Genomic DNA, 57,179 nt, shown 5'->3' with positions numbered 1-57,179 from the left:
GGCGAATCTGCTGGAGATCCTGGCGGCCTGCACCGGTGAGGAGCCGGAGAAGCTGGCGGACGCGTACGACGGGAGCGGCGCGCTGAAGGCGGCGGTCGCGGAGGCGGTGGTGGAGCTGCTGCGGCCGCTGCGGGCCCGGCATGCGGAGCTCAGCGCGGATCCGGAGTACGTGGACGGGGTGCTGCGGGACGGCGCGGCCCGGGCCAGGACGCTCGCGCGGCCCCGGGTGGACGCGGCGTACGCGGCGATCGGGCTGCTGCCTGCCTGAAGGGGACGCACCGGAGGGTCCCGCCACGGGGGCGGGCCCCTCCGGCCGGCCGGGCCGTGGTGCGCTCGGCATCGCGGCATCACCCGAGGGGGAAACGGGCCCCGGGCGTCCTTCCGTACATCCGTCCGGGTGCTGTCTGCCGGTCCCCGGTTCCGCCTAGCTGCCGGAGGCCAGTTCGCGGCTGCGGTCGCGGGCCGCTTCGAGGGCGGCGAGGAGGGCGGCGCGTACGCCGTGGTTCTCCAGTTCGCGGATCGCGTTGATGGTGGTGCCGGCCGGGGAGGTGACGGCCTCGCGGAGCTTGACCGGGTGTTCGCCGCTGTCGCGGAGCATGACAGCCGCGCCGATCGCGGACTGCACGATGAGGTCGTGGGCCTGGGCGCGCGGGAGGCCGAGCAGGATGCCGGCGTCGGTCATCGCCTCGACCAGGTAGTAGAAGTACGCCGGTCCCGAGCCGGACAGGGCGGTGGCGGCGTCCTGGTGCTTCTCGGGGACGCGCAGGGTCTTGCCGACCGGCTGGAAGATGGCCTCGGTGCGGGCGAGGTGCGCTTCGGTGGCGTGCCGGCCCGCGGAGATCACGGACATGCCCTCGTCGACCAGCACCGGGGTGTTCGGCATGACGCGGACCACCGGGATGCCGTCGGCGAGGCGCTCTTCGAAGAAGCCGGTGGGGATGCCGGCGGCGGCGCTGATCACCAGGCGGTCGGCGGTGACGTGCGGGGCGAGTTCGTCCAGGAGGGCGCCCATGTCCTGCGGTTTGACGGCGAGGATGAGGGTGTCGGCGGCCTTGGCTGCCTCGGCGTTGTCGACCGGCTCGACGCCGTAGCGGTCGCGCAGTTCGGCGGCGCGTTCCGGGCGGCGGGCGGTGACCAGCAGGTCGGCGGGTGCCCAGCCGGCCCGGATCATGCCGGAGAGCAGCGCCTCGCCGATCTTGCCGGTGCCGAGGACGGCGACCTTCTGCTGGTGCGGCGGGGTCGCCGGGGTCGCGGGCCGGGTCGTCATGGGCGGCTCACCTCAAACGGGACTCAACGGGCATCGAACGGTACGGAGGGTCATCCTCGCAGGGCGGTGCGGGAGGGCGCGCCGGAGTCCGCCTGCCGGAATGCCCGCCGGCGGCCCGTCAATGCCGGTGCGGGCCACCGGGTGCCTCCGGCAGACTGCGCCGATGAGCGCTGATCCGTCCCGGCCCTCCCATGAACGGGCGCTGCGGCACGTCGAGGGTCTGTCGGCCGGGGGGCCGCTGGACACCCGGCTGCGGGTGACGCTCAATTTCCACCCGGACCGTACGGGCGTTCTCGCGGGACTGGCCGCGGCCGGCGTCTACCGTTCGCAGTTCGTCACCGGGACCAGCAACGGCGGCCTGACCGCGTACCCCGGCGGGGACCGGTGGCGCTGGGAGAGCCGGATGTTCGGCGGTGCGTACGACCGGGCGCCGCACACCGAGCGGCCGGTCTACGGTGCGCTGAACTTCCGGCGGAAGGCGGTGGGGGCTGCGCCGCGGTTCGGCTCCGCTCATTTCCGGCTGACGGCGGCGGCGCTGGCCCGTACCACCTTCTGCTATCCGGACAGCTTCGTCGCGTCCGTCACCTTCGGGGTGGCGTCCCGGATGGCGCTGATCGCACGGGCGCGGGACGACGGGAGGGACGCGCTGGACGACTACATAGAGGCTCAGGTGCACGGCCCGGTGCGGCTCGACCGTGACGTGGAGGCGCTGGTGCTCGACCCGAGCCACCGCGGCACCGCGGTGGAGGCCGCCGCCCGCGTGCTGCCGTGCCCGCTGGCCTGGCACGGTGGATTCCGGCTCACCGTCGCGGAGTTGCGCCGGCACCCGGACTTCCGCGGACCCCGTTACGTCGAGCTGGGCGCCGCCATCGCCCAGGACGGCCTGCTCGACCCGCGGATCGTCGGGGAGGCGGCGGCCACCGGGCGGTACGACCCGCAGGACCTCAAGAAGGTCTGGCACTGCGTGGCGCGTCACGGCTGGACCGAAGAGCGGGCGAGCCGCGGGTCAGGCGGTGCGGCGGCGGAGGGTGGCGGCGCCGAGGGCGAGGGCGAGCAGGGCGCAGCCGGCCACGACGGCGAGGTCGCGGACGAAGTGGCCGGTGACGCCGGCGTGCTGGACGACCTGCGTCATCGCGTCCGCGGCGTACGACATCGGGAGCACGTCGGAGAGGCCGGAGAGGACCGGTTGCATGGTGCCGCGCGGGACGAGCAGTCCGCAGAGCAGGATCTGCGGCAGCAGCACCGCGGGCATGAACTGCACGGCCTGGAACTCGCTGGACGCGAAGGCGCTGACGAACAGGCCGAGGGCGGTGCCGAGGAACGCGGAGGCGAGGGCGCCGAGGAGCAGCAGCCAGGGTGAGCCGGTGGTGTCGAGGCCGAGCGCGAGGACGGACAGTCCGGTGGCGATGGCGGCCTGGACGACGGCGACCGCACCGAAGGCGAGGGCGTAGCCGCCGAGCAGGTCGGCCTTGGCGAGCGGCATCGACAGCAGGCGTTCCAGGGTGCCGGAGGTGCGTTCACGCAAGGTGGCGATGGAGGTCACCAGGAACATCGTGATCAGCGGGAAGATGCCGAGGAGTGAGGCGCCGGCCGTGTCGTAGAGCCGCGGGTTGTCGTCGAAGACGTATTTGAGCAGGGTGAGCAGGACGCAGGGCACGACGAGCATCAGGGCGATGGTGCGAGGGTCGTGGGCTAGTTGGCGCAGGACGCGGCGGGCGGTGGCGAGGGTGCGGGCGGCGTTCATCGGGCGCTCGATCCGGTGGTGGGAGCGGTGGGTGCGGCGGTGGGGGCGGCGGTGGGGGCGGCGGTGGGGGCGGCGGCTTCGCGGTTCGCCGCGTCGACCAGGTGCAGGAACGCCTCTTCGACGGTGGCGGCGCCGGTACGGGTGCGCAGGGCGTCCGGGGTGTCCTGGGCGAGCAGCCGGCCGTCGCGGAGCAGCAGCAGGCCGTGGCAGCGTTCGGCCTCGTCCATGACGTGCGAGGAGACCAGCAAGGTGGCGCCGCGTTCGTCGCTGAGCCGGTGGAAGAGCGCCCACAGGTCGCGGCGGAGCACCGGGTCCAGGCCGACGGTCGGCTCGTCGAGCACCAGCAGTTCGGGTTCGCCGAGCAGGGCGGCGGCCAGCGAGACCCGGCCGCGCTGGCCGCCGGAGAGGTTCGCGACCAGGGCGTCGGCGTGCGAGGTGAGGTCGACGTCCCGCAGCACCCGTTCGACGTGTCCGGCGCGGTCGTGGCGGGCGATGCCGAGCACCGCGGCGAAGTAGCCGAGGTTCTGGCGGGCGGTCAGATCGGCGTAGACCGAGGGGGCCTGGGTGACGTAGCCGACGCGGGGCCGCAGGTCGCGGTGCCCGGCGGGCCTGCCGAGGACGGTGAGGGTCCCGGTGACGTGGGCCTGCGAGCCGACGACCGCGCGCATCAGGGTGGATTTGCCGCAGCCGCTGGGGCCGAGCAGGCCGGTGATCCGGCCGCGGGGTGCGGTGAAGGTGAGGTCGTCGAGGACGGTGCGGGCACCGCGTACGACGCTCAGTGCGGCTGCCTCGACGGCGGGGTCCCCGGCTTTATTCATCATGTGGTGAATACACACCCGGAGGGCGGTGCGCGTCAAGCCCGTTGGGGCGGGGGGTGGTGTTGGTGGGGTTCGCGGTGGTGGGGGTGTCCGCGGCGTCGGCGTCGGCGGCGGCGGTGTGTCCGGCGGCGGCGGTGTGTCCGGCGGCGGGTGAGGGGCGGGTCAGGGTTATCCCCTATGGCGTTTATAAGGCGACCGATGGACCGTTGGCGGTATGAGTCGTTCATCCCGTGGAATCGAAGTATCGGGCGCGGAGCAGCGGCACTTGGCCGTGGCGTCGGCGACCCTCGGACCCTGGCGGCCTGCGGCCGTCGTCGGCGCGCTCGGCGGTGGGGTGTCGCTCGCGCTGCACTTGGTGCACGGGCACTTCGGGCTCGGCATCCTGAGCGGGGCCATCTCGGTGGCCGCGCTGCTCTTCTTCTGCGTGGGCGGGGCCGGGGCGGTGCTCGGCTACTCGGCACGGGGCGCGGGCCGCGACCGCCGGATACGTCGCTGGGCGCGGTCCCACCCGTGGCGGGTGGCGGTGGTGCCGGCCGCCGCGATGTTCTTCAGCGACCTGGTGATCCGCCAACTCCTCACCAGCCAGGGCTTCTTCAGCACGATCTGGTCCGGCCTGTGGCACGGCGCCGTGGTGGCGGCGGTGGTGGGTGTCGCCGGCACCGTCTCGTCATCGCGCCGATAACGGCCCCCCGCGGGGTACGCCCTCCGGGCGGGAGCGGGGCAAGGTCTCGTCGCCGACGGACACGGCGGCTGCTTGCTACGGGTACGGGTACGGGTACAGGGTCGCGGCGGGGTGAAGGTCAACGGCCCGTCCGTCCCCCGGTCGGCGCCCGCGGCTGGGTCAGAGGGTTTTGGGGCGGGCGGTTGCCGGGTTGCCGGAGCGGGCGTCGCGGCGGCGGGTGTGGTCGGCGAGGGCGGCCTCGTACTCCGTACGGCGCAGTCGTTCGCCCGGGGCCTCGGTGAAGGAGCGGACGAGGTACGCCAGCAGGGAGCCGACGAAACCGACCCAGTAGAGGTTGCTCGTGGGCTCGGCCACCGGGCGGCGGTGGAGGTACCCGCTCCAGGTGCGCCGGAAGGCCAGCACGCTGCAGACCGCGACTCCCACCACGGCCAGGGTGGTGACGAAGACGCCCATCACCGCGTTGGCGAGGCCCTGGAACCCGTAGGCCAGGAAGAGCAGCCCGGCCCCCACCGAGAGCAGGGCGCCGAGGGTGACTCCCGCGCGGCGCAGGCCGTAGCCGCGGTCGTGCGCGACCCAGCTGGTGCCGAAGTAGCGGATCGGCTCCGGGCGGGGTTCGCCGCGGACGGGCGGCGCGGTGTCGGTCGTCGTCTCGGCTGCGTTGGTCACGAGCACGATTATGTACCGGATTGTGGTGTTTCCCGGGAGCGCCGGGGCGTGGCGCTCCGTGCCCGCCGGGTGGTGGCGGAGCGTAGCTGACGTTCGACGTTCGTGGAACATCGAAAACGTATGATGGTCCCCATGAGGCACGCCGACCCGCATCCCGAGACCGCCCGGCTGGAACTCACCGAGGTCATGGCGGCTCTCAGCGATCCCATCCGGCTCGGCCTGGTACGGCTGCTGGCGGACGGCGCCGAGCGGGGCTGGGGAGAACTGCGGGCGCCGGTGGCGAAGTCGACACTGAGCCACCATCTGAAGGTGCTGCGCGGGGCGGGCCTGACCCGCACCCGGGAGGAGGGCACCCGCTGCTACGTCCGGCTGCGGCGGGACGACGTGGCGGAGCGCTTTCCGGCGCTGCTCGACGCGGTGATCGCCGCGGCCGAACGTGACGAGGTGGGCGCGCACGTCCGGCTCGCTTCCGACGAGGGAAAGGTGGCGGCGAACCGGTGACCACCACGCCGCGGGACCTGCTGATCGTGACGATGGACATGCCGGCCGGCCGGCCCGTCGAGCGCGGGGATCTGTCGCTCGCGCTGGCGGGGGCCGAGCTGATCGATCTCCTGCGGGCGGGGGTGGTGACGATTCGGCGTGACCGGATCGTGGCGGGGGAACGGCCGGACATGGCGGAGCCGTCGTCTGCGGAGCCGGTTGCCGGGGAGCCTTCTTCCGACGAACCCGCCTCCGACACGCCGGTCTCCAGCGAACCCGCCTCCGGCGAAACGGCTGAGGATGCGCGGCCCGAGGCGGTGCCGGCCGCGTCCGGCGGGGCCCTCGACGACACCCTTCTGGCCGAAGCCGCCGCATCGGTTTCCTCGATCGGTCCCGACGAACCGGTCGGCGAGTGGCTCTGGCAGCACGGGCGCGGGCTGGCCGCCACGTATCTGGCCGCCTTCGAGGCGGAGGGGCAACTGGTCAGGGAAGGGCACCGGCGCTGGGGGCTGTTCCGGAGCAGCCAGATGGTGCTGGTCGATTCACCCGCCCGCCGGCGTGCCGCCAACCGCTGGGCCGCCGACGAACCGGTCCTCGCCGCCCTCGCCACCGCGATCGGCGTACGTGACAAGCGCACCCACGACTCACCCGAGGTGAACGACCCCGCCGCCGGCGCCGTACTCGCCGCGGTCACCGACGCGTTGGCCGAACTGGCCGACGAACGGCAGCGGCGCGCCCGGAAACTGGACGACGCGGCCGTGACGAATTACCGCCGGGGTTACTGAACCCGCGGTGCCCTTACGGGACCTGGCGCCAGGAGAAGCAGACCGCGCCGGCGCGGGGAGGACGCCGGGGAGGACGCCGGGGGCCGACGCCGGCTCTAGCTCTTGCGGTGCTCCATCAGGTTGTCCATGACGGCCTTGTGCGCCTCGGGGCACAGACCCTGGTCCGGCGTCGAGACGGAGGTGACCACGCCCATGGCGTCCCACTCGGTGAGCGCGTGCTCCTGCAGGCCGGCCACCACGGTGTCGTAGTCGTCGCCGCCGCGGAATCCGGTGCACGCCTCATCGCCCAGGGCGAGCAGGTCGGCGTCGGAGCGGTTCGCGATGCCGGGGTACAGGGCTCGCGTCATCTTCAGGTAGAGCTGCTGCGCCTGCCGGGACGGTTTGGTGGCGGCGCTCGTCGCCTTCGCGGCGGGGGACTTGTGGTCCGGGGAGCCGCATGCTGTCGCCAGCGTCCCGATCACCGCCGCGAGCAGAAGTACCCGCCCGATTCCGTGCCTGTTCATGTGCCCCCCCACCCGCGCGGCGCGCGCCGCGGCTCTCGACGTCCGCGGAGCGCTCCGCGGGCGTGCAGCATACGATCACGCCCCGCGTGGACGCACAGCGTTTTCACAGACAGCCCCCTCGGCACGGGTTCCGCCTTCCCCTGGCGCGAGCGGGCCGGGCCCTCGGCGGGCCGCGACGTGCGGGTCTTCGGGAAATCGGCGCTCAGGGTGGGCGTCCATGCGCCGTGCACGAGCGGGTGGGACCCTCGGCAGGGCCGCGACGTGCCGGACCTCGGGAAACGGCGCTCAGGGTGGGCGTCCATGCGCCGTGCACGAGCGGGTGGGGCCCACGGCCGGCCCCGACGTGCCCGGTCCTCGGGGAATCGGCGGGGCGCGGTGCCGTCCCGCCACTTCGTTCGGGTCGGACGACGCCTCGGCGTCCCGTGGAGCGCCGTGGGCCGCCGGGCACATCGCGTGGATCCACCGGCCGGCAGAGGTCCGGCCGGCGGGGGCCCGGCGGCGCGCGGATGGGTGCCGTGCGGGGCGGGTTCGCAGAAGAGGTCGGCCCGGTGGTCGCCGAGGCCCCGGCGCGACTTGCCCGCCCGTCCCGGCGCCGCGGGGTGGGAGGTGCGGGCGGGGGATCGCTGGGCAGCGGCGGTGGGAAACCCGGGGCGCCCCCGGGACAATGGGCCGATGGACATCAGAGCGGTCCGCGCCGGTGAACTCGCGCTTCTCCAGGAGATCGAGCGGGCCGCCGGCCAGTGGTTCCGCGGCATCGGGATGCCGGAGATCGCCGATGACGAGCCCTTTCCGCTGGAGGTCCTCGACCGCTACCGGCTGGCCGGGCGCGCGTGGGTCGCGGCCGACGCCGCCGACACGCCGGTGGCGTATCTGCTCGCCGATCCCATCGACGGCAATCTGCATGTCGAGCAGGTCTCCGTCCACCCGGACAGCGCCCGCCGCGGCATCGGACGCGGTCTCCTCGTCCACCTCGCGGATCGGGCGTCGGCCGCCGGGGTTCCCGCACTGACGCTCACCACCTTCGCCGAAGTGCCCTGGAACGCGCCCTACTACGCCCGGTGCGGTTTCCGTCCGCTCGACGTGCCCGGTCCTGGGCTCCGGGCGGTGTGCGCGCAGGAGGCGGCCCACGGGCTGGACCGCTGGCCCAGGATCTGCATGTGGCGAGGGGTCAGGTGCGTGGGGGGCGGAGGCCGGCGAGGAGGAGGTCGGTGAGGCGGTGGGCCAGGGGGCGCTGGGAGGGGGCGCCGGCGATGAGGGTAATGCCGGCGAGGGCCATCAGGACGTCGGAGGGGTCGGCGTCGGGGCGGATCTCGCCCGCTTCGATGCCCGCTGAGACGAGGCCGCGGCCGGCCTCGGTGAGCAGGTCGCGGGTCCGCATGCGCAGACCGTCCTCGGCGGCGAGGATCGCGGGCAGGGCGTCGGCCATGCCGTGCTTGGTGGCCATGTAGTCGATGAAGAGGTCCATCCAGGTGCGCAGTGCCCGGACCGGGGGCTCGGTGGCGAGGAGTTCGGGGGCAGCCGCGCAGAGGCGGGCCGTCTCGTTGCGGTAGGTGGCCTCGATCAGGCGCTCGCGGGTCGGGAAGCGGCGGTAGAGCGTGCCGATGCCGACGCCGGCCTCCTTGGCGATGGCCTTGAGGGAGGCGTCGGCGCCCTCGTCGGCGAAGGCCCGGGCCGCCGCTTCGAGCAGCCGGTCCTCGTTGAGCTGCGCGTCGGCGCGCAGCCGCCGCTCCTCCGCCTTCTCCACTGCCATGTGCCCTCCCCGGCGTGCCCAGGTTGCTAACCGGAGCCGAGTCCGCTTACGCTGGAAACCGGACCCGGCTCCGCTTACCAGTGTACGGGCCTTACCCGAGGAGGACGACATGACCGGACGACTGCAGGACACCGTGGCGCTGGTGACCGGCGCCAGCAGCGGCATCGGCGAGGCGACCGCCCGCGCCCTGGCCGCGGAAGGCGCGGCCGTCGCGCTGGTGGCGCGGCGCCGCGACCGGCTGGAGAAGCTGGCCGAGGCGCTGCGGGCCGACGGAGCCACCGCCCTGGTGGTCGAGGCGGACATCACCGACCAGCAGCAGGCGACCGACGCGGTGGACCGCGTGGTGACCGGGCTCGGCCGCCTCGACACAGTGGTCAACAACGCCGGGCTGATGCTCATCGGCCCGGTCGCGGACGCGCCGGCCGGCGAGTGGGAACGGATGCTCGACGTCAATGTGCAGGGGCTGCTGCACATCACCCGGGCCGCGCTGCCGCACCTGCGCGGCGCCGCACAGGACTCGCCCCGCCGGGTCGCGGACCTGGTCAACATCAGCTCCACCGCAGGCCGGGTGGCACGGCCCGGCACCGCCGTCTACAACCTGACGAAGTTCGGGGTGAACGCCTTCTCCGAGGCCCTGCGCCAGGAGCTGCTGCCCGACCGGGTACGGGTGAGCGTGGTCGAACCCGGCACGGTGGACACCGAGTTGGGCTCCCATGTACGCGACGGGCTGCGCGAGGCGATCCACCGGCAGACCGCGGAGATGGAGATGCTCCGGCCCGAGGACATCGCGGACGCGGTGGCGTACATCGTCACGAGGGAACGCCGGGTGGCGGTCAACGAGATGCTGGTCCGGGCCGGCGAGCAGACCTGGTGACGGCCGGCCGGAAAGGCCGAAGGAGCCGGGCAGACCAAGAACCGCACGGGCCAAGAACCGCACGAGCCGGCGGACGCGGGGGAGCCGAAGGACCCGAGCGACCCAAAGGACCCAAAGGCCGGAGAAGCACGCGTCCCCCGGCGCCCGCACGGATGCGGGCGCCGGGGGACGGTGCCGGCCGGAGCCGCCGGCCCTCCCACCGGAGGTGAACCGTCAGATCTCCAGCTTGCTGACATCGCGGACCGCGCCCTTGTCGGCGCTGGTGGCCATCGCGGCATAGGCCCGCAGCGCCGCGGAGACCTTGCGGGTGCGGGACCTGGGGGCGTAGACGCCGTTCAGCGCCTCCCGCCGGGCCGCCAACTCCTCCTCGGACACGAGGAGTTCCATCGTGCGGTTGGGGATGTCGATCCGGATCCGGTCGCCGTCCTCGACCAGGGCGATGGTGCCGCCCGAGGCCGCCTCGGGAGAGGCGTGGCCGATGGACAGGCCCGAGGTGCCGCCGGAGAAGCGCCCGTCGGTGACCAGCGCGCAGACCTTGCCCAGGCCCCGGCCCTTGAGGAAGGACGTCGGGTAGAGCATCTCCTGCATGCCGGGGCCGCCGCGCGGGCCCTCGTAGCGGATCACCACGACATCGCCGGGCGTGACCTGCTTGGCCAGGATCTTGTCCACGGCCTCTTCCTGCGACTCGCAGACGACGGCCGGGCCCTCGAAGGTCCAGATCGACTCGTCAACGCCCGCGGTCTTCACCACCGCGCCGTCCACCGCGAGGTTGCCGCGCAGCACGGCGAGGCCGCCGTCGGCGGAGTAGGCGTGGCCGACGTCACGGATGCAGCCGCCGGCCGCGTCGGTGTCCAGGGTGTCCCACCGCTCGGACTGCGAGAACGCCTCGGCGGAGCGGACGCAGCCGGGAGCGGCGTGCCACAGCTCCACGGCTTCCTCCGACGGCGAGCCGCCGCGCACGTCCCAGGTGTCGAGCCAGTCCTTGATGGAGGCGGAGTGCACGGTGTGCACGTCCTCGTTGAGCAGACCGCCGCGGTAGAGCTCGCCGAGGATGGCCGGGATGCCGCCGGCCCGGTGCACGTCCTCCATGTAGTACGTGCCGCCGGGAGCGACGTTCGGCGCGACCTTGGCGAGGCAGGGCACCCGGCGGGAGACCTCGTCCATCTCGGTGAGGCCGTACGCGACCTCGGCCTCCTGGGCGGCGGCCAGCAGGTGCAGGATCGTGTTGGTCGAGCCGCCCATCGAGATGTCCAGCGCCATCGCGTTCTCGAAGGCCGCGGGGGTGGCGATGTTGCGGGGCAGTACGGAGTCGTCGTCCTGCTCGTAGTACCGCTTGGCCAAGTCCACGACCGTGGCGCCTGCCCGCTGGTACAGCGCCTTGCGGGCGGTGTGGGTGGCGAGCACGGAGCCGTTGCCCGGCAGCGCCAGGCCGATCGCCTCGGTGAGGCAGTTCATCGAGTTGGCGGTGAACATGCCGGAACACGAGCCGCAGGTCGGGCAGGCGTTCTCCTCGATACGGAGGATGTCCTCGTCGGAGACGGACTCGTTGACCGCGTCGGAGATCGCGTTGATCAGGTCCAGCTTGCGGACGGTGCCGTCGACGAGGGTGGCCCGGCCGGCCTCCATCGGGCCGCCGGAGACGAAGACCGTCGGGATGTTGAGGCGCAGGGCGGCCATCAGCATGCCGGGGGTGATCTTGTCGCAGTTGGAGATGCAGATCAGGGCGTCGGCGCAGTGCGCCTCGACCATGTACTCGACCGAGTCGGCGATCAGGTCCCGGGAGGGGAGGGAGTAGAGCATGCCGGCGTGGCCCATGGCGATGCCGTCGTCCACCGCGATCGTGTTGAACTCCCGGGGCACCGCACCCGCCGCGAGGATCGCCTCGGAGACGATCCGGCCGACCGGCTGGAGGTGGGTGTGGCCGGGTACGAACTCGGTGAAGCTGTTGGCGACCGCGATGATCGGCTTGCCGATGTCGGCACTGGCGACGCCGGAGGCGCGCATCAGCGCGCGGGCGCCTGCCATGTTGCGGCCGTGGGTGACCGTACGTGACCTCAGCTCGGGCACGGTGTCCACTCCCTTGGGTTCACTCGCGTTCGGGGTACGAGCCGGCGTGCCGCCGCGGCTGGGCGGTTCGCCACCGGCTCGGCCGCGCGCGTGCTGACGTGCACGCGGTGACCTGCGCTCGCACGCACGCGTGCAAGCGTGCTGACGAGCGTACGCCCGTCGCCCAGGATTCGGACGCCTGGTCCGCACTGCGGGACGGACCGTCCCGCGGTACGTGCCGGGTCCCGGCCCGTACGACGCCCGGATGACGCCGGCACGACGCCCGTACGACACTGCCGCCACGGGCTACGGGCGGGGCGAGCCCGGCGTGACCGCGGGATCGGTGAGGTAGTGCTGGAGGGTCGGGGAGACGAGGTCGACGAGCTGGGCGGGGTCGGCGGAGGCGAGGGGTTCGACCTTGACCACGTACCGCAGGAGGGCGACGCCGACGAGGTGCGAGGCGGCCAGCTGGACCCGGAACTCGGGGTCGGGGGCGACCAGCCCGCCGGCCACCTTCGCCAGGACCGTCCGGCTGACCAGGCCGCGCAGCACCGACGCCGCGGTTTCGTTGGTGACCGCGGAGCGGACGACCGCCAGCAGCGGCTCCCGGGTCGCCGGGTTCTCCCAGATCCGCAGGAAGAAGGAGGCGACCCGCTCCCCCATGCCGTCCACCCCGCCGACGACCGCCTCCGGGATGTCGGCGGCCGGTGCGAAGGAGACCTCGATGGCCGCCGCGAAGACCTGCTCCTTGGTGCCGTAGTAGTGGTGGACCAGGGCCGGGTCCACCCCGGCCGCCCGGCCGATGGAGCGGATCGACGTCCGGTCGTAGCCGCGCGCGGAGAACTCCTCACGGGCGGCGGCGAGGATACGGTCCTTGGTCGCGCCGGTCGGCGTGCCGGACGGCCGTCCCCGGCGGCGCGGCGCGCCCGCGGAGGTGCCGGACCTCACCGGCGGACCCCGGCGGCGGCTGCCAGGTGCAGCCGGGAGAAGGCGAGCGCCTCCGCGAGGTCGGTCTCCCGTTCGGCCGCGGACATCGCCCGGCGGGTGTTGACCTCGACCACGATGTGGCCGTCGAAACCGGACCTCCCCAGCGACTCCAGCAGTTCGGCGCACGGCTGTGTGCCGCGCCCGGGGACCAGGTGCTCGTCCTTCGCGGACCCGGCGCCGTCGGCGAGGTGGACGTGGGCGAGCCGGTCGCCCATCCGCTCCACCATCGCCATCGCCCCGGCCCGCGAGGTCGCGGTGTGCGACAGGTCCACCGTGAAGTGCCGGTAGTCGTCCTGGCTGACGTCCCAGTCGGGGGCGTAGGCGAGCATCTCCCGGTCGCGGTAGCGCCACGGGTACATGTTCTCGACCGCGAAGCGCACATCGGTCTCGTCGGCCATCCGCCAGATCCCGCGCACGAAGTCCTTGGCGTAGCCGCGCTGCCAGCGGAACGGCGGATGGACCACGACGGTGGAGGCGCCGAGCCGGTCGGCGGCCTTCTTGGCGCGCTGGAGCTTGACCCAGGGGTCGGTGGACCACACCCGCTGGGTGATCAGCAGGCAGGGCGCGTGGACGGCGAGGATCGGGATGCCGTGGTAGTCCGACAGGCGCCGCAGGGCGTCCACGTCCTGGCTCACCGGGTCCGTCCAGACCATCACCTCGACGCCGTCGTAGCCGAGCCGGGCGGCGATCTCGAAGGCGGTGGCGGTGGACTCCGGGTAGACGGAGGCGGTCGACAGGGCGACCTTGGCGCGGGGCAGGCGGACCGGACGATTCGCGTCCGTTTCGCCGCAGCGCAAGGGGTCCCGTCGTTCAGCCACGGAAGACAGCGTACGGCGGCCGGCCGGTGACAGGTTCCGCCGAGCCGCGGGCACCGCTCCGATCAGGCCGGGTCACCCGGGCCTCACCTGTCCCGCAGCCACCGCCGCAGCGGTCCGGGACCGACCGCTTTCCCGGGTCCGGCGGCCACCGTCCCGCCGGCGGCGGAAGCACCCCCGGAGCCGCCGGAGCCGCCGGAAATACCGGAACCACCGGCGTCCGGCCCGCCCCCGGAGCCGCCCGCGCCCCCGTCCGGTCCGCCGCCGGAACCACCGGCGTCCGCCCCGCGCTCCGCGACGACCGTGCCGGCCCCGCTCTCCGCCACCGTGTCCGGCGTCCGCGGCGCCTCGGCGGTGATCCGGGCCGGCTCGGCGACCATCACATCGAGCTTCCGCAGGATGACGCCCTCGCGCAGCGCCCAGGGGCAGATCTCCAGCTCGTCCACCCCGAAGAGGTCCATCGCACCCTCGGCGACCAGCGCGCCCGCCAGCAGTTGCCGGGCCCGGCCCACCGACACGCCGGGCAGTCCGCGGCGCCGCTCCACCGTCATCCCGGAGAGCTTGGGCACCCACTCCTCCAGCGCGGACCTGCGCAGGGTCCGCTGCACATAGAGGCCGTCCGCGCTGCGGGCAGCGCCGGCGATCCTGGCCAGCTGGCGGAACGTCTTGGAGGTGCCGACGGCCAGGTCGGGCCGCCCGAGGCGGGCGAAGTCCGCGACCGTACGGGCGATTTCGGCCCGGACGTGCCGCCGCAGCGCCCGTACGTCGTGCGAGGACGGCGGGTCGCCGGGCAGCCATGCCCCGGTCAGCCGGCCGGCGCCCAGCGGCAGCGACACCGCCGCGTCGGGGTACTCGTCCATGCCGAAGCCGACCTCCAGGGAGCCGCCGCCGATGTCCAGCACCAGCAGCCGGCCGGCCGACCAGCCGAACCAGCGGCGTACCGCGAGGAAGGTCAGCCGGGACTCGTCGGCGCCGGAGAGCACGGTCAGCCGTACGCCCGTCTCCCGCTCGACCCGGGCCAGCACCTGCTCGCCGTTGACCGCCTCCCGCACCGCCGAGGTGGCGAACGGCAGGACGTCCTCCGCGCCCTTGTCCTCCGCCACCCGCATCGCGTCGGCGACGGTGGCCACCAGCCGGCTGATCCCGGCCTCGCTGATCGCACCGTCCTTGTCCAGGAGTTCGGCCAGCCGCAGTTCCGTCTTGTGGGAGTACGCGGGAAGCGGGCGCGCACCCGGGTGCGCGTCCATGACCAGCAGATGGACGGTGTTGGATCCCACGTCGAGCACTCCGAGTCGCATGCTCCGACGCTAGCGCGACCTGTCGGGCCGATGGCGGGCGGATGGCGGGCGTACAGCAGCGGAAACAAGTCCGGTTGCGGCATTCCGTGCATTCCGGTCGTACGGCATACGCTTGGGCGCGTGGCGAAGGCGAAGACCCGCAAGGGTGACAAAGGCAGCGGCAGGCAGCATGACGAGGCGGAGCTGGACTTCGCCAGGGCCTGGGTGGAGTTCGTCGATCCGGCCGACGAGGAACAGGTCTTCCGGTGCGACCTGACCTGGCTCACGTCCCGGTGGACGTGCATCTTCGGCAGTGGCTGCCAGGGAATCGTGGCCGGGCGCGGCGCCGACGGGTGCTGCTCGCTGGGGGCGCACTTCTCCGACGACGACGACGAGAAGCGGGTGGCCGGCCATGTGGCACGGCTCACCCCGGAGACCTGGCAGTACCACGGCCAGGGCGCCGGCGACGACGGCTTCTGGGCGGAGGAGAACGAGGAGGGCGAACGGCAGACCCGGGTGGTCGACGGAGCCTGCATCTTCGCCAACCGGGCCGGTTTCGCGGGCGGCCAGGGCTGCGCGCTGCACGCGCTGGCGCTGCGCGAGGGACGCGAACCGCTGGAGACCAAGCCGGACGTGTGCTGGCAGCTGCCGATCCGGCGCACCTTCGACTGGGTGGACCGGCCGGACGACACGCGGGTCCTGGTGGTGTCGATCAGCGAGTACGACCGGCGCGGCTGGGGCCCGGGCGGGCACGACCTGCACTGGTGGTGCACCTCGGCGAGCTCGGCGCACGGCGCCGGGGACCCGGTGTACGTCTCCTACCGGCCCGAACTGACCGAGCTGATGGGCGAGGCGGCGTACGCCGAGCTGACGGCGCTCTGCGACGCGCGGATGGCCGCGGGGCTGCCGCTGGTGGCGCCGCACCCGGCGGACCCGGTCACCCTCTGACCCCGATCCCCCGCCGCTCCTGTCCCCACCCGTTCCCGCCCGGCCCCCGCGCCGGCGTCAGGACGCGGTGGGCACGGGGGACGCGCTCTCCGGCGGGGCCGACGACTCCGACGGGGTCGGGGTCGGGCTGTCGGGCGGGGTGGTGGGCGGTGAGGTCGGCGGCGAGGTGGGCGTGTCCGGCGTGGACGGGCTGTCGCTCGGCGTCGGGGTCGGCGGGGAGGAGACCGGCGGCGGTGCCGACCGGGTGGACGACCCGCGCAGGGTGACCGTGGCGTGGCCGGGCGAGAAGGAGATCCGGGCCGACCAGGAACCCGTGGGTTCCAGCGAACGGTCCACCGTGATGACCAGCGTGACCGACTGCCCGGGCTGCAAGGTGCCGCCCCTGGTGGAGAGTTCCAGCCAGTAGGCCGAGGTGGCGGCCTGCCACCGCACCGGCGTGGCGCCGGCCGCGGTCAGCGTGACCAGTGTGCTGCCGCTGCCGGCCCGGGCGGCGACCGTCAGATACCCCGACCCGTCCGACGGCGGCGCCGCCGACGGCGAGGAGACGGCCACCGTGGTCGAGGACGGGTTCCCGGCGGCCGACGGCTCCCCCGAGGGCGTGCCGGACGGTGCCGCCCGCTGCGAAGGATGCGAACTGCCCGCCTTCTCGTAGGGCACTCCGTCCAGCCCGTCCCGCTCGCTGGAGGTGCGGTCGGACCCGTGGCCCTCGCCCAGCGGCGCCGCCTGGTACGCGGCCCACAGCGCCAGCACGGGCGCGGCGACGACCGCCGCCACCACCGTGCCGGTCACCGCCCGGTGCCGCAACTGGGCCCGCCGCGACGCCCGGTCCTTGAGGTCCAGCGGGAAACCGCGCCGGTCGAACCGCGGGGTGGCGTCCCGCGCCCGGCCGAGCCCGGCGTCCATGGCGTGCAGCAGTGCCGCGTACGCCGCCGACCGCGGCGCCTCGATCAGCACCAGCACGGCCGTACTGACCGCGGCGTCCGCGGCACTCACGCCTCCCGGCCACGGACCGGAGGCCACCACGCGTTCTGCCGTCCGCCGGCACATCGCGCAGTCGTCCACGTGCCGCACCAGTTCGGTGCGCAGCGCCGGGCCGAGCAGCACCCGTGCGTCCCCGGCGAGCTGGGCCACCTCGGCGCACCGCCCGGTGTCCATCACGGCCAGCGCGGTGCGGGTCCGCTCCACCTCGCAGGCCGCCCGGGCCAGCAGCGCCCGGGCGGCGTCCTCCTCCATGCCCAGCACATGACCGACCTCGCGGGCCGACAGCTGGTGCCGTACCGCCAGTTCGAGCGCTTCGCGCTGCTCGGGTGTGGTGCCGGCCGCCTCCGGCCAGGCCAGTGCGGCCAGTTGGGCGCGGCGCTGCTCGGCCACCGCGTCCGAGGCGAGCGGGGTGACGGCCGGCGCCTGGGCGAGCCGCCGCAGGCACACCCACCGGGAGAGCGCGTACAGCCAGGACCGGCGCAGCGCCGGATCGCGCAGCTTGGCCCGCTGCCGCTCGGCGAGCGCCAGCACCTCGCCGAGCGCCGCGGCGGCGGCGTCGTGCTCGCAGAGGATGGACAGGCAGTACGTGAACAGGCCGTCGAGATACGGCTCGTAGTGGGCCGGTGGCTGCATGGGCAGCGTGCCGTACGGCCGTGGGACCCGGGCGTGTCCGCGTGCCTTGCCGGGGCCGGCGTCGCTCTTCCGGCCGGGCCCGGCCGGCCCGGCGTCGCGCCCGGCCCGCTCGCGCTCCTGCTCGGCGCGTTCGGCTCGATCGGCGCGTTCGGCTCGATCGGCCCGCTCAGGTCGCGTCCGCCCGGCCGGCGCTCGGTGCTTGCGGTGCGCGCCGGTGGTCTGCGTGGGGCTCTCCTGCCTGCTCATCACCGGGCGACGGTAGGCCCGTCAGGCCGTTCGGCTCGACGTTCCGGGCTGACATTAATCCTTATGGGTAGTGATCCGCCCCAAAGGGGGACGAGAACACCCCCCGGACGAGTGAACGCCCGTACTGGCGGCCGAGGTCCGTGCCGTATGCGTCATGTGCGCCGCATGCGCGGTCGTACGCTCCCCCGGTTGTCGTACCCGGCCAGTACGGTGAGTGGCATGGCCACCCGCAAGCCCGCTCCGAAGGACCGTCCCTCCTACCGCTGCGCCGAATGCGGCTGGACCACCGTCAAGTGGCTCGGCCGGTGCGGCGAGTGCCAGGCGTGGGGGACGATCGAGGCATACGGCGGCGCGCCCGCGATCCGCACCACCGCGCCCGGCCGGGTCACCACCGCGGCCCAGCGGATCGGCGAGGTGGACGGCCGCCAGGCCACCGCCCGCTCGACCGGCGTCCCGGAGCTGGACCGGGTGCTCGGCGGCGGCCTGGTGCCCGGCGCGGTCGTCCTGCTGGCCGGCGAGCCCGGCGTCGGCAAGTCCACGCTGCTGCTCGACGTGGCGGCGAAGGCGTCCAGTGCCCAGTCCCCCACGCTCTACATCACCGGTGAGGAGTCGGCATCGCAGGTGCGGCTGCGCGCGGACCGGATCGGCGCGCTCGCCGACCACCTGTATCTCGCCGCCGAGACCGACCTGTCGGCGGTGCTCGGCCATCTCGACGACGTCAAGCCGGCGCTGCTGGTGCTGGACTCGGTGCAGACCGTCGCCTCCCCGGAGATCGACGGCGCGCCCGGCGGCGTGGCGCAGATCCGCGAGGTGGCCGGCGCGCTGATCCGGGCCTCGAAGGAGCGCGGCATGTCCACGCTGCTCGTCGGCCACGTCACCAAGGACGGCTCGATCGCGGGCCCGCGGCTGCTGGAGCACCTGGTGGACGTGGTGCTGAGCTTCGAGGGCGACCGGCACGCGCGGCTGCGGCTGATCCGCGGCATCAAGAACCGGTACGGGGCGACCGACGAGGTGGGCTGCTTCGAGCTGCACGACGAGGGGATCATCGGGCTGGCCGACCCCTCGGGGCTCTTCCTGACCCGGCGCGACGAGCCCGTGCCCGGCACCTGCCTGACCGTGACCCTGGAGGGCCGCAGGCCGCTGGTCGCCGAGGTGCAGGCGCTCACCGTGGACACGCAGATCCCCTCACCGCGGCGCACCACCTCCGGCCTGGAGAACTCCCGGGTCTCGATGATGCTGGCGGTGCTTGAGCAGCGCGGGCGGATCAAGTCCATCGGCAAGCAGGACATCTACACGGCCACCGTGGGCGGGGTGAAGCTCACCGAGCCTGCCGCGGATCTCGCGGTCGCCCTGGCGCTGGCCAGCGCGGCCATCGACACGCCGCTGCCGCAGAATCTGGTCGCGATCGGCGAGGTCGGCCTGGCCGGCGAGGTGCGCCGGGTCACCGGCGTCCAACGGCGCCTCTCCGAGGCCCACCGGCTCGGTTTCACCCACGCCCTGGTGCCCCCGGACCCGGGCAAGGTCCCGGCGGGCATGAAGGTGATCGAGGTCGCGGACATCGGCGACGCACTGCGGGCCCTGCCCCAGCGGACCCGGGCCTGAGGGCTGACGCATCCCGCCCGCCGGGGCCGGGGCGTCCTGGGACGCCCGGGACAGGGCCGACGCATCCCGACGGCCCGGGACAGGGCCGAAGCGTCCCGGGGCGCCCGGCGCGGTCCGGGGCGCGCGGGCAGCCGGCGGCAGGGGGCGGAAGGCCGTGAAAGACGGCGGGCCGGCCCGCGGTCCGCGCCGGTGCGCACGGGCCGGAACACCCCGCTCACCGGCGCGAAGAGCCGCACCCGAAGAACGCCGCCCCGGGTGGGAACCGCCCGCGCCGCGGGCGCGACGCCCCGCGCCCGCAACCGGACGACGTAAACTTTGGCCTGGTCTCGCCTCTCGCCGAGTCGGCAGTGGGCACCGTAGCTACCGGAGGATTGCAGAGTGGCAGCCAACGACCGGGCAGGGGGCGGCGCCAGGTCCGGCGCAGGCCCGTCCGCCGACGGCGGGCTGATGCGCGCCTCACTGAGCGCCGTCGCACCCGGCACCGCCCTGCGCGACGGCCTGGAGCGCATCGTCCGCGGCAACACGGGCGGCCTCATCGTGCTGGGCATGGACAAGACCGTCGAGTCCCTGTGCACCGGCGGTTTCGTCCTCGATGTCGAGTTCACCGCGACCCGCCTGCGCGAGCTGTGCAAGCTGGACGGCGCGCTCATCATCGACAAGGACATCACCAAGATCCTGCGGGCCGGCGTGCAGCTCGTGCCGGACCCGGCGATCCCCACCGAGGAGACCGGCACCCGGCACCGCACCGCCGACCGGGTCAGCCGCCAGGTCAACTACCCGGTGGTCTCGGTCAGCCAGTCGATGCGGCTGATCGCGCTCTACGTGGACGGCCAGCGCCGGGTCCTGGAGGACTCCGCGGCGATCCTGTCCCGGGCCAACCAGGCGCTGGCCACCCTGGAGCGGTACAAGCTGCGGCTCGACGAGGTGGCCGGCACGCTCTCCGCGCTGGAGATCGAGGACCTGGTGACGGTACGGGACGTCACCGCGGTCGCGCAGCGGCTGGAGATGGTGCGCCGGATCGCCACCGAGATCGCCGAGTACGTCATCGAGCTGGGCACCGACGGGCGGCTGCTGTCGCTCCAGCTGGACGAGCTGATCGCCGGGGTGGAGCCCGAACGGGACCTGGTGGCACGGGACTACGTGCCCGAGCCGACCGCCAAGCGCACCCGCACGGTGCCGGAGGCGCTGGTCGAACTGGACACCCTGCCGCAGGGCGATCTCATCGAACTCACCACGGTGGCAAGGGCCTTGGGTTACACCGGCTCCCCCGAGTCGCTGGACTCCGCGGTCTCGCCGCGTGGTTACCGGCTGCTGGCGAAGGTGCCGCGGCTGCCCAACACTGTCATCGAGCGGCTGGTGGACCACTTCGGCGGGCTGCAGAAGCTGCTGGCGGCGAGCGTGGACGATCTGCAGGCGGTGGACGGCGTCGGCGAGGCCCGCGCCCGCTCGGTCCGCGAGGGCCTCTCCCGCCTGGCGGAGTCCTCCATCCTTGAGCGCTACGTGTAGCTCCGCGGGGTTGGCCGGGAACGGGGCACCGCGCGTGGTGCCGTGCCCCCCCCAGAGGCCCTGGGGGGGCGCCGTTCCGGGTCAGGGGTGGCGGTAGCCCGGTGAGCTGACGGGCGTCACCGGTACGCCGCCCGCGACCGCGCCGAGGAGCGTGAGGGTGGGCTGGGGGAGGCCCGCGGGGGTGGTGCCGTCCGCGACGACCGCGAGGGCCAGCGTGTTGATGCCGCGGGTGCCGAGGATGCCGCCCGGCAGGACGAAGGTGTGCTGCGGCCCGACGTCGTTGATGTACTGGCCGAGATTCCAGCCGTTGAGGAAGATCTGCACCCGGTAGGCGCGTGCCGGGTCGTCGGTCAGGGTCAGGCCGATCGAGGCGTCCACGTCGTGGTCGACGTCGAGCCGGAAGGTGGTGCGGTACCAGCTGACGCCCTGCCGGGTCTCGCTGTGCGGCAGCGTGACCGGCTGCCAGCCGTGCCCTTCGTGATCGGGGAAGCCCGGCAGGTGCCAGCCGCTGCGTTCGCCGTACAGACCACCGGTGTTGAGCGGGCCGCGGACCCGGTCCGTACCGGCGGCGCCCTGGATGCGCCAGGTCAGGGGGCTGCCGTCGAGGGTGGCTGCGGTCAGCCCGCGGGCGGACTTGAAGGCGTCGTTGGCGCCGCCGTCCTCCTCGTGGGCCATCTTGCGGACGAGCACCGCGACCGTGTGCGGCCCGGTCCCGCGCAGCTCCGCGGGTACGGCGAAGGTGGCGGTGGCCGTCCAGGTGCCCTGCGTGTCCTGCGCCTTGGTGGGCACCGGCAGCCGGTCGGTACCCAGCGGCTGTCCGTCCCACCAGGCCATGAGCAGGCCCTGGGTGCCGGCCGCGTACGACAGCGCGAGCGTCTGGGCCTCGGTCGCGTCGGCCACCCGCGCCCGGTACCAGACGTCGCCGTAGTGGAAGCCGTAGTCGTCCGCGAAGAGCACGGCCGGCTGCCCGGCCGGCAGCTTGGTGGTGCTGTACGAGGTGGTCAGGTCGCAGACCCGCCAGGAGCGGTCGTCGAAGTCCGCGGCGGCCTCCGGGTTCTCCGCGGCATATCGCCAGCCGGTCAGGGCCGGCAGCCGGACCGGCGCGGGGCCGGCGAGCTGTCGGCGTGCCAGCAGGCTGCCGCCGGCGGTGGAACGGACGTCGACCTGGCGGCCGTTCCAGGTGATCCGCCGGATGCCGCGCGGCGCCCAGACCTCAAGTCCGGACGGCGCCGCGGTGTCGCCGGTGAGCCGCAGTACGGTCCCGCTGCGGTCGGCCGTCCGCAGCAGCGCCGGGCCGCTGACCAGCACCGTGCCGGCGTCCGTCTCCTGCGACCACAGTGTGGCGGCGGCCGTGTCGTCGGCGAGGAGCAGCAGCAGCGGCACGTCGCTGCCGCCGCCTTCGACCAGCACCTGGGCCAGGCCGTCCAGGGCGCTGTTGATCCGCAGGGTGTGCGCCTGGGCGTCGTACACGCTCTGCGCGGCGCCGGACAGCACCCTGACCACCGGCCGTGTCCGGCAGGTCAGGACGGTCTCGACAGGATCTCCCGGGCGGCCGGTCAGCACCGCGAGGTCCTGGTCCGCGCCCGGTGCCCGCAGCATCGGCTGGGCGGTGGTGTAGAGCAGCGCGCGCCGGCCGAGCGAGAGGTTGGTGGCGATCAGCTTCATGTCCTTGGTCCCCACCTTCAGTCCGCCGTCGGCGGGCACGGTGAGGGTCCCGGCGGCGGTGACCACCGGCAGGGTGCAACTGGCGTCCTTCGACGTGTCGTTGCGCAGCAGATAGACATGGGAGCCGCGGTCGGGATTGGCCAGGTGGTAGACCCGGACCGCCGTGCTGTCGGCGGCGGTGTCCTCGGCCCGGTCGAGTTCCGCGAGATCGGGGAAGCCGGCGAGCATCGAGCCGATCTGGTGCATCGGCACGAGCTTGGAGGTCTGGTTGCGGGCCTCGTCGATGGCGGCGCCGTAGTCGTACGAGGTGTAGACGACCGGCGCGGGCAGCCAGCCCCAGGAGGTGCCGCCGAAGGTCATGTAGACGTTGTGGACCTTGATGCCGTTGGCCAGATTGGTGAGGTAGAAGCGGCGTTCGTACCCGGCGTCCCGGGTGCGGCGCGACTCGGCGTACCCGAGGCCGCCGAACTCCGCGCCGCCCCACGGGTCGAACCAGCCGCCGCCGAACTCCGCGGTGAATCCCGGGGTGTCGGGGCTGGCGGTGGTGCCGCCCTTCGGCCCGCCGGTGCCGAAGTAGCCCCAGTCGGGGGGCGTTCCGGTCGGCGAGGGGTAGCCGTCGAAGGCGTAGAGGTAGCGGCCCTGTTCGGTGCCGGTGGGGAAACTCCCGGGCGTCCAGTACCCGTTGCGGCCCTTGTCGTTGTGGAAGAGCGGTACGTCGATGCCGTCGGCGCGGACCTTGGCGTAGAGGTGCTCCATGTACCCCTTGCCGGTGGCGTCGTTGACGTGCGACGCGTACTCGTTCTCCAGCTGGTAGAGGATGACGCTGCCGGTGCCCTTGGTGTGGAGGTAGCGCTTGATCACGGCGTTGACGGCGGTCAGGTACTCGTCCACGTAGCCGAGGTACACCGGGTCGTTGCTGCGGGCCTTGGCGGCGGTCGCGGTCAGCCAGCCGGGGTAACCACCTGCGTCCACCTCGGCGTTGATGTACGGGCCGGGGCGGGCGATGACGTAGAGGCCGGTCTCGGCTGCCGTCCGCAGGAAGAGGCCGAGGTCCCGTACGCCGGTGAAGTCGTAGCTCCCCGGCGCGGCCGAGTGGTAGTTCCAGGAGACGTAGATGCTGACCGCGTTGTAGCCGTTGGCTCTCAGCTTCTGCAGCACATCGCGCCAGAGCGAGGGGCTGGGCAGCCGGAACGGGTGCAGTTCGCCCGACCAGAGCGGCACCCGCCGGCCGTCGATGATCACCGAGTACCGGTCGAAGGTGACGGTGTGCGGCGGCGTCGGGCGGTGCTGCGGGGTGGCGTAGGCGGCGGTGGGGAGCGCCAGGGAGAGTGCGGCGGATCCGGTCAGGGCTCCGAAGGTACGACGAGTCAGCTCCACTACGTTTCTCCTTGACGAGATTCGTTCGGCTCTGTCGAAGAATGTTGAAACGCGCGCGAAGTGACGGTAAGCCCGGCCCGAAGGGCCGTCAATGGTTCGGACAGAGAACGCCTCCGGGGCGGTTCTGCTCAGGAACGACCAGAACCGCGCACCCGGGACGTACGGCCGCCGGTCAGTCAGCGGACAGGACGAACGACGCCTGCTTGCTGCCGTATCCGGCCAGCGCCGCCTGCACCAGATAGGTGCCCGGGGCGGCCTGCTGACCCTTGGGCTTGGCGCACTGCGGCGAGCTGGTCTTGCCGTTCCAGCGCAGGGTGTACGTGGTGGAGCCGTGCGCGGGCACCTGCATCAGGTGGGAGCCGGTGGCCGGGCAGTCGTTCGACGCCCAGACGTGGCTGTTGTCGGCCGCCCTGGTGATGGTGAACACCGCCTTGGACGGTGCGAAGTCCACCTTGCAGGTGATGTCCGATGAGTTGGTGGCCCGCAGCTGGAACGCCGGGGTCTGACCTGGCGAGTACGTGTTCTGCGCGCTGGCCAGCGACAACTGCACGGCGCCGGGGGCGCAGTCGGGCAGCGTGGAGCCAACGGGGAGTTCCCCGCCCGTGGTTGACCCGCCGGAGGAGGACGAACCACCGCCGCTCGCGCCGGTGCCGCCGGCCGCGGTGCCGTCGGAGCCGCCCGATCCGGCGGTGCCGCCGCCCGTACCGCCGGTGGTGGCGCCGTCGGAGCCGGCGGTGTCACCGGCCGAACCGGCGCCGGCCGCCGAACCGCCGTCGTCGGAACCGCCGTTGGCGGCGCCGTCACCGCTCGGCGAGGTGTCGCGGCCACCGGGGCGTCCGCTGATGTGGGTGCCGCTGGGATCGGGTCCCGGCGTGATCGTGGCCACCGGGGTGTGCGAACCGCTGGGCGCACCCGAGCCGTTCCCCCCGCCACCGCCGCCACCGCCGGAGGTGAGCCCCCAGACGACGATCGCGATCACCAGCGCGAGCAGGCAGAGCGCAACGGCCCGCCGCCGCCAGTAGATGGAGGATGGCAGAGGTCCGACGGGATTGCGCATTGAGCCCACAGGCGAACTCTAGGGGAGATCACCCGTCTGCCGCCGCATCACCCGCCGCTCGGCATACGGTCTTTGCCGATCATCACGTTTAACCGGCCGCCGATCCGCCTCGCGCGCCCCGTACCGTCACTCTCCGCCGCCCCTCGTCACCACCCGTTCCGGCCCGCGGCCCCCGGTGTGCGAGGATCGGACCGCCATGAGCACAGATCTCCGCGACACAGCCGACACAGCCGACACCGCCGACCTCACTGCCGCCGCGCCCGCGCCCGGTCTCGCCTCCGCGCCTGACCGCGCCTCGGCCCCGGCCCGCGCCTCGGCTCCGGCTCCGGCCCGCGCCACTGTGACCGCCGCGGCCGTGGCTGTGCCGGCCGCCGTGACCGAGCTGCACGACCTGGTGATCGACTGGTTCGACGAACACGCGCGGGACCTGCCGTGGCGCCGCCCCGACGCCGGCGCCTGGTCGGTGATGGTCAGCGAGTTCATGCTCCAGCAGACCCCGGTCAGCCGGGTGCTGCCGGTGCACGCCGAGTGGCTGGCCCGCTGGCCGCGCCCCGCCGATCTCGCGGCCGAGCCCCCGGGCGAGGCCGTCCGTGCCTGGGGCCGCCTGGGCTACCCGCGCCGCGCGCTGCGGCTGCACGCCGCGGCCACCGCCATAGCGCAGCAGCACGGCGGTGAAGTCCCGCACGACCATGCCCAGTTGCTGGCGCTGCCCGGCGTCGGCGAGTACACCGCGGCGGCGGTCGCCTCCTTCGCGTACGGCCGCCGGCACATCGTGCTCGACACCAACGTCCGACGGGTCTTCGCCCGGCTGGTGACCGGGGTGGAGTACCCGCCGAACGCGACCACCGCCGCCGAGCGCCGTACCGCCGTCGGACTGCTGCCCGCCGACGAGTCGACCGCCGCCCGCTGGGCCGCGGCCACCATGGAGCTGGGCGCCCTCGTCTGCGGCGCCCGCTCCCCCGCGTGTGCCGCCTGCCCGGTCGCGGCCCGCTGCGCCTGGCGGCTGGCCGGCTCCCCGGCGCACGACGGACCGCCCCGCAAGGCCCAGTCCTACGCCGGCACCGACCGCCAGGTGCGCGGCCGGCTGCTGGCCGTCCTGCGCGCGTCGGCAGGCCCGGTGCCGAAGGCGGCGCTGGACGCGGTCTGGCACGATCCCGTGCAGCGGGCCCGGGCGCTGGACGGACTGGTGGCCGACGGCCTGGTGGAACCGCTGGACGGCGACACCTTCCGGCTGCCGGCCTGACCCGCCCCACCCGCTGCTTTTCTGCCCCTTTCCGCCCCATTCGGCACGCCGTTACAGAACCGATGGGCTGCTGTGCGTTTGCCGAGCGCTGACCATGGCGAAAGCCCAACATCCGCTCCGTAGCTTCGAGCTCAGCCGGTGGCCGCAAGGCCCCCGACTGACCGGAACACGCAACGGGGTGGAGGCACCAATGGCAGCGACGGAAGTTACCGCGGCGGCGACAGCGACAGCGACGGCGACGATGCCGACGACACTGACGGCGACCCGCGACACGGCGACCGGGACGACCGGCACACACGGCACCGGGCCCACCGGGACGACCGGCACCGCGACCGGCGACACCACCAGGCCCACGGGCACCACCGGCACCGGTGAAGCGACCCGGAACGTACTCGCGTTCGAGGAGTACGTCCGCACCCGCCGGGACGCCCTGCTGCGCAGCGCCCGCCGCCTCGTACCCGACCCCACCGACGCCCAGGACCTCGTCCAGGTCGCCCTGGTCCGCACCTACCCCCGCTGGGACGCCATCGCCGACAAGGCCCTCGCCGACGCGTACATGCGCCGGGTGATGATCAACACCCGTACCGAGTGGTGGCGCAGCCGCCGTCTTGAGGAGGTGCCGATCGGCGACCTGCTGCCGGATGCCGGCGTGGACGACGGCGCCGAGCAGCGCGCCGACCGCGAGATGCTGCGCGACGTCCTCAAGGTGCTCGCGCCCAAGCAGCGGCAGGTCGTGCTGCTGCGCCACTACGGTCAGCTGAGCACCGAGGAGACCGCCCGCGCCCTGGGGATGTCCACAGGTACGGTGAAGAGCACCCTGCACCGGGCGCTGGCCCGGCTGCGCCACGAGCTGGAGCACGGCGCCTACGGGTATTCACGCAAGGAGGACGTGTGCGCCGCATAGCCCCCATCGCCACGGCGACCGCGCTGACCTGCGCGTGCGCCGTGGTCGCGGGCTGCGGTACGAACGTCACCGGGGCCCGCCGGGAGGGCCCGGCGCCGCGGGCGAGCCTCAGGACACCGGCCGTCGCGGCGCCCGCGATCGCCGCCGACCCGGCGGCGCTGGCCGGGATGGTCCGCCGGGACCGGAGCGTCAGCGCGGACATCCGCAAGGAGCTGGCTCCGTGCTCCGGCGACGAGTACCCGCTGGACACCGACGCGGGCGACCTCACCGCGGGCGACGGCCCCGACCTGGTGGTCAACATCACCACCTGCGGCGACGGGCTGGGCATCGGGGCGTATGTGTACCGGATGGTCGGCGGCAAGTACCGCTGTGTCTTCGCCGACGAGAAGCCGCCGGTGTACGGCAGCGTGGACGACGGCCGGCTCCAGGTCGTGCACGAGGTGTTCCGTGACGACGACGACACGGTGGCGGTGGCCTACCCGACCGGCGAGGAGTCCGCGACGTACAGCTGGCGCGGCGACCACTTCGTCCAGACCGCCCGTGCCTACACCGACTTCGGCGCCCCGTCGCCCACCGCTTCCCCGGAGCCGACCTCCACCGAGCCCGTACCGCTGCCGGAGTCCGCGCCGCTCGACCCGGACCTGCCCTCCGCGGCGCCCGCCGCGCACACCCCCGCCCGCCAGGGGCGGTGACCCGGTGGCGGCGACCCATGTGCTCTTCGTCGAGGACGACGACGTGATCCGGGAGGCGACCACCCTCGCCCTGGAGCGGGACGGCTTCCAGGTCACCGCCTCCCCCGACGGCCTCACCGGCCTGGACGCCTTCCGCACCGACCGGCCGGACCTGGCGCTGCTCGACGTGATGGTGCCGGGCCTCGACGGGGTGAGCCTGTGCCGGCGGATCCGTGACGAGTCCACCGTCCCGGTGATCATGCTCTCCGCGCGGGCCGACGCCATCGACATCGTGCTCGGCCTGGAAGCGGGCGCCGACGACTACGTCACCAAACCCTTCGACACCGCGGTGCTGGTCGCCCGGATCCGGGCGGTGCTGCGCCGCTTCCGCGCCACCGCGCCCGCGCAGGACGACGGCCCGCGGCTCTCCTTCGGCGACATCGCCATCGACCCCGAGGGCATGGAGGTCACCCGGGCCGGCGAGCGCCTGGCGCTGACCCCGACCGAGATGCGGCTGCTGCTGGAGTTCGCCGCGGCGCCCGGCACCGTCCTGTCCCGGGACCGGCTGCTGGAGCGGGTGTGGGACTACGAGTGGGGCGGTGACACCCGGGTGGTGGACGTCCATGTGCAGCGGCTGCGGGCGAAGATCGGCCAGGACCGGCTGGAGACGGTCCGCGGTTTCGGCTACAAGCTGAGGGCCTGAGGTGTCCGGACGTTCCCCCGGCCGCTTCCCCAGCCGCTTTCCTAGCCATTTCCCCGGCCGCTTCGCCCGCGGCTTCTTCCGCCGGGGCCTGCGCTGGAAGATCAGCGCGGCCATCGCGGTGGTCTCCGCGCTGGTCGCTCTCGCGCTGAGCCTGGTGGTCCACAACGCGGCCCGGCTCAGCATGATCAACAGCAGCCGGGACGTCCAGGACGAGCGGGTGCAGTCCGCGCTGCGGATCTACGAGGCGACCGGCCGGCTGGTCTTCTACGCCCAGCTGGACGACGCCGGTCTCCCCAAGGAACTCAAGGCGTACGCGGCCAAGGGCCAGCGCGCCACCTATGTGGCGGACACCCGCAGCTCCGCCCCGACCGTCTGGGCGGCGACCCCGGTCTCCGGCGGCCATGTCCTCTCCCTGAAGAGCACCTTCACCGACCGCTACTCCGTGCTCAACGACCTCGACCAGGCCCTGGTGGCCGGCTCCCTCTCGGTGGTGGTCGGCGGTACGGCGCTGGGGGTGCTGATCGGTGGCCGGATGTCGCGGCGGCTGCGGCTCGCCGCCACCGCGGCCCGCAAGGTCGCCGACGGCAACACACAGGTCCGGGTCCGGGAGGCGATCGGCGGGCGGCGGGTGCGGGACGAGACCGACGAGCTGGCCAGGGCGGTCGACGCGATGGCCGACGCGCTCCAGCTGCGCCTGGAGGCCGAGCGCCGGGTCACCGCGGATATCGCGCACGAGCTGCGCACCCCGGTCACCGGGCTGGTCACCGCCGCGGAACTGCTGCCGCCCGGCCGTCCCGCCGAACTCGTCCGCGACCGGGTGCACGCGCTGCGCACCCTGGTGGAGGACGTGCTGGAGGTCGCCCGGCTGGAGGGCGCCGCCGAGCACGCCGAACTCCAGTCGATCGGGCTGGGCGACTTCGTCACCCGCCGGGTGCGCAATCTCGCCCCGGACGCCTGGGTGACGATCGACGAGGACGCGGTGGTGCGGACCGACCCGCGCCGGCTCGAACGCATCCTCGGCAATCTGCTGGTCAACGCCACCCGGCACGGCCGCCCGCGGATAGAGGTGGTGGTCGACGGTCCCGTGCTGCGGGTCCGCGACCACGGTCCCGGTTTCCCCGCCGACCTGCTGCGCGAGGGGCCGTCCCGCTTCCGTACCGGCACGCCGTCGCGTTCGGCGCCCGGCCACGGTCTGGGCCTGACCATCGCCACCGCCCAGTCCCGGGTGCTCGGCGCCCGCCTCACCTTCCGCAACGCGCCCGCGGAGGACGGCGGCGGCGCGGTGGCCCAGCTGCTGCTGCCGCGCTGACCCGCGTCGAAACCGCCCCGGGCCCGCCTCGGACCCGCATCAGGCCCGGCCGTCCGGCACGCGGGTGCGGGCCACCAGCAGGGCGATGTCGTCGTCGGTGGCCCGGGGGGCCGTCGGGCTCTCCCCGGGGGCGGCCCGGTGCCGTTCGTCCGGGGTCATCGCGGCGACGACCCGCGTGCACAGCTCCTCCAGGGACGCCGTCGGCGTCCGCTCCAGGGTCGCGCCGAGCCGGCGCAGCCCCGCGTCGAGGTCCGCGCCGCGGGTCTCGATGAGGCCGTCGGTGTACAGGGCGATGACCGTGCCCTCGGCGAGTTCCAGGGTGCGGGACTCATGGGTGTCCATGCCCATGCCCAGCGGTGTCCCCGGGGGCAGCTTCGGGAAGGTGACGCTGCCGTCCGGGTGGATCAGCGCGGGCGGCGGGTGGCCGGCGCACGCCATCGTGCACATCCCGCCGGCCGGGTCGTAGACGGCGTACACGCAGGTGCCGCCCATCACGGGTGCGTTGAAGCCGGCCGCGGCGCCGTCCTGGTCGATCAGCCGGGCCACCAGCCGGTCCAGCCGGGAGAGCAGCACGTCGGGCGGCAGGTCCAGGTCGGCGAGGGTGCGCACGACGGTACGGAACTGGCCCATCCGGGCGGCGGCGTTGATGCCGTGGCCGACGACGTCGCCGATCACCAGGCCGACCCGGCGACCGGGCAGCGGGAACACGTCGAACCAGTCGCCGCCGACGCCTTCGTGGGTGTCGGCCGGCAGATAGCGGAAGGCCACGTCGACCGCGTCGCCCCCGGAGAGGCGCTGCGGCAGCAGATGGCGCTGGAGCGCGAGGGAGGCGGCCCGCTCCCGGGTGTAGCGGCGGGCGTTGTCCAGGCTGAGCGAGGCCCGTCCGACCAGCTCCTCGACCAGCAGCAGGTCGTCCCGCGAGAACGGCGTCTGGTTCTGGGTGCGGATGAAGGAGGTCTCACCGAGGATCGTGCCGCGCGCCTTGAGCGGGACGATGATCAGCGAGTGCATCCCGGCGGTCCGTACCGCCCGGCTCCGTGCCGGGTCGCGGTCGAGCCAGGTGCCGGGCGTGGTGTCCAGGACCGGCTCGTAGTGGGACCTCCCGAGGAGCACGGCGTCGGTGAACGGGGACGACGGGGGGACGAAGACCGCTTCCCCCAGCTCCCACAGGGAACCCGGCAGGCCCCCGTGGATGGAGGCCATGCCCGCCCGGCGGAAGACCGGGGTGCCGGCGTCGGAGGACGCGAGCCGCGGCACCGGCTCCTCGCCGAGCGGCACCCACTCCGCCAGGTCGACGGTGACGTAGTCGGCGAGCAGCGGCACCGCGACCTCGGCGAGTTCCTGGGCGGTCCTGCGGACGTCGAGGGTGGTGCCGATGCGGTGGCCGGCCTCGCTGAGGGTGAGCAGGTGCTGGCGGGCCCGGGACTTGCTGATGTCAGTGGCCAGGTTGCACACACCGATCGGCTCGCCGTCGATACCTTCGAGGCGGAAGTAGGACGCCGACAGGACCCGCTCCTCGGTCTCGCCGGGGACGGTCCAGCTGTACTCCCGCTCGATCACCGGCTCGCCCGACGCGAGCACCCCGCGCATCACCGCGGTGATCGCCTCGCCCTCGGGTCCCGGCTGCACCTCCGTCATCCGGCGGCCGAGGCGCAGCCGCTGCAGGATGCCGTCCTGGCGCTCGGCGGCGGCGTTCAGCCAGACGCATCTGATGTCGCGGTCCCAGATGGTCAGACCGATCGGCGAGCGGCTGATGAGGGCAGCCGCCACCGTTGTCCTGGCCTCCGGCAGCACCGCGGTGCCCGACAGGTCGGTGGCGGTGACGATCCAGTCGGCCCGGCCCTCGCCGGTCAGCGGGGCGGCCTGGATCAGCGTTTCCACCCGCTCCCCGTCCTTGCGCAGCAGCTCCAGCGAGCCGGTCCAGGGCTTGCCGGTCCTGGCCCGGGCGGCCACCCGTTCGGCCAGCTCCGCGGCCGTGGTGCCGGAGGTCAGCAGCAGCGCGGCCGAGCGGCCGGCCATGTCGGTCGCGGTGTGTCCCAGCAGCTGCTCGGCGGCCTTGGTCCACCCCACGACGGAGCCCCCGGCATCGATCACCGCGACCGCGGCGCCGAACTGCGTGGCCCAGGGGGTCCCGCCGCTGGCGCCGGCCGTCACCCGGGGGTCCCGTCGTCCGGCACCGGGGCGCCCTCCGGGCCCCCTGCGACCGCTGCGTCCGCTGTGCGGAGTTTGCCCGTGTTCATCCCTCCATGGTGCTCCATGCGCCCAGGGACCGCCGGGAGCAAGGCCCGGGCACGGGCCGCGGAGGCGCGGCTCAGCCCGCGCCCGGGGCGCCCGTCTGCAGCCCGTCCATCAGCAGTCCGATGAGCCGCCGGGCCTGGCCCTGCCGGTCTGAGCCCGCGAGCGGACGCGGCCGGCCCGGCGGGCCGCCGTGGGGCAGCCGCCGGGCGCCCGTCACCGCAGAGCCGTCGGTGCCGTGAGTGCCGTGAGTGCCGGTGAGTGCCGTCAGAGCGCGTCGGCGAGGATCGGGGTCTCGTCCTGGGCGTCGTCCGATGTGGTCTTGACCGCGCCCCGCAGCGGGGTCTCCACCAGGAACCAGGCGGCGATGAAGCCGAGGACGCTGATCACCGCGCCCCAGAAGAACACCACGTGCGTGCCCGACGCGACCGCGTGGAAGTACGCGTCCTTCAGCGCGGGCGGGAACTTGGCGATGGTCGCCGGGTCCAGCTGCGCGCCGCCCGAGGTGGCCGCGGACCCGCTGCCCGCCATCCCGTCGGCGACCTTGTTGGCGAAGAGCGCGCCGAAGAGCGAGACACCGAAGGAGCCGCCGATCGTACGGAAGAGCGTGGCCGACGAGGAGCCGACGCCCATGTCCTTCATCTCCACGCTGTTCTGCGAGATCAGCATGGTGATCTGCATGACGAAGCCCATGCCCGCGCCGAGCACCGCCATGAAGGCGCCCGAGGCGAACCGGCCGGTGTGCACGTCCATGGTGGAGAGCAGGTAGAGGCCGATCGTCATCAGCGCGCCGCCGAGGATCGGGAAGATCCGGTACCTGCCGGTCGCGGTGGTGACCCGTCCCGCGACCATGGAGACCGCCATCATCGCCAGCAGCATCGGGAGCAGCAGCAGCCCGGAGTTGGTGGCCGAGGCGCCCTGGACGGTCTGCTGGTAGAGCGGCAGGAAGGTCATCGCGCCGAACATGGTGAAGCCGACCAGGAAGCCGATCACCGAGATCAGCGAGAAGTTCACGTTGCGGAAGATCCGCAGCGGCATGATCGGCTCGGCGACCCTGGTCTCGGCGAAGAGGAAGGCGCCGAGCGCGGCCAGCCCCAGCACCAGCAGCCCGATGATCTGCACCGACCCCCAGGCGTACTGCGTACCGCCCCAGGTGGTGAGGAGGACCAGCGCGGTGATGGCCACCGTCAGCAGCACGGCGCCCCAGTAGTCGATCCGGCCCTGGCCGCGCTTCTTCGGCAGGTGCAGCACGATCGTGATCATCGCCAGCGCGACCACGCCGATCGGCAGGTTGATGTAGAAGCTCCAGCGCCAGCCCCAGTTGTCGGTGATGGAGCCGCCGACCAGCGGACCGCCGATCATCGCGATCGCCATCACGCCGGCGATCATGCCCTGGTACTTGCCGCGCTCGCGCGGCGGGATCAGCTCGCCGATCACCGCCATCACACCGACGATCAGTCCGCCGGCGCCCAGACCCTGGAGCGCCCGGAAGCTGATCAGCTGGTCCATCGACTGGGACGCGCCGGAGAGCGCGGAGCCGGCCAGGAAGAGCACGATCGAGGTGAGGAATACACCCTTACGGCCGTACAGGTCGCCGAGCTTTCCCCAGATCGGGGTGGAGGCGGCGGTGGCGAGCGTGTAGGCGGTGACCACCCAGGAGAGATGGTCCAGGCCGCCGAGCTCACCGACGATGGTCGGCATCGCGGTACCGACGATCATGTTGTCGAGCATGGCGAGCAGCATCGCCACCATCAGTCCTGCCATCACCACCCGGACGCTGCGCTGCCGGGGACCTGCGGCGGCTTCACCGGCTTCGGCGGCCGTTCCGGCGCCGGGTTGCTTCTTCTCGGGTGCGTCTGTCGCTGACATGAGGTGTGCCTCCCCCGCTGAGGGCGGCCGTTCAGCGCGGCGGGGGCCTCTCGGCCATCCAGCAGCCATGCTTACTTACTTGCCGCCCGGCTAGTTGTGTGCAGGATCAAGGTACGATCCTTACTAGCCGGGCGTCAAGTAAGTGCGTAGGGTCGAGCCGAGCCCGTACCGTGGGCCCGACGGCATGTCGCACCGTGAGCACGGGGTGACGCGTAGTGCAGCAGGAGAGCGACACCATGGCCACACCACCGCATCACCCGCGGCGCAGCGACACCCGGCGCCGCATCCAGGACGTGGCGCTGGAACTCTTCGCCGAGCACGGATACGAGAAGACCTCGCTCCGGGAGATCGCCGAGCGGCTCGACGTCACCAAGGCCGCGCTCTACTACCACTTCAAGACCAAGGAAGACATCCTGGTCAGCATCTCGGAGGACCTGGCCAGGCCGGTCGACGAGCTGATCGCGTGGGCCGAGTCGCAGCCGCGCACCCTCGCCACCAAGCAGGAGATGCTGCGCCGCTACAGCGACGCGCTGTGGGGCGCGGTGCCGCTCTTCCGCTTCATCCAGGAGAACCAGGCCACGGTCAGGGAACTGTCCATCGGCGAGTCGATCAAGTCCCGGATCACCGCGCTGAGCGAGATGCTCAAGGAGCCGGACTCCTCGCTCTCCGCCCAGGTGCGCTGCATGACCGCGCTCTTCGCGATGCACGCCGGCATGTTCGCCATGCAAGGCATCGAGGGCGACCCCGAGGAGAAGCGCGCGGCCATCCTCGAAGTCGCCCTCGATCTCGTCGCCCAGGCTGAGGCGAGCGGCGTAGCGGGGTGAACCCACCGGTAACGCCGTGCCGCCCGCCGTACGGGTCGAACTCCGTCCTACGGGTTGACGCCCGCCTTACAGGTTGACGCCAGCCCTACGGGTTGACCTCCGCCTTACGGGTTGACGCCGTGCGTCCGCAGGAAGTGCAGCGGCTCGACGGAGGAGCCGTAGTACGGCGTGGTGCGGATCTCGAAGTGCAGGTGCGGGCCGGTCGAGTTGCCGGTCGACCCGGACAGGCCGATCTTCTGGCCGGTCTTCACGTGCTGGCCGACCGAGACGCCTATGTGCGACAGGTGGCCGTACTGCGAGTAGGTGTGGTCCGCGTGCTTGATCACGATGTTGTTGCCGTACGCGCCACCCCAGCCGGCCGTCACGACGGTGCCGGTGTGGACGGCCCGTACGGTGGTCCCGCTGTTCACCACGAAGTCCTGGCCGGAGTGGGTGTGCGCCCAGTGCGGCCCGGCCTGCGCGTAGCCCGCGCCCAGCACGTAGCCGGTGGTCGGGGTGACCCAGGAGGCGTTGCGCGCCTTGCGGTCGGCGGCGGCCTTGGCGGCGGCCCGCTTCTCCGCGGCTGCCTTGGCGGCCTTCGTCTTGACCGCGTCGGCCTTCGCCTTCGCGGCGGCGGCGTCGGCCTTGACGGCCGCGGCCTTCTGGTCGACCGCCTGCTTCTGCACCACGGAGGAGATGCTGGTCGTCGCTCCGCCGGAAAGGGAACCCTCGGAGTGCGCGTCGGCCGCGTGGGCCGCCGTGGAGCCCAGCGCGATCGCCGCGACCAGTCCTCCGGTCACGAGGGCCACCCGGCCACGGGTGACGGACTTCGGGGTGCGGTTCTTCATCGTCGAGATCTTGCGCATCAAGAAATAACCTCACAGGAATGGGGGAGCAACAGATCCGGCTGCGGTCCGTTGCCATTCCTTGGTAACCCGGCATTCGAGGGGTGACAAGGAGCCCTCTTACTACCCGCGGTCGTAGCTCCGGCCGTTCGCGGTTCCCGCCATCGGGCGGCCGAAAACATCCTGGATGCCCGAATTGCCCGTCGCGATTCCCCGGTCAAGCCGGGCATACGGCCCCCGGCGCCCCGGCCTCCGCTGTCCACCGCCTGTGGACAGCCGCCGCCCCGACGGGCCTCGACTAATCCCGTTAGTAAGTGGTGTGCGTCACGTGCGGCACATCACCGGGGGCCCGCAATTGACCCCGTTCGCGGCCAGGAAAAAGGCATGAAAAAGCGGTCGGCCCCGGGTCCGAAGACCCGGGGCCGACCGCCTCAAGCGACTACTGCCGGAAACGCACCCCCGCGGGGTCACGCCTCCTTGGAGAGGTTCGGCGGGCCGCCGGCCGTCTCGACCGGGGGCGTGTCCGCCACGGTGACCTTCTCCTCGCCGCGGAAGGTGAACTTCGCGGCCTCGCCCTCGCCCTCGACGTCCACGACGACGATGTGGCCGGGACGCAGCTCGCCGAAGAGGATCTTCTCCGACAGCGAGTCCTCGATCTCCCGCTGGATCGTGCGCCGCAGCGGACGCGCGCCGAGCACCGGGTCGTAGCCCCGCTGGGAGAGCAGGACCTTCGCCTCCGTGCTGAGCTCGATGCCCATGTCGCGGTCACGCAGCCGCTCGTCCACCCGGCCGATCATCAGGTCGACGATCTGCAGGATGTCGTCCTGGGTGAGCTGCGGGAAGACGATCACGTCGTCGACGCGGTTCAGGAACTCCGGGCGGAAGTGCTGCTTCAGCTCGTCGCTGACCTTCGCCTTCATCCGCTCGTAGTTGGACTTCGTGTCGCCCTGGGCGGCGAAGCCCAGGTTGAAGCCCTTCGAGATGTCCCTGGTGCCGAGGTTGGTGGTCATGATGATCACCGTGTTCTTGAAGTCCACGACCCGGCCCTGGGAGTCGGTCAGGCGACCGTCCTCCAGGATCTGCAACAGGCTGTTGAAGATGTCCGGGTGGGCCTTCTCGACCTCGTCGAAGAGGACCACGGAGAACGGCTTGCGGCGCACCTTCTCGGTGAGCTGGCCGCCCTCCTCGTACCCGACGTAGCCGGGCGGGGAGCCGAAGAGCCGCGAGACGGTGTGCTTCTCGCTGAACTCCGACATGTCGAGGGAGATCAGCGCGTCCTCGTCGCCGAAGAGGAACTCGGCGAGCGCCTTGGAGAGCTCGGTCTTACCCACGCCGGACGGGCCGGCGAAGATGAACGAGCCACCGGGACGCTTCGGGTCCTTCAGACCCGCACGGGTCCGCCGGATGGCCTTGGAGAGCGCCTTGACGGCGTCCCGCTGGCCGATGACGCGCTTGTGGAGCTCGTCCTCCATGCGCAGCAGCCGGGAGGACTCCTCCTCGGTGAGCTTGAAGACCGGGATGCCGGTGGCGGTGGCGAGGACCTCGGCGATCAGCTCGCCGTCGACCTCGGCGACGACGTCCATGTCGCCGGCCTTCCACTCCTTCTCCCGCTTGGTCTTCGCGGCGAGCAGCTGCTTCTCGTTGTCCCGCAGCGAGGCGGCCTTCTCGAAGTCCTGCGAGTCGATCGCGGACTCCTTCTCGCGCCGCACTTCGGCGATCTTCTCGTCGAACTCGCGCAGGTCCGGCGGCGCGGTCATCCGGCGGATCCGCATCCGGGAGCCGGCCTCGTCGATCAGGTCGATCGCCTTGTCCGGCAGGAAGCGGTCCGAGATGTAGCGGTCGGCCAGCGTGGCCGCCTGCACCAGGGCCTCATCGGTGATGGACACGCGGTGGTGCGCCTCGTAACGGTCCCGCAGGCCCTTGAGGATCTCGATGGTGTGCGGCAGCGACGGCTCCGCGACCTGGATGGGCTGGAAGCGGCGCTCCAGGGCCGCGTCCTTCTCCAGGTACTTGCGGTACTCGTCGAGGGTGGTGGCACCGATGGTCTGCAGCTCACCGCGGGCCAGCATCGGCTTGAGGATCGAGGCCGCGTCGATCGCGCCCTCGGCGGCGCCGGCGCCGACCAGGGTGTGCAGCTCGTCGATGAACAGGATGATGTCGCCGCGGGTACGGATCTCCTTGAGCACCTTCTTCAGGCGCTCTTCGAAGTCACCGCGGTAACGGGAGCCGGCGACCAGGGCGCCCAGGTCCAGCGTGTACAGCTGCTTGTCCTTGAGCGTCTCGGGCACCTCGCCCTTGACGATCGCCTGGGCCAGGCCCTCCACGACGGCGGTCTTGCCGACGCCGGGCTCGCCGATCAGCACCGGGTTGTTCTTGGTGCGGCGGGAGAGCACCTGCATGACCCGCTCGATCTCCTTCTCGCGCCCGATCACCGGGTCGAGCTTGGTCTCACGAGCGGCCTGGGTGAGGTTGCGGCCGAACTGGTCCAGGACGAGCGAGGTCGAGGGGGTGCCCTCGGCCGGCCCGCCGGCCGTGGCCGACTCCTTGCCGGTGGAGTATCCGGAGAGCAGCTGGATGACCTGCTGCCTGACCCGGTTGAGATCGGCGCCCAGCTTCACCAGGACCTGGGCGGCGACGCCCTCGCCCTCGCGGATCAGGCCGAGCAGGATGTGCTCGGTGCCGATGTAGTTGTGGCCGAGCTGAAGGGCCTCGCGGAGCGACAGCTCCAGCACCTTCTTCGCCCGGGGCGTGAAGGGGATGTGACCGGACGGGGCCTGCTGCCCCTGGCCGATGATCTCCTCCACCTGCTGACGGACCGCCTCGAGCGAAATCCCGAGGCTCTCCAGGGCCTTAGCGGCGACACCCTCACCCTCGTGGATCAGGCCCAGGAGGATGTGCTCGGTGCCGATGTAGTTGTGGTTGAGCATCCGGGCTTCTTCCTGAGCCAGGACGACAACCCGCCGCGCGCGGTCGGTGAACCTCTCGAACATCGTTAATCGCTCCTCAGAGCGGTCGGGCAGTGAGGGGTCGGTCCCCTCCCAGTCCTTCCGCATGCTAGTCCCGCACAGCGGCGCGGCCCTCGTATCACCCCCACTCGCGCGAGGGAAGCTGCGCTACCGGCTGACGTCAATCCCACAACCTCGATGGTGCGAGACGATGTTCCCGCAGGCCAGGCGAATAGCCCTTTATCAAGTACGCCCGTGGCGAACGGCCGCCCCACCTGCTCGAACACCAGCACTTCTCACTAGGTACTTCTTACCCTCAGCCGCCGGTAATCCACACCGCGGCGCCACTTCGAGTGCGCTACGGGCGAACAAACCGGCTGCTCCCCCGACCTTACCGGGCGCCGCGGAACCGTCACTTTTCGCATCTGTCGCAAAACGGTACGTAACCCTTGCCCGGCACGGCAGTTGCATACGGCATGGGCTGGTACGAGCACGAGCTGCGGTGGCCGGTGGCGGAGGGGCTGCCGCCGGGGCTGGTCACGGGGGTGCGGTTCGACGCGCTCGACGTCCCCGCCGAGGCCGGCTTCGCGATCCTGGGCCGGTTCTCCCGGCCGGACCAGCTGGGCCCGGTGGCGCTCGACGGCCACCGGATCCGGCTGCTGACCGCCGCCGGGACCGCGGAGGAGCTGCCGGGGCTCCTGGAGTGGCTGGAGTGGGGCGGCATCCGGCTGGATCTGGCCGCGCTGGGCGCGGGGCAGACGATGCGGGCGCCGGCGCACCCCGAGTGGGCCCGCCGGGAGGCCGCGTACGACCGGTCGGCACCGGTGTGGCTGCGGCCTCCCCGGCCGGGGTTCGATGTGGAATCCACCGTGCCCGCACTGCGGGTCACGGGCCAGGCCGATGGCTCGGGGGAACCCATCGGACTGCCGGCACTGGTCGCCGCCCTGGCGACGGCCTGCCATCGGATCACGCTGCGAACGGGCCGGCTCGATCAGCCGTGGGCCTTCTCGTACGCCTCACGGATGGTCGCCGGGACCCGGCCGCGGTCATTGACCTCGTAGCCCTTCTCCTTGGCCCACGCACGGATCTTCGCGGTGTCGGGGCCGGACGCGCCACCGCCGCGCGGCGCCTTGGTGCGGCCCCGGCCGGCCCGCCCGCCGGTGCGCCGGCCACTGTCCGTGTACGGGTTGAGCAGCCCGCGGAGCTTGTCGGCATTTTCCGTGGTGAGGTCGATCTCGTACGTCACACCGTCAAGAGCGAACGTCACGGTCTCGTCCGCCTCGCCGCCGTCGAGGTCGTCAACAAGAAGGACCTGAACCTTCTGTGCCACCGGCTTCCCTTTCATCGAAAACGGATTAACGGTAAAAGCAAAGCGCCTTTCCGCGGAAAACACAAACCCCTTGCGCGAACAGGCGCCTCCGGGGTAGCGCGATCCGGACATACCGGATCACTCAGAGTTGCAGCAGCATGCGGCTGTTACCCAAGGTGTTCGGTTTCACTCGCTCCAGGTCCAGGAACTCGGCGACGCCCTCGTCATTGGAACGCAGCAGCTCCCCGAACACATCGCCGTCCACCGGGGTCTCACCGATCTCCACGAAGCCGTGCTTGGCGAAGAAGTCCACTTCGAAGGTGAGGCAGAAAATGCGCCGGACTCCGAGCCAGCGCGCGGTGTGCAGCAACTTCCCCAGCAACTGGTGCCCGACGCCCTCGCCACGCAACGACGGGGCAACCGCGAGTGTCCTGACCTCGGCCAGGTCCTCCCACATCACATGGAGCGCGCCGCACGCCACCACACTGGCGTCCTCGTCGCGTTCCGCCACCCAGAACTCCTGGATGTCCTCATAAAGGGTCACCGTCGCCTTGTCCAGCAGGATGCCGTCGCGGACATAGGAGTCCAGCAGCCCCCGTAGGGCGGTGACATCGCCGGTGCGCGCACGGCGGATGGTGACCTCATTCGACTTCAACGGCATGGGCGGACGCTATCGCCCTTCCTCCTCCGGCGTGCCGGAGGGGTCCACGGACTGGATGATGCGCAATGCGTCCCGGACCGCTTCCCGCTGTTCCGGGGTCATCATGCCGAAGAAGTGGACCAGCGCCTCGGCGCGGTTGTCGCTCGCCGCCCAGGCTTCGTTCATCAGTGCGGCGGAGTATGCCGCTCTTGTGGATACCGCCTCATAGCGATATGCGCGGCCTTCCGCCTGGCGGCGCAGCCAGCCCTTCTGCCGCAGGTTGTCCATTACCGTCATCACCGTTGTGTAGGCGATGGAACGGTCCTGCGCCAGGTCTTCCAGAACCTCACGAACCGTGACCGGGCGGTTCCACTCCCACACTCGGGTCATCACGACGTCTTCGAGCTCTCCCAGTGGTCGTACCACACGGGAAATACTACGGGCCGACTTACGGAAATGCCCGAATTACGGCTTTCAGCGATCCTCGCCGGTCGCCTGCTTCGCGGCCTCCGCCCGGGCGAACGCGGCATCCACCGCCGCGTCCTCCTTCGCCTTGTTGGCCCCGCCCTGGTTCTTGATCATCGTCACGATGACCCCGATGAAGAGAACCGCCATCACCAGCGGCGGCACGATCGCGGAAACGTAGTCCATGCGGTCAGCGTAGCCGCGCCCCGCACGCCGCTTTTGCCCGCCCTCCGTTCTCCGCGCCGGAGAGCCGGTCAGGACGCGTGCGTCGGGAGAGATCACCTGAACGTGTCGGTGCAGCACACATGGACCCGCCGGGGGAACCGCGAAAGGTGTCGGCGGCGCGGCGCGGAAGAACGACCGGCGGCCCGCCGGGAAAGTTCCCGGCGGGCCGCTCGGTGGTGGACTCACGGGGCCGTGGGAAGCCGGCCGCGGGCCGCCGCGGGCCGGTCTCGGGTGGGTTCGGCCCCCGGTGGCCGGCTTCGGATCAGGCGCTGCGGGCCTGGTCCGGTTTCCCGGACCCGGGGTTGCGGCGGTGCGGCGGCCAGAGCTCGGCCGGCGTGGGGGTGCGGCGGTTCGGGTCCTGCGGGACCGGCGGGGTCGCGGGCTTCTTCTCCGGATTCTGCTGCGGCTCGTCGGCAAGCGACGGGAGGGCCGGGAGCAGGGTCAGCAGGCGGCGCGGCGCGGGCATGTGGGCCTCCAGGCGCAGTCGTACGTCGTTCTCCGCGAGGGTTTCGCAGCGGCGCAGCATGGCGGTGCGCCGCAGGTGCTCAGGGGCGGCGCAGGGCAGGGAGCGCAGCCGGCGCAGGGCGGCCAGGTCGTCAGGACCGGGTACGTAACCGCCGTCCAGGGCGGTGCCGAGCCGTTCCAGGTAGCCGGGTGAGCTGCCGGGCAGGGCGTCCCGGTAGCGGCGCACTTCGGCGAGCAGGAAGGCGCGCAGCCGCCCCGCTTCGTGCATCGCGTCGTCCACGGCCTCCACCAGCCGCAGATAGTCCTGGACGTACTCGGCGGGACGGGGAACGGTGGCTACGGCAGTGCTCCGGCTCGGGTGCAGCACCTCCGCGAGAGCGCGCCGCACCACGCGCAGCTCGTCGGCACTGAACGCCATGCCGCCTCGGGTTCCGTGTGGCGTGGGCATGAATGGACTTTAAGTGCTAAGCGGACGAACCGAGCGAATTACGGTATACCCGGTGCGTCGCCCCCACCGGCCCCTGGCTTCCGCGCCCCCGCGGGCAGGGGCGGCGCCGGCCGGGCGGTCCGGGGGCGCCGGACACAGGGTTCGGGACCCCGGCGCCGGGGGTTCGGGGTCAGGTGACGGAGACGTTGCGTTCGTAGACGAGGCGGAGGCCGATCAGGGTCAGCCAGGGCTCGTGCTCGTCGATCAGGGACGCCTCGCCGAGGACCAGGGGGGCCAGGCCGCCGGTGGCGATGACCGTGACGTCGTCGGGGTCGTCGGCCAGCTCGCGGGCCATCCGCTCGGCGATGCCGTCCGCCTGACCGGCGAAACCGTAGAGGATGCCCGACTGCATCGCCTCGATCGTGTTCTTGCCGATGACGCTGCGCGGCCTGGCCAGCTCGATCTTCCGCAGCTGCGCACCCCGCACCCCGAGCGCGTCCACCGAGATCTCGATGCCGGGCGCGATCGCCCCGCCCACGTACTCCCCACGCGCCGACACCGCGTCGAAGGTGGTCGCCGTGCCGAAGTCGACGACGATGCACGGCCCCCCGTAAAGGTGCACCGCCGCAAGGGAGTTGATGATCCGGTCGGAACCGACCTCCTTGGGGTGGTCGACCAGGATCGGCACCCCCGTCTTGACCCCCGGCTCCACCAGGATCGCCGGCACATCGCCGTAATACCGCCGGGTCACCTCCCGCAGCTCGTGCAGCACCGACGGCACGGTGGAGCAGATCGCGATCCCGTCGATGCCGTCGCCCAGGTCCCCGAGCAGCGGGTGCATCCCCATCAGGCCCTGGAGCAGCACCGCCAGCTCGTCCGCCGTACGGCGCGGGTCGGTGGAGATCCGCCAGTGCTCGACGATCTCCTCGCCGTCGAACAGTCCGAGGACCGTGTGCGTGTTGCCGACGTCGATGGTGAGCAGCATCCGCCTCTACGCTTCCGCTCGCAGGTCCAGGCCGATGTCGAGGATCCGCGACGAGTGCGTGAGCGCGCCGACCGCCAGATAGTGGACGCCGGTGCCGGCGTAGGCACGCGCGTTTTCCAGGGTGAGCCGCCCGGAGGACTCCAGGAACGCCTGGTCGCCCACCAGGACCACCGCCTCCCGGGTCTGCTCCGGGGTGAAGTTGTCCAGCAGGATCAGGTCCGCCCCGGCCTCCAGCACCTCCCGCACCTGGTCGAGGGTGTCCACCTCGACCTCGATCGGCACGCCGGGGAACTCCTGCCTGACCAGCTTGAACGCGTTCGCCACACCGCCGGCCGCCACCACGTGGTTGTCCTTGACCAGCGCCGCGTCGGACAGCGACATCCGGTGGTTGACGCCGCCGCCGCAGCGGACCGCGTACTTCTCCAGCGCCCGCAGGCCCGGGGTGGTCTTCCGGGTGTCGCGGACCTTCGTCCCGGTGCCCTCCAGTGCGTCGGCCCAGGCCCGGGTGGCGGTGGCGATACCGGACAGCCGGCAGAGCAGATTCAGCGCGCTGCGTTCGGCGGTCAGCAGATCGCGGGTCCGGCTGGTGACGGTGAGCAGCTTCTGCCCGGCGGCGACCCGGTCGCCGTCCTCGACGTGCCGCTCGACCTCGAACGCGTCGGTGCACACCACCGACAGCACCGCCTCGGCGATGTGCAGCCCCGCGACCACGCCGGCCTCGCGGGCGGTGAAGTCACCGACCGCGCGGGCGTCCTCGGGCACGGTGGCGACCGTGGTCACGTCCACGCCCTGGTCGAGGTCCTCCTCGATGGCCAGGTGCGCGATGTCCTCGACCTGGATTGGGTCGAGCCCGGCGTCGGCGAGCAGCTGCGCCAGGTCCGGGTCGAGCCCGCACTCCAGCGGATCGGCGTCGAAGCCGGCGTGGTCGTCTGAGCAGCCGCAGCCGTCACCGCAGCCACCGCCGCCGGCGGCCGCCACGGGCGGCCCGAACTGCGGCAGGGGGAGGGACACGGGACCGGGACGGTCGGGGGTGGTCACTGAAACTCCTTCGTCTTCGGGGCGGCGGCCCCATCATCCCCGAATCCGGGGCCGTCCGTGGTACGGACGGAAAGGGTGCGGTGCGGGGTCAGCCGTACCACCAGGTGACGGCGCCACCGCTCGTCGTCCCGGTCCGGCCGGTCCTCCCGCCAGTGGCAGCCGCGGGTCTCCTCGCGGCGCCGGGCGGCGGCCACCAGCACCCGGGCGACCAGGCTCAGATTGGTGGCCTCCCAGGTCTCCACGCACGGCTCGGCGGTCTTGCCGTCCCGGTCGTACGCCTCCACCGCCGCGGTGTTCAGCCGCTCCAGCGCCCCGGCCGCGGTCGCCAGGCTCTCCGCGCTGCGCAGCACCCCCGCGCCCGCGGTCATGATGCGCTGCAGCTCGTACCGCGTCTCGGAGGCCATCAGCGGGCTGTCCGCGGGGGCCGGGATCTGCGGCTCCCCCGGCGCGGTGCGGTCCGCCAGTACGTCGGCGGCGATCCGCTCGGCGAAGACCAGCCCCTCCAGCAGGGAGTTCGACGCGAGCCGGTTCGCGCCGTGCACGCCGGTGCAGGCCACCTCACCGCAGGCGTAGAGCCCCGGCACGGTGGTACGGCCCCGCAGGTCGGTGACGACGCCACCGGAGGCGTAGTGGGCGGCCGGCGCGACCGGGATGGGCTGCGTCACCGGGTCGATGCCGTGCGCCCGGCAGGCGGCCAGGATCGTCGGGAACCGCTGCTCCCACATCCGCGCCCCGAAGTGCCGGGCGTCAAGGAACATGTGCTCCGCGCCGGTCTCCCGCATCCGCCGCGTGATGCCCTTGGCGACGATGTCGCGCGGCGCCAGCTCGGCCAGCTCGTGCTGTCCGACCATGAACCGCACCCCGTCGGCGTCCACCAGGTACGCGCCCTCGCCGCGGACCGCCTCCGACACCAGCGGCTGCTGGCCCTCGGCGTCCGCGCCCAGCCAGAGCACGGTGGGGTGGAACTGGACGAACTCCAGGTCGCTGACCTCGGCCCCGGCGCGCAGCGCCAGCGCCACGCCGTCACCGGTGGAGACGGCGGGGTTGGTGGTGGCCGAGAAGACCTGGCCCATGCCGCCGGTGGCCAGCACCACCGCGCGGGCCCTGACCGCGCCGACGCCGTCCCGCTGCCCGGCGCCCATCACGTGCAGGGTGACGCCGGCGGTACGGCCCTCGGCGTCGGTGAGCAGGTCGAGCACCAGGGCGTTCTCGACCAGCTCTATGGTGCGGGCGCCGTCCGGGGCGGTGTGCGCCTCGCGCACCGCGTCGATCAGCGTCCTGGAGACCTCCGCGCCGGTCGCGTCACCGCCCGCATGGATGATCCGGCGCCGGTGGTGGCCACCCTCCCGGGTGAGCAGGACGCCTCCGTCGTCGCCGGTGTCGAAGTGCGCGCCGGTCGCGATCAGCCGGCGGACCGCGTCCGGGCCCTCGGTGACCAGCGCGCGCACCGCGTCCTCGTCGCACAGCCCCGCGCCGGCCACCAGGGTGTCGGCCAGGTGCTGCTCCGGGGAGTCGCCGTCGCCGAGCGCCGCGGCGATCCCGCCCTGTGCCCAGCGGGTCGAACCGTCGTCCAGGTGGGCCTTGGTGACCACCGTGACCTTCGCGCCGGCCGCGGCGCAGCGCAGCGCCACGGTCAGGCCGGCCACGCCGGACCCGACCACCACCACATCGGCGTCGATGGCCCAGCCGGGCGCGGCGGCATGCAGACGTATGCCGGTGCTCTCGTTCGTGGAACTGGTCATGCGGCGGCTCCGGACTCCGGGGGCGCTACGGCCTCCCGGGCAGCGAAATCGAGCGGGATGTTGTCGATCAGGCGGGTGCTGCCGACTTTCGCGGCGACGGCGAGGACCGCCGGGCCGCTGTGGCCGGAGGCGGCCTCGGTGAAGGTGCTCGGGTCGATGAGCGCGAGGTAGTCCAGGCCGATGCCCGGCGCCTCGGCGAGGTGGTCGCGCGCCGCTTTCCGTACCGCCTCCGGCCCTTCGCCGGCCGCGTCCCGGCCGGCGAACAGGGCCCGGGACAGCACCAGGGCCTGCTCGCGCTCTCCGGGCGTGAGGTAGCGGTTCCGGCTGGACAGGGCCAGGCCGTCCGGTTCGCGGACGGTCGGTACGGCGACGATCTCGACCGGGAAGTTCAGGTCGGTGACCATCCGGCGGATCAGCGCGAGCTGCTGGGCGTCCTTCTGGCCGTAGAAGGCGGCGCCGGGCCGGGTCAGGTGCAGCATCTTGGCGACGACGGTGAGCATGCCGTCGAAGTGGCCGGGGCGGGACGCGCCTTCGTACCGCTCACCCATGGGGCCGGCCGAGATACGTACCTGGGGCTGCCCGCCGGGGTAGACCTCGTCGGTGCCGGGGGCGAAGACCAGGTCGGCGCCGGCCGCCGCGGCGAGTTCGACGTCGGCGTCCAGGGTGCGGGGGTAGCGGTCCAGGTCCTCGTTCGGACCGAACTGCAGCGGGTTGACGAAGACGGTCACGGTGACCAGGCCGCCGCCGGCCCGGGCGCGGGCGGCCCGGATCAGCGCGGCGTGGCCCTCGTGGAGGGCGCCCATCGTCATCACCACGGCGGAGGCCGGGGCGAGGTCGCGGGCGTGGTGCACCAGGTCCGTCATCGGGTCATCGGGTCCCCTCGTCGGCGAGGGCGCCCAGCAGCGCCTCCGCGTACTCCGCTTTCAGCATGCCGTTGGCCAGTGCGAGGTCCGCGGTGGCGCGGGCCATCGCCACGTAGGAGGCGACGGTCTCGGGGGCGTGCGCCCTGAGTTCCGCCAGGTGGGCGCTGACCGTGCCGGCGTCCCCGCGGGCGACCGGTCCGGTCAGGGCGGCGTCGCCGGAGCGCAGCGCGTTGTCCAGGGCGGCGCCGAGCAGCGGGCCGAGCATCCGGCCGGGCTCGGTGACGCCGGCCGCCTTCAGCAGGTCCATCGACTGGGCCACCAGGGTGACCAGGTGGTTCGCGCCGATCGCCAGGGCCGCGTGGTAGAGCGGGCGGGCGCTCTCCTCGATCCACTCGGGCTCGCCGCCCATCTCGATGACCAGCGCCTCGGCGGCCATCCGCAGTTCGCCGGGGGCGGTGACGCCGAAGGAGCAGCCGGCCAGGCGCTGGACGTCCACGGCGGTGCCGGTGAAGGTCATCGCCGGGTGCAGGGCGAGCGGGAGGCCGCCGGCCCGCAGCGCGGGGTCGAGGACGGCGGTGCCGTAGCGGCCGGAGGAGTGAACGATGAGCTGGCCGGGGCGGACGGCGCCGGTTTCGGCGAGGCCGCGGACCAGGTCGGGCAGGGCGTCGTCGGGGACGGTCAGCAGGACGAGGTCGCTGCGGGCCATCACGTCGGGGGGCTCGGTCAGCGGGACGCCGGGCAGCAGTTCCTCGGCCCGGCGCCGCGACGCGTTCGACACGCCGGTGGCGGCGACCACGCGGTGCCCGGCCAGGCCGAGCGCGGCGCCGAGCGCGGCGCCCACCCGCCCGGCACCGATCACCCCGACCGCCAGCCTCGCCGGCTTCTCCTCCACGACCACGACGCCTCCCGTCACCCTTCTCGTCAATCCTACGCGAACCCGCCCCCCACCCCGCCGGTGGCCCACCCCTGCCCCCGCCGCACGGCCCACGCCGGACCGGCCGGCCAGGACCCGGGGGGACGGCCCCGCCCCCCAACCCCGCCGCAGCGGCGAGAAGCCCCCACGAGCTCACCGGCGGTACCAAGCCCGGCGCAACCGTCCCATTCCACAACGCTCAGCAGAAAACCGCCGCCCCCCACCACCCCGCGTCCCGCCGCCGCGGCGGAAAGGGGTGGCCGGGGAAGCGCGATGGGCGCGGCGCGGGCGGGAGAGCGCGGCACCCGCCGCGCAGGCGGCGGGTGGGTTGGGGGCGGCGGACACCGCCCGCACCGGGACGTCCGGGCCCGGGCGGTCGGCCCCCGCCCCCACCCGACCGCAACTGCGAGAAGCTCGCACGAGCTCACCGGCGGTGCCAAGCCCGGCGCAACCGTCCCGCCGCGGCGGACAGGGGGGGCGGCCAGGCGGAGGGACACGGCGGGGGACGGACGATGGGGGTCACCCCCGGAGGGGGGTCCACCTTTGGGAGTAGGGGGGATCGCTCTGCGGGGTGACCCCGCCACGAGATCCCCTCTTTACGCTGGGTTATGTGCAGCGCATCTACGACTTCTTCCGCCGCCACCCGACGTGGGTCGACTCCTTCTGGGCCGTCATCCTGCTCGCCGTGTGCGCGGTCTGGGTCGTGGAGGACAGTGGCCCCTCCCCGGCCGCCCGCGCCACCGCGGTCCCGCTGTCGATCGCCCTCGCCGCCGTCGTGGCCCTGCGCCGCCGCGCCCCCGAACGCATGCTGCTGCTCGCGCTGGGCACCGGCGTCCTCCAGCTGATCCTCAACGTCAGGACCAACCCCGGCGACGCCGCCTTCCTGGTGATCATCTACACCTGCGCCTCCAACGGCACCCGCTGGTCCTCCCGCCTCGCCCTGCTCGCCGGCCTCGCCGCCGCCCCGGTCTCGATGGTCCGCTGGCCCCCGCACGACCGGTACTCCACGATCTGGACCACCCTGCTCCAGACCTTCTTCCTCGCCGTGATCTTCGCCCTGTCCTGGGTCGTCGGCGACCGCCTCCGCACCCGCCGCGCGTACTACGCCGAGCTGGAGGAACGTAACGCCCGCCTGCACCGCGAACGCGAGGCCCAGTCGAAGGCCGCGGTCGCCGCCGAGCGAGCCCGTATCGCCCGGGAGCTGCACGACGTCGTCGCCCACAACGTCTCCGTGATGGTGGTCCAGGCCGACGGCGCCGCCTACGTCCTGGACGCCGCCCCCGACCAGGCCAAACAGGCCCTCGCCACCATCTCCACCACCGGCCGGCAGGCCCTCGCCGAGATGCGCCGGCTGCTCGGCCTGCTGCGGGCCGGTGACGACGCCGGCGGCGAGTACGTGCCCCAGCCCGGCGTAGACCAGCTGGCCGACCTGATCGACCAGGTCCGCGGCGCCGGCCTGCCGGTGCGGTTCGAGGTGGCCGGCGACGCCCGCCCGCTCTCCAGCGGCGTCGAGCTGACCGCGTACCGCATCGTCCAGGAGGCCCTCACCAACGTCCGCAAGCACGGCGGCGACGGGGCCAGCGCCAGCGTCCTGCTCGGCTTCGGCGACGCCGCCCTCGACCTGCTGATCGAGGACGACGGCCGCGGCGCCCGGCACGAGCTGCTGGAGCAGGGCGGCCGGGACGGCCTCGGCCAGGGTCTGATCGGCATGCGGGAGCGCATCGGCATGGTCGGCGGCACCCTGGACGCCGGCCCGCGCCCCGGCGGCGGCTTCCGGATCAGCGCGGTGCTCCCCCTGAAAGCCTCCCGGTGACGCCCTCGTGACCTCCCTCTGACCACCACCCCCGACCCCTCCAGCGCGAACCCCCCAAATCCCATCAGAAGGGCCCCAGAGAAAATGGCGATCCGCGTCATGCTCGTCGACGACCAGGTGCTGCTGCGCACCGGCTTCCGGATGGTGCTCGCCGCCCAGCCGGACATGGAGGTCGTCGCCGAGGCGGGCGACGGCGCGGCGGCGATCGAGGTGCTCCGCTCCACCCGGGTGGACGTCGTGCTGATGGACGTCCGGATGCCCCGGATGGACGGGGTGGAGGCCACCCGGCAGATCTGCGGCGGCGACCGCGGCGAGCCGGGAGAGCGCGAAGGGACCACCCCCCGCGTACTGATCCTGACCACCTTCGACCTGGACGAGTACGCCTTCACCGCGCTCAAGGCCGGCGCGAGCGGCTTCATGCTCAAGGACGTGCCGCCCGACGAGCTGCTCACCGCGATCCGGGCGGTGCACAGCGGTGACGCGGTGGTCGCCCCGTCCACCACCCGGCGGCTGCTGGACCGCTTCACGCCGATGCTCCCCAGCTCCTCCGCCGACCAGGGGCACCAGGGGATCGACCGGCTCACCGACCGGGAGCACGAGGTGCTGCTGCTGGTCGCCCAGGGGCTGTCGAACGGCGAGATCGCCCGGAAGCTGGTGCTCTCCGAGGCCACCGTGAAGACGCATGTGGGCCGCATCCTCACCAAGCTGGAGCTGCGCGACCGGGTCCAGGCCGTGGTGCTTGCCTACGAGTCGGGCCTGATCAGAGCCGGCGGCGGGACGTCCTGACCGGAACCGGTCACCTGACCGGACCGCGCCGGGTCACCCGGCCTGACCGGCCCCGGCCTCCCGGCCGGCACCGTCGGAGCGCAGCACCAGCTCCAGCAGCCCGGGGAAGCGCGCCTCGAACTCCGCCCGCCGCAGCCGGTTGAACCGCTTCGGCCCGGCGTCCCGCTGCTCGACCAGGCCGGCCGCCCGCAGCACCGCGAAGTGGTGGCTGAGCGCCGCCTTGCCGACGGGTACGTCGAAGGAGCCGCACGACCGCTCCCAGTCGGCCGACCCCGCCAGGTCGCGCACCAGCTTGAGCCGTACCGGATCGGCCAGCGCGGCGAGCGCGGTCTGCACCGGCACGTCGGCGGGGTGGGTGTGTTCCGGGGCGGACCGGTGGTGCGCGCGGGGCGTGGCCACGACGTTCTCCGAGGGGTTCCAAAGGTGGCGGGGGGCCTCAACTCAGGCCGGGCGATTACCTGTTGCGTAGTGTTCGATGAGAACCATACAGTCGCGGGTGTCCGGGTTCCACGGAATGCGGTTTTCGGTTGAACGGTTGATCGGTTGATCGGTTGATCGGTTGAACGAGCTGCCGCATTGCCGCACGGCTCACTGAACAACATCGCCACGGGGAGCACCACATGCGCGCCATCGTTTTCGAAGAGTTCGGCGGTCCCGAGGTCCTGCGGTCCGTCGAGGTTCCGGTGCCGGAGCCGGGTCCCGGCGAGGTCACCATCGACGTCGCCTACAGCGGGGTCAACTTCGCCGACATCAAGGCCCGTAGCGAGGGCTACCGGGTCGACTCGCTGCCCTTCCGCCCCGGCCTGGAGGTCTCCGGACTGATCCGCGCCACCGGCCCGGGCGTCACCGATTTCAAGGCCGGCCAGGAGGTCGCCGCGTTCCTCAGCGGCGGGGGCTACGCCGAGGTCGTACGCGCCCCGGCCACCACCGTCTTCGCCGTCCCCGACGGCCTGGACCTGCGGACCGGAGCGACCCTGCCCAGCGTGCTGCCCACCGCGTACGCGCTGCTCCACGAGGTGGCCCGGCTGCGCGAGGGCGACACCGTACTGATCCACGGCGCGGCCGGCGGCGTCGGCACGGTCGCGGGCCAACTCGCCCGGATGGGCGGCGCGTCGGCGGTCTACGGGGTGGTGTCCTCGCTCGACAAGGCCGGCCACGCGCTCAAGTCCGGCTACGACCGGGTCTTCGAGGCGGCCGCCTTCGACGCCCACGCCCTGGCGGCGACCGACGGGCGCGGGGTGGACATCGCGCTCGATCCGGTGGGCGGGGAGACCTTCCGGCGCACCCTCGCGGTGCTCTCCCGGTTCGGGCGGCTGGTGTCCTTCGGCAACGCGGGCGCCGACGAGCCATGGTCGGTCGGGCCGGCCGAAACGTATCCGCGGGCCGTCTCGGTGGCCGGTTTCTCACTCCTCGGCATGGCGGCGGCCGAACCGGCCAGGCTGCGGGAGATCGCCGGGCGGTCGTTCCGCACGGTCGCCGAGGGCGAGGTCGAACTGCCGGTGAGCGCGGAGTTCGCGCTGGCGGACGCGGCGGACGCCCACCGGCTGGTCGAGTCCCGTACGAGCACGGGGAAGCTGCTGCTGCGGGTCACCCAGGGCGCCTAGTTCGCCTGGGACGCCTCGGGCGCCTGGGGCGCCTGGGGCGTCTCCTCTGCCGCCTCGGCTTCCGTGACGCAGCGGGCAAAGACGGCCGCCGCGTCCCGTACGTCCTGCTCGGACCAGTCCAGCGCGTCGGCGGCGACCGTCACCTCGGTCATCGCCAGGCCCGGGAGCGCGGGTTCGCGGAAGAGACCGCTGCCGAAGAGGCTGACGCCGGTCTCCTCGGCCTGGCGCAGCGACGCGGCGTTGAGGACGTCCGCCCGGTACGGCAGCCAGAGCTGGAACTGGTGGGTGTGCGGCTCCGGCGGGTGGACGCGGGGCCAGGTCAGGCCGGCCTCGGCGAGCCCTTCGCGCAGGGCGCGGGCCACCGGCCCGGCATGCGCCACGTACGAGGGCAGGCGCGGCAGTTCGTCCCGCAGCCCGGCGAGGGCGGCGAGCGCGGCGGGGTACTGCTGGTAGAGCATGCCGCCGTAGCGGTGCCGCCAGGTCCTGGCCTCGGCGATCAGGTCGGCGGAGCCGGCCAGCGCGGCGCCGGAGATGCCGCCGAGGGACTTGTAGAAGCTCACATAGACGCTGTCCGCGAGGGCGGCGATCTCCGGGAGCGGCCGGCCGAAGTGCGCGGTGCACTCCCAGAGCCGGGCGCCGTCGAAGTGCACCACGGCGTCGCGGTCGCGGGCCGCGGCGACGGTGCCGGTCAGCTCGTCCCACGTCGGCAGGACGAAACCGGCGTCCCGCAGGGGCAGTTCGAGCATCAGCGTGCCGAAGGGCTCCTCGAACTCCCGCACCTCCTCGGCGGTGGGCAGCCGGGGCTCCCACGTCGGGTGGACGGTGCGCAGCCCGCTCACCACCGCCAGGGCGCCCCGCTCGTGCAGTTCCGGGTGGGCCAGCGGGTGCAGGGCGACCGTGGGGTTCCCGGTCCGCCCGGCCCAGGCCCGCAGGGCCGCCTGCTGGGCCATCGTCCCGGTCGGGAAGAACGCGGCGTCCGCCGTCCCGAGCGCGCCGGCGACCTCCTCCTCGACCCGCCGGACCACCCCGTTCCCGTACACGTCCGGCGCCTCGTCCTCCGCCGCGAACTCCGCCGCGGCCCGCGCGATCGCCGCGGCCCCTTCCCGTACCCCCGCGAGCCCCCGCCCCACCAGCACCTTCCGGCAACCCCGCACTACCGCCCGCCGCCGCGCCTTCTCATCCTCATCCATCCCCCGATCCTCCCCCGCACCGCCCACCCGTCCCCCGCCGGGTCACCTCAGCGGGGTGTGGTGAGCGCCTCCCGCAGCAGGTCGTGCCGGAAGACATACGCCGTCCCGTCCGTGCGCATCAGGCCGACCTGGCACAGGTCCGCCAGGAAACCTCCGTAGCGCAGCGGCAGCCGGTCGCAGGCCCCGAGCCACAGATGTGCGGCCCGGAACACCGGCCAGGCGGTGAACATCGGCGGGCCGGCCGCCGCCGAGGTGAGTGCCGCGAGCACCCAGAAGAGCGCCGGCGGCCGTGCGTCGGGCATCTGCGGCCATACCGGCCACGCGATGACCGCCGTAGCCGCCGCGAAGCACACCGCGACCGCGGCGGTGGCGAGGCCGTCACGCCGGAGCAGTTCGGCGGGACGGGCGGCGTGTGCCGGCGCCACCTGGGAGTCGAGGCCGTTGGCCCGGTACAGCATGATCGCGGCGATCAGACCGCCGATCAGCCCGGCCGCGACCGACAGCAGGAGCCCCCGCAGCAGCATCTCCGCCAGCCCGCGCGTACCGAGCCCGGCGAACGGCAGCCCGGCCGCCGCCTGTGCGACGACGAGCGGCACGGCCAGGAAGGGCACCACCCACGCCAGCCGCTTGGCCGTCGGCCACCGGTCGGTGGCCACCCGGAAGAGGCCGGAGGTCTGGTAGGTGGAGTCCTGGACCGCACGCAGCCGGCTGTAGGACCAGGTGAAGGTACCGCCGCAGCCGACCCCCCACAGCGCGCCCGCGAAGAGCCCCGCACCGGCCTGCGCCGAGACCGCCGTCACCGCGGTGAGCACGCCGACCGCCACCGCGTCGTAGGCCAGGAACATCCCGGTCCGGCAGGACCGGTAGAGGCGCCACCACTGGATGGTGCCGTTGCGGCTGTGCGGGACGGCCCGGGCGAGGAAGTCCAGCCAGCGCCCGGCCCGTCGCGGCTGCCACGCGCCATGGGTGCCCGCGGTGCCGTCGATGGCGTCCAGCACGGAGGGAAGCAGGTACGTCAGCAGATGACGCCTGATGTCGTCCGCGGCCGGGAAACGGGCGGCGTCCGCGAGTTCCATCGGCACCCGGACCGTGTGGTCGTACGTCTGAAGGCCGAGCCACTGCATCAGCGGGGTGTCGAACGCACCCGCGACCGCTGCGGAGTTGCCCGCCCGACCCGGCTGGAGCAGTTGCCGCCAGGAGTCGGCGTGCCGGGCCGAGGAGTCCTCCAGGTACCGCAGGAAGTCGTCGTTCCCCGTGGGCACCAGCCGGACTGCCGCGGCGCCGCGTACCGGTCCCGCCCCAGCGACCGCCGCGGTGATCTGGTCCTCCCGGGAGGAGAGGACGAAGCTGAGCGTGGACCGCTCCGCCCGGTTGAGCCTCTCGATGAGCAACGCCCCCTGGCCCTCGGCGAGTTCGTCGAAGCCGTCGAGGAACAGCACGATCCCGCCGTCGGGCCGCAGCGCCTGCGCCAGCTCCTCGGCCCGCTCGGGGCCCGCCTCCGGGCCCACCAGCGTCGGGTGGCGCAAGGCCAGTTCGCGCGCGGTCCAGCTCTCGACCGGCTCCGCGTCGGTCCAGCCGGACAGCGGCAGCACCACCGGCAGGAAACGCCCGGCCCTGTCCAGGGAGTGGAGTTCGGCGGCCAGCAGCTCCAGCGCGATGCTCTTGCCGGATCCCGCCGGGCCCACCACCACGAGGCGGTACGGATCGAGATCGAGGTCGAGCAGATCGCCGATGTGCCGCTCGGCGGGCAGGGGAGCGCGGCCCGAGCCCAGGTGCTGGGCGGGCTCCCACCGGACGTCAATGGTGGCCCGGGTGACACCGCGCCCCAGAAGGTCGTCCCGGATGCGCCGGTTCTCGGCCCGGGCGAGTTCGCTCAGCCACTCGGGTTGCGGCACGGCCTCATCCCTCCGCTGTCCCACGGCCTGCCGCCAGAGAGCCACCATCACCGGCGTGACGTAGCCGACCGCTCCCAGGAAGGTATCGACCGTGTCGGCCAAGGGCGAGACCGCCTGCCAAAGGTGCAGCAGCCCGCTGGCGACCACCAGGCCCCCGCCGATCAGCATGATGAGACCGATCGCGCCTAATCGGCCCAGGCGTGCCATCCGAACCCCTCCCCCACCGGCGGGGCCCCGCGTACGCCCGCCCGTCAGCGACGAATATGACAGGTGGTCAGGGCGCGCGCGGGCGGTTCCCGCAGGATCGTCGCGGCCGGCTCAGTCGGCCGAGTCGGTCCGGCCGGAGGGGAAGCAGGGGTCGGAGGAGCCGCAGGGGTACGCGTTCCGGTGGGCCCCCGGAGGGGTCAGCCGGCGCGGCGGTGGTTGTTGCGGGGGGAGGTGGCGGAGCGGCTGCGTTTTTCGACGTACATGCGCTGGTCGGCGCTGTGCAGGACCTCTTCCGCGGTCATGCCGCAGCCGGCCCAGCCGATGCCGAAGCTCGCGCCGACCCGGACGCCGCGGCCGTCGACGCGGATCGGGGGGATGATCGCGTTGCGCAGCCGGACCGCGAGGTCGGCCGCGTCGGCCGGGGAGAGGTGGTCGGCCAGGACCACGAACTCGTCGCCGCCGAGCCTGGCAACGGTGTCACCGTCGCGGACGGCGGCGGTCAGCCGCCTGGCCACCTCGATGAGGACCGCGTCCCCGGTGTGGTGGCCGAACCGGTCGTTGATCGACTTGAAGCCGTCGAGGTCGCAGAAGAGCACCGCGAGCCCCTTGGCCGCGCCCTCCTCGTCCGTCTCGTCCGGCGCCACCGTGTGCGTATGGGAGTCCCGCGTGCCCAGCGGCGCGGCCAGCTCGTCCGGCCCGTAGCCGTAACTGAAGGCGAAGTCGTCGATCCCGTCGACCCCGACCGCGAGCACCGTCGAGGTCTCGTTGGCGTCGCGGTCCTGGGGCCGGGAACAGAGCCGGGCCGACAGCCGGGACCGCAGCTCCGCGCTGTTGGGCAGCCCGGTCAGCGAGTCATGGCTGGCCCGGTGCGCCAACTGCAGCTCACGGCTCTTGCGTTCCTCGATGTCCTCGACGTGGGTGAGCAGGAAGCGCGGTCCGTCCGCGGTGTCGGCGACCACCGAATTCCGCAGCGACACCCACACATAGGTGCCGTCCCGCCGGGCGAGGCGCAGCTCGGCCCGCCCGCCCTCGGCCGAGGTCCGCAGCAGCAGCCCGACGTCCTCGGGGTGCACCAGGTCGGAGAAGGAGTACCGGCGCATGGTGGACGCCGACCGCCCGAGCAGCCGGCAGAGCGCGTCATTGGCCCGCAGCAGCTTCCCGTGCTGGTCCCCGCCCATCTCCGCGATCGCCATGCCGCTGGGCGCGTACTCGAACGCCTGCCGGAAGGACTCCTCGCTGGCCCGCAGCGCCTGCTGCTCGCGTTCCAGCCGCACCAGCGCCCGCTGCATGTTCGCCCGCAGCCGGGCGTTGCTGATCGCGATGCCGGCCTGGAACGCGTACATCTGCAGCGCCTCGCACCCCCACGGGCCCGGGTGCCGCCCGCTGGCCGGCCGGTCCACCGAGATCACGCCGATCAGCTCGCTGCCGACGGTCTGCGAGGAGTACATCGGCGCGTAGAGCCGGTCCCCGGGGTGCCACTCGTCGGCGAACCGCGGCAGCGGCCCCTCGGTGTGCCACTGGGGTACGTCGTCGTCGATGAGCACCCAGCCCTCGGTGTGCGGTATGAACCGCAGGGTGCCCCACCGCTCGCCCATGTTCAGCCGGCGGTCCCAGGAGGTGCGGGAGCCCGCGCGGCCCAGCAGCAGCGCCTCGCCGGCCGCGCTGCCGGCGAAGGCGGCGACCACCAGGTCGCCGTCCGGCCGGACCAGGTTGACGGCCGCCAGCTCGTAACCGAGCCCGCGGACGATCCCGTCGGCGACCGCCTGCAGGGTGTCGGCGAGACTGCGTGCCGTGTTGAGGTCCGCTACGACCTGATGCAGCTGACGCAGGGTCGCGAGGCGGACGTACGGCTCCGACTCGGTGTCCATGCCTCTCTCCACACCTTCGACGACGACTCCTTGGTGGTGCGGTTCCGATCCCCGTCTCAGCACTGGCCGGCCCCCGCCCGCCCCTCCCGATCGCGAACTGCCACGACCGAGGTGTAATTCACACTCTTCCAATTACACCGCCACTGAATCACAGCGAGCTGTCCGTTCGGTACACAGGGTCAACAATTCCTGCCCCTTGTGACTCAAGTCACATCATCACGTAATCGGTTGGGTACCCACGGTAGAGCCGTGGTCCTAGGACCGGACCCCTCCCGGAACTGCGACCACAGTCCGATGCCCCCGTCCCCTACCGACCCGTAACGTGGTGAGCGTGCTTCGTACTCCCCCTGGACGGCATCCTGGAACCACCATGGGTCAGACCGTCAGTACCGACGACTTCCGCGCCGCCATGACCCGCCTCGCCGCGGGTGTGGTCCTCATCACCGCGCACGACCCCGACGACGGGCCGCGCGGCGAGGACGTCGGCATGACCGCCACCGCGTTCATG

Annotated in this window: 50 protein-coding genes and 2 pseudogenes (2 of these 52 running past the window's edge); 21 read left to right on the top strand and 31 right to left on the bottom strand. The window is 72.9% G+C overall.

The window, feature by feature from the left end:
• Positions 1–268 carry the end of a tryptophan--tRNA ligase gene (gene trpS, locus OG552_RS20840; RefSeq protein WP_329135123.1) on the top strand. Its footprint begins 728 nt before the window's first position, so the window shows 268 of its 996 coding nt (coding positions 729–996); its start codon lies beyond the left edge, outside the window; it ends in the stop codon at positions 266–268.
• Between the two features lie 156 nt (positions 269–424).
• On the opposite strand, the gene proC is transcribed toward trpS, so the two are convergent.
• A complete protein-coding gene (gene proC, locus OG552_RS20835; protein WP_329135121.1) occupies positions 425–1,267 on the bottom strand; it encodes a pyrroline-5-carboxylate reductase in 843 nt (280 codons plus the stop codon).
• Between the two features lie 163 nt (positions 1,268–1,430).
• Between proC and OG552_RS20830 the strand changes: the two are divergent.
• A pseudogene (locus OG552_RS20830) lies at positions 1,431–2,246 on the top strand (DUF3626 domain-containing protein); the annotation flags it as partial.
• Between the two features lie 27 nt (positions 2,247–2,273).
• Here the strand turns inward: OG552_RS20830 and OG552_RS20825 are convergent.
• Both OG552_RS20825 and OG552_RS20820 read right to left on the bottom strand, forming a co-directional pair.
• Positions 2,274–3,011, bottom strand: coding sequence for an ABC transporter permease (locus tag OG552_RS20825; RefSeq protein WP_329135119.1), 738 nt, complete (start codon positions 3,009–3,011; stop codon positions 2,274–2,276).
• Positions 3,008–3,832 (bottom strand): ABC transporter ATP-binding protein, encoded by an 825-nt coding sequence (locus OG552_RS20820; protein WP_329135117.1) that lies wholly within the window; start codon positions 3,830–3,832, stop codon positions 3,008–3,010. The genes OG552_RS20825 and OG552_RS20820 overlap by 4 nt, the downstream gene beginning before the upstream one ends.
• A gap of 211 nt (positions 3,833–4,043) precedes the next feature.
• On the opposite strand from OG552_RS20820, the gene OG552_RS20815 reads away from it, so the two are divergent.
• Positions 4,044–4,511, top strand: coding sequence for a hypothetical protein (locus OG552_RS20815; protein ID WP_329135114.1), 468 nt, complete (start codon positions 4,044–4,046; stop codon positions 4,509–4,511).
• Between the two features lie 159 nt (positions 4,512–4,670).
• On the opposite strand, the gene OG552_RS20810 is transcribed toward OG552_RS20815, so the two are convergent.
• Positions 4,671–5,177, bottom strand: coding sequence for a hypothetical protein (locus OG552_RS20810; protein ID WP_329135112.1), 507 nt, complete (start codon positions 5,175–5,177; stop codon positions 4,671–4,673).
• Positions 5,178–5,309: 132 nt separating this feature from the next.
• Here OG552_RS20810 and OG552_RS20805 point away from each other — a divergent pair, with 132 nt between their 5' ends.
• Together OG552_RS20805 and OG552_RS20800 are read left to right on the top strand one after the other, a co-directional pair.
• The gene (locus OG552_RS20805; protein WP_329135110.1) at positions 5,310–5,678 is read left to right on the top strand and encodes an ArsR/SmtB family transcription factor; all 369 of its coding nucleotides are present in this window, start codon (positions 5,310–5,312) and stop codon (positions 5,676–5,678) included.
• On the top strand, positions 5,675–6,442 hold the full coding sequence (locus OG552_RS20800; RefSeq protein WP_329135107.1) for a GPP34 family phosphoprotein: 768 nt from the start codon (positions 5,675–5,677) through the stop codon (positions 6,440–6,442). Before OG552_RS20805 ends, OG552_RS20800 begins: the two co-directional genes overlap by 4 nt.
• Positions 6,443–6,537: 95 nt before the next feature.
• On the opposite strand, the gene OG552_RS20795 is transcribed toward OG552_RS20800, so the two are convergent.
• On the bottom strand, positions 6,538–6,945 hold the full coding sequence (locus tag OG552_RS20795) for a DUF732 domain-containing protein (protein ID WP_329135105.1): 408 nt from the start codon (positions 6,943–6,945) through the stop codon (positions 6,538–6,540).
• Between the two features lie 672 nt (positions 6,946–7,617).
• Here OG552_RS20795 and OG552_RS20790 point away from each other — a divergent pair.
• The gene (locus OG552_RS20790) at positions 7,618–8,157 is read left to right on the top strand and encodes a GNAT family N-acetyltransferase (RefSeq protein WP_329135103.1); all 540 of its coding nucleotides are present in this window, start codon (positions 7,618–7,620) and stop codon (positions 8,155–8,157) included.
• On the opposite strand, the gene OG552_RS20785 is transcribed toward OG552_RS20790, so the two are convergent.
• Entirely contained in the window at positions 8,114–8,695 is a 582-nt protein-coding gene (locus OG552_RS20785) for a TetR/AcrR family transcriptional regulator (RefSeq protein ID WP_329135101.1), read from the bottom strand. The two genes, OG552_RS20790 and OG552_RS20785, sit on opposite strands and share 44 nt — an antisense overlap.
• Positions 8,696–8,804: 109 nt before the next feature.
• Between OG552_RS20785 and OG552_RS20780 the strand changes: the two genes are divergently transcribed.
• Entirely contained in the window at positions 8,805–9,569 is a 765-nt protein-coding gene (locus OG552_RS20780; RefSeq protein ID WP_329135099.1) for an SDR family NAD(P)-dependent oxidoreductase, read from the top strand.
• Positions 9,570–9,782: 213 nt separating this feature from the next.
• Here the strand turns inward: OG552_RS20780 and ilvD are convergent, their stop codons facing one another.
• The 4 genes and pseudogenes from ilvD to OG552_RS20760 all read right to left on the bottom strand — a co-directional run.
• Positions 9,783–11,636: a dihydroxy-acid dehydratase gene (ilvD, locus tag OG552_RS20775; protein WP_329135097.1), complete on the bottom strand. Its 1,854-nt coding sequence runs from the start codon at positions 11,634–11,636 to the stop codon at positions 9,783–9,785.
• Between the two features lie 285 nt (positions 11,637–11,921).
• Positions 11,922–12,563: a TetR/AcrR family transcriptional regulator gene (locus tag OG552_RS20770; RefSeq protein WP_329135095.1), complete on the bottom strand. Its 642-nt coding sequence runs from the start codon at positions 12,561–12,563 to the stop codon at positions 11,922–11,924.
• Positions 12,560–13,420 carry a sugar phosphate isomerase/epimerase family protein gene (locus OG552_RS20765; RefSeq protein WP_329135093.1) on the bottom strand — a complete coding sequence of 287 codons (861 nt, stop codon included), beginning with the start codon at positions 13,418–13,420 and terminating at the stop codon, positions 12,560–12,562. Before OG552_RS20765 ends, OG552_RS20770 begins: the two co-directional genes overlap by 4 nt.
• A 374-nt stretch (positions 13,421–13,794) precedes the next feature.
• A pseudogene (locus tag OG552_RS20760) lies at positions 13,795–14,715 on the bottom strand (Ppx/GppA phosphatase family protein); the annotation flags it as partial.
• 120 nt (positions 14,716–14,835) lie between these two features.
• Here OG552_RS20760 and OG552_RS20755 point away from each other — a divergent pair.
• The gene (locus OG552_RS20755) at positions 14,836–15,642 is read left to right on the top strand and encodes a hypothetical protein (protein WP_329135091.1); all 807 of its coding nucleotides are present in this window, start codon (positions 14,836–14,838) and stop codon (positions 15,640–15,642) included.
• 57 nt (positions 15,643–15,699) lie between these two features.
• Here the strand turns inward: OG552_RS20755 and OG552_RS20750 are convergent, their stop codons facing one another.
• On the bottom strand, positions 15,700–17,502 hold the full coding sequence (locus OG552_RS20750; protein WP_329135089.1) for a BACON domain-containing protein: 1,803 nt from the start codon (positions 17,500–17,502) through the stop codon (positions 15,700–15,702).
• 219 nt (positions 17,503–17,721) lie between these two features.
• Here OG552_RS20750 and radA point away from each other — a divergent pair, with 219 nt between their 5' ends.
• Entirely contained in the window at positions 17,722–19,104 is a 1,383-nt protein-coding gene (gene radA, locus OG552_RS20745; protein ID WP_329135087.1) for a DNA repair protein RadA, read from the top strand.
• Positions 19,105–19,482: 378 nt separating this feature from the next.
• A complete protein-coding gene (gene disA, locus OG552_RS20740) occupies positions 19,483–20,610 on the top strand; it encodes a DNA integrity scanning diadenylate cyclase DisA (protein WP_329135085.1) in 1,128 nt (375 codons plus the stop codon).
• Positions 20,611–20,691: 81 nt separating this feature from the next.
• Here the strand turns inward: disA and OG552_RS20735 are convergent, their stop codons facing one another.
• Positions 20,692–23,652, bottom strand: coding sequence for a glycoside hydrolase family 35 protein (locus OG552_RS20735; RefSeq protein WP_329135084.1), 2,961 nt, complete (start codon positions 23,650–23,652; stop codon positions 20,692–20,694).
• A gap of 172 nt (positions 23,653–23,824) precedes the next feature.
• Positions 23,825–24,709 carry a hypothetical protein gene (locus tag OG552_RS20730; protein WP_329135082.1) on the bottom strand — a complete coding sequence of 295 codons (885 nt, stop codon included), beginning with the start codon at positions 24,707–24,709 and terminating at the stop codon, positions 23,825–23,827.
• Positions 24,710–24,905: 196 nt separating this feature from the next.
• Between OG552_RS20730 and OG552_RS20725 the strand changes: the two genes are divergently transcribed.
• The 5 genes from OG552_RS20725 (at position 24,906) to OG552_RS20705 (ending at position 29,539) form a co-directional block, all read left to right on the top strand.
• Entirely contained in the window at positions 24,906–25,952 is a 1,047-nt protein-coding gene (locus OG552_RS20725; RefSeq protein ID WP_329135080.1) for an A/G-specific adenine glycosylase, read from the top strand.
• Positions 25,953–26,193: 241 nt separating this feature from the next.
• Positions 26,194–26,856, top strand: coding sequence for a SigE family RNA polymerase sigma factor (locus tag OG552_RS20720; RefSeq protein ID WP_443071180.1), 663 nt, complete (start codon positions 26,194–26,196; stop codon positions 26,854–26,856).
• The gene (locus OG552_RS20715; RefSeq protein WP_329135079.1) at positions 26,844–27,548 is read left to right on the top strand and encodes a hypothetical protein; all 705 of its coding nucleotides are present in this window, start codon (positions 26,844–26,846) and stop codon (positions 27,546–27,548) included. The genes OG552_RS20720 and OG552_RS20715 overlap by 13 nt, the downstream gene beginning before the upstream one ends.
• Positions 27,549–27,552: 4 nt before the next feature.
• Complete coding sequence (cseB, locus tag OG552_RS20710) at positions 27,553–28,230, top strand: two-component system response regulator CseB (protein ID WP_329135077.1); 678 nt, start codon at positions 27,553–27,555, stop codon at positions 28,228–28,230.
• 88 nt (positions 28,231–28,318) lie between these two features.
• Entirely contained in the window at positions 28,319–29,539 is a 1,221-nt protein-coding gene (locus OG552_RS20705) for a HAMP domain-containing sensor histidine kinase (protein WP_329140965.1), read from the top strand.
• Positions 29,540–29,578: 39 nt separating this feature from the next.
• Here OG552_RS20705 and OG552_RS20700 read toward each other — a convergent pair whose 3' ends face one another.
• The gene (locus OG552_RS20700; protein ID WP_329135074.1) at positions 29,579–31,693 is read right to left on the bottom strand and encodes a SpoIIE family protein phosphatase; all 2,115 of its coding nucleotides are present in this window, start codon (positions 31,691–31,693) and stop codon (positions 29,579–29,581) included.
• A gap of 348 nt (positions 31,694–32,041) precedes the next feature.
• Positions 32,042–33,643: an MDR family MFS transporter gene (locus OG552_RS20695; protein WP_329135072.1), complete on the bottom strand. Its 1,602-nt coding sequence runs from the start codon at positions 33,641–33,643 to the stop codon at positions 32,042–32,044.
• Between the two features lie 236 nt (positions 33,644–33,879).
• Between OG552_RS20695 and OG552_RS20690 the strand changes: the two genes are divergently transcribed.
• A complete protein-coding gene (locus OG552_RS20690; RefSeq protein ID WP_329135070.1) occupies positions 33,880–34,467 on the top strand; it encodes a TetR/AcrR family transcriptional regulator in 588 nt (195 codons plus the stop codon).
• Positions 34,468–34,571: 104 nt separating this feature from the next.
• Here OG552_RS20690 and OG552_RS20685 read toward each other — a convergent pair whose 3' ends face one another.
• Positions 34,572–35,312 (bottom strand): M23 family metallopeptidase, encoded by a 741-nt coding sequence (locus OG552_RS20685; RefSeq protein ID WP_329135068.1) that lies wholly within the window; start codon positions 35,310–35,312, stop codon positions 34,572–34,574.
• Positions 35,313–35,758: 446 nt separating this feature from the next.
• Complete coding sequence (locus tag OG552_RS20680) at positions 35,759–38,281, bottom strand: ATP-dependent Clp protease ATP-binding subunit (protein ID WP_329135066.1); 2,523 nt, start codon at positions 38,279–38,281, stop codon at positions 35,759–35,761.
• A 404-nt stretch (positions 38,282–38,685) separates the two neighbouring features.
• On the opposite strand from OG552_RS20680, the gene OG552_RS20675 reads away from it, so the two are divergent.
• A complete protein-coding gene (locus OG552_RS20675; protein WP_329135064.1) occupies positions 38,686–39,297 on the top strand; it encodes an SCO3374 family protein in 612 nt (203 codons plus the stop codon).
• Here the strand turns inward: OG552_RS20675 and OG552_RS20670 are convergent.
• From OG552_RS20670 to OG552_RS20625, 10 genes are all read right to left on the bottom strand, one after another.
• Positions 39,228–39,566: a histone-like nucleoid-structuring protein Lsr2 gene (locus tag OG552_RS20670; protein WP_329135062.1), complete on the bottom strand. Its 339-nt coding sequence runs from the start codon at positions 39,564–39,566 to the stop codon at positions 39,228–39,230. The genes OG552_RS20675 and OG552_RS20670 overlap by 70 nt on opposite strands.
• Positions 39,567–39,687: 121 nt before the next feature.
• The gene (locus OG552_RS20665; RefSeq protein ID WP_329135060.1) at positions 39,688–40,206 is read right to left on the bottom strand and encodes an amino-acid N-acetyltransferase; all 519 of its coding nucleotides are present in this window, start codon (positions 40,204–40,206) and stop codon (positions 39,688–39,690) included.
• Positions 40,207–40,215: 9 nt separating this feature from the next.
• Positions 40,216–40,611, bottom strand: a complete 396-nt coding sequence (locus tag OG552_RS20660) for a BlaI/MecI/CopY family transcriptional regulator (RefSeq protein WP_329135058.1) — start codon at positions 40,609–40,611, stop codon at positions 40,216–40,218.
• A gap of 48 nt (positions 40,612–40,659) precedes the next feature.
• Entirely contained in the window at positions 40,660–40,836 is a 177-nt protein-coding gene (locus tag OG552_RS20655) for a hypothetical protein (protein ID WP_329135056.1), read from the bottom strand.
• Positions 40,837–41,137: 301 nt separating this feature from the next.
• The gene (locus OG552_RS20650; RefSeq protein ID WP_329135054.1) at positions 41,138–41,758 is read right to left on the bottom strand and encodes a hypothetical protein; all 621 of its coding nucleotides are present in this window, start codon (positions 41,756–41,758) and stop codon (positions 41,138–41,140) included.
• A 199-nt stretch (positions 41,759–41,957) separates the two neighbouring features.
• Positions 41,958–42,752: a type III pantothenate kinase gene (locus OG552_RS20645; RefSeq protein ID WP_329135052.1), complete on the bottom strand. Its 795-nt coding sequence runs from the start codon at positions 42,750–42,752 to the stop codon at positions 41,958–41,960.
• Positions 42,753–42,758: 6 nt separating this feature from the next.
• Complete coding sequence (gene nadC, locus OG552_RS20640; RefSeq protein WP_329135050.1) at positions 42,759–43,790, bottom strand: carboxylating nicotinate-nucleotide diphosphorylase; 1,032 nt, start codon at positions 43,788–43,790, stop codon at positions 42,759–42,761.
• Entirely contained in the window at positions 43,787–45,532 is a 1,746-nt protein-coding gene (locus OG552_RS20635) for an L-aspartate oxidase (protein ID WP_329135048.1), read from the bottom strand. Before OG552_RS20635 ends, nadC begins: the two co-directional genes overlap by 4 nt.
• Positions 45,529–46,395 carry a pantoate--beta-alanine ligase gene (panC, locus tag OG552_RS20630; RefSeq protein ID WP_329135047.1) on the bottom strand — a complete coding sequence of 289 codons (867 nt, stop codon included), beginning with the start codon at positions 46,393–46,395 and terminating at the stop codon, positions 45,529–45,531. The genes OG552_RS20635 and panC overlap by 4 nt, the downstream gene beginning before the upstream one ends.
• A 4-nt stretch (positions 46,396–46,399) precedes the next feature.
• Positions 46,400–47,308, bottom strand: a complete 909-nt coding sequence (locus tag OG552_RS20625; protein ID WP_329135045.1) for a Rossmann-like and DUF2520 domain-containing protein — start codon at positions 47,306–47,308, stop codon at positions 46,400–46,402.
• Between the two features lie 610 nt (positions 47,309–47,918).
• Between OG552_RS20625 and OG552_RS20620 the strand changes: the two genes are divergently transcribed.
• Both OG552_RS20620 and OG552_RS20615 read left to right on the top strand, forming a co-directional pair.
• A complete protein-coding gene (locus OG552_RS20620; protein ID WP_329135044.1) occupies positions 47,919–49,121 on the top strand; it encodes a sensor histidine kinase in 1,203 nt (400 codons plus the stop codon).
• Positions 49,122–49,205: 84 nt separating this feature from the next.
• Positions 49,206–49,907, top strand: coding sequence for a response regulator transcription factor (locus OG552_RS20615; RefSeq protein WP_329135041.1), 702 nt, complete (start codon positions 49,206–49,208; stop codon positions 49,905–49,907).
• Between the two features lie 33 nt (positions 49,908–49,940).
• On the opposite strand, the gene OG552_RS20610 is transcribed toward OG552_RS20615, so the two are convergent.
• Positions 49,941–50,306: an ArsR/SmtB family transcription factor gene (locus OG552_RS20610; protein WP_329135040.1), complete on the bottom strand. Its 366-nt coding sequence runs from the start codon at positions 50,304–50,306 to the stop codon at positions 49,941–49,943.
• Between the two features lie 221 nt (positions 50,307–50,527).
• Here OG552_RS20610 and OG552_RS20605 point away from each other — a divergent pair, with 221 nt between their 5' ends.
• Entirely contained in the window at positions 50,528–51,511 is a 984-nt protein-coding gene (locus OG552_RS20605) for a quinone oxidoreductase family protein (protein ID WP_329135038.1), read from the top strand.
• On the opposite strand, the gene OG552_RS20600 is transcribed toward OG552_RS20605, so the two are convergent.
• The 3 genes from OG552_RS20600 to cdgB all read right to left on the bottom strand — a co-directional run bounded on the left by OG552_RS20600 (position 51,508) and on the right by cdgB (position 56,671).
• The gene (locus tag OG552_RS20600) at positions 51,508–52,701 is read right to left on the bottom strand and encodes a threonine aldolase family protein (protein ID WP_329135036.1); all 1,194 of its coding nucleotides are present in this window, start codon (positions 52,699–52,701) and stop codon (positions 51,508–51,510) included. The two genes, OG552_RS20605 and OG552_RS20600, sit on opposite strands and share 4 nt — an antisense overlap.
• A gap of 47 nt (positions 52,702–52,748) precedes the next feature.
• The gene (locus OG552_RS20595; RefSeq protein ID WP_329135035.1) at positions 52,749–54,803 is read right to left on the bottom strand and encodes a hypothetical protein; all 2,055 of its coding nucleotides are present in this window, start codon (positions 54,801–54,803) and stop codon (positions 52,749–52,751) included.
• Between the two features lie 197 nt (positions 54,804–55,000).
• Positions 55,001–56,671: a diguanylate cyclase CdgB gene (cdgB, locus tag OG552_RS20590; protein WP_329135033.1), complete on the bottom strand. Its 1,671-nt coding sequence runs from the start codon at positions 56,669–56,671 to the stop codon at positions 55,001–55,003.
• Between the two features lie 370 nt (positions 56,672–57,041).
• On the opposite strand from cdgB, the gene OG552_RS20585 reads away from it, so the two are divergent.
• Positions 57,042–57,179, top strand: partial view of a flavin reductase family protein gene (locus OG552_RS20585; protein WP_329135031.1) — the start only. The gene runs 375 nt beyond the window's last position; 138 of the gene's 513 nt are visible here — the first part of the coding sequence; the start codon lies at positions 57,042–57,044; the stop codon falls past the right edge of the window.

Source organism: Streptomyces sp. NBC_01476 (assembly GCF_036227265.1).
GTDB lineage: Bacteria > Actinomycetota > Actinomycetes > Streptomycetales > Streptomycetaceae > Actinacidiphila.
Note: the sequence above shows the minus strand (reverse complement) of the source record. Positions and strands in the feature narration are given on the sequence as shown.

Coding starts and splice junctions, on each gene's coding strand:
- OG552_RS20595 (WP_329135035.1), bottom strand. CDS start 54,803: ATGGCACGCCTGGGCCGATTAGGCGCGATCGGTCTCATCATGCTGATC.
- OG552_RS20805 (WP_329135110.1), top strand. CDS start 5,310: ATGAGGCACGCCGACCCGCATCCCGAGACCGCCCGGCTGGAACTCACC.
- OG552_RS20825 (WP_329135119.1), bottom strand. CDS start 3,011: ATGAACGCCGCCCGCACCCTCGCCACCGCCCGCCGCGTCCTGCGCCAA.
- OG552_RS20815 (WP_329135114.1), top strand. CDS start 4,044: ATGAGTCGTTCATCCCGTGGAATCGAAGTATCGGGCGCGGAGCAGCGG.
- OG552_RS20785 (WP_329135101.1), bottom strand. CDS start 8,695: ATGGCAGTGGAGAAGGCGGAGGAGCGGCGGCTGCGCGCCGACGCGCAG.
- OG552_RS20635 (WP_329135048.1), bottom strand. CDS start 45,532: ATGACCAGTTCCACGAACGAGAGCACCGGCATACGTCTGCATGCCGCC.
- OG552_RS20820 (WP_329135117.1), bottom strand. CDS start 3,832: ATGATGAATAAAGCCGGGGACCCCGCCGTCGAGGCAGCCGCACTGAGC.
- OG552_RS20615 (WP_329135041.1), top strand. CDS start 49,206: ATGGCGATCCGCGTCATGCTCGTCGACGACCAGGTGCTGCTGCGCACC.
- OG552_RS20650 (WP_329135054.1), bottom strand. CDS start 41,758: ATGGCGTTCAGTGCCGACGAGCTGCGCGTGGTGCGGCGCGCTCTCGCG.
- OG552_RS20645 (WP_329135052.1), bottom strand. CDS start 42,752: ATGCTGCTCACCATCGACGTCGGCAACACGCACACGGTCCTCGGACTG.
- OG552_RS20685 (WP_329135068.1), bottom strand. CDS start 35,312: ATGCGCAAGATCTCGACGATGAAGAACCGCACCCCGAAGTCCGTCACC.
- OG552_RS20665 (WP_329135060.1), bottom strand. CDS start 40,206: ATGCCGTTGAAGTCGAATGAGGTCACCATCCGCCGTGCGCGCACCGGC.
- OG552_RS20725 (WP_329135080.1), top strand. CDS start 24,906: ATGAGCACAGATCTCCGCGACACAGCCGACACAGCCGACACCGCCGAC.
- panC (WP_329135047.1), bottom strand. CDS start 46,395: ATGACGGACCTGGTGCACCACGCCCGCGACCTCGCCCCGGCCTCCGCC.
- OG552_RS20730 (WP_329135082.1), bottom strand. CDS start 24,709: ATGCGCAATCCCGTCGGACCTCTGCCATCCTCCATCTACTGGCGGCGG.
- OG552_RS20680 (WP_329135066.1), bottom strand. CDS start 38,281: ATGTTCGAGAGGTTCACCGACCGCGCGCGGCGGGTTGTCGTCCTGGCT.
- proC (WP_329135121.1), bottom strand. CDS start 1,267: ATGACGACCCGGCCCGCGACCCCGGCGACCCCGCCGCACCAGCAGAAG.
- OG552_RS20790 (WP_329135103.1), top strand. CDS start 7,618: ATGGACATCAGAGCGGTCCGCGCCGGTGAACTCGCGCTTCTCCAGGAG.
- OG552_RS20655 (WP_329135056.1), bottom strand. CDS start 40,836: ATGGACTACGTTTCCGCGATCGTGCCGCCGCTGGTGATGGCGGTTCTC.
- OG552_RS20795 (WP_329135105.1), bottom strand. CDS start 6,945: ATGAACAGGCACGGAATCGGGCGGGTACTTCTGCTCGCGGCGGTGATC.
- OG552_RS20600 (WP_329135036.1), bottom strand. CDS start 52,701: ATGGATGAGGATGAGAAGGCGCGGCGGCGGGCGGTAGTGCGGGGTTGC.
- cdgB (WP_329135033.1), bottom strand. CDS start 56,671: ATGGACACCGAGTCGGAGCCGTACGTCCGCCTCGCGACCCTGCGTCAG.
- OG552_RS20750 (WP_329135089.1), bottom strand. CDS start 17,502: ATGAGCAGGCAGGAGAGCCCCACGCAGACCACCGGCGCGCACCGCAAG.
- radA (WP_329135087.1), top strand. CDS start 17,722: ATGGCCACCCGCAAGCCCGCTCCGAAGGACCGTCCCTCCTACCGCTGC.
- OG552_RS20605 (WP_329135038.1), top strand. CDS start 50,528: ATGCGCGCCATCGTTTTCGAAGAGTTCGGCGGTCCCGAGGTCCTGCGG.
- OG552_RS20720 (WP_443071180.1), top strand. CDS start 26,194: ATGCCGACGACACTGACGGCGACCCGCGACACGGCGACCGGGACGACC.
- OG552_RS20695 (WP_329135072.1), bottom strand. CDS start 33,643: ATGTCAGCGACAGACGCACCCGAGAAGAAGCAACCCGGCGCCGGAACG.
- OG552_RS20780 (WP_329135099.1), top strand. CDS start 8,805: ATGACCGGACGACTGCAGGACACCGTGGCGCTGGTGACCGGCGCCAGC.
- OG552_RS20690 (WP_329135070.1), top strand. CDS start 33,880: ATGGCCACACCACCGCATCACCCGCGGCGCAGCGACACCCGGCGCCGC.